Source organism: Brevibacterium sp. HMSC07C04, assembly GCF_001815905.1.
In the GTDB taxonomy this organism is placed as follows: Bacteria; Actinomycetota; Actinomycetes; order Actinomycetales; family Brevibacteriaceae; genus Brevibacterium.
This window is the reverse complement of sequence record NZ_KV823279.1, coordinates 1-50179: the sequence shown is the minus strand read 5'-3', so window position 1 is coordinate 50179 and position 50179 is coordinate 1. Positions and strand designations below refer to the sequence as shown.

Annotated in this window: 52 protein-coding genes, 1 pseudogene and 1 riboswitch; of the genes and pseudogenes, 31 read left to right on the top strand and 22 right to left on the bottom strand. The window is 66.2% G+C overall.

Annotated features, from left to right (window positions below; genetic code table 11):
- Positions 1–219: hypothetical protein (locus HMPREF3162_RS12160; protein WP_371089271.1), on the bottom strand; the 219-nt coding region annotated here is incomplete at its 3' end.
- On the opposite strand from HMPREF3162_RS12160, the gene HMPREF3162_RS12155 reads away from it, so the two are divergent.
- Positions 184–255, top strand: coding sequence for a hypothetical protein (locus tag HMPREF3162_RS12155; RefSeq protein ID WP_371089270.1), 72 nt, complete (start codon positions 184–186; stop codon positions 253–255). The two genes, HMPREF3162_RS12160 and HMPREF3162_RS12155, sit on opposite strands and share 36 nt — an antisense overlap.
- 35 nt (positions 256–290) lie before the next feature.
- Here HMPREF3162_RS12155 and HMPREF3162_RS11445 read toward each other — a convergent pair whose 3' ends face one another.
- Positions 291–683: an arsenate reductase ArsC gene (locus HMPREF3162_RS11445; RefSeq protein WP_226829370.1), complete on the bottom strand. Its 393-nt coding sequence runs from the start codon at positions 681–683 to the stop codon at positions 291–293.
- Between the two features lie 106 nt (positions 684–789).
- On the opposite strand from HMPREF3162_RS11445, the gene HMPREF3162_RS09145 reads away from it, so the two are divergent.
- The 4 genes from HMPREF3162_RS09145 to HMPREF3162_RS12055 all read left to right on the top strand — a co-directional run bounded on the left by HMPREF3162_RS09145 (position 790) and on the right by HMPREF3162_RS12055 (position 3269).
- Positions 790–1026, top strand: a complete 237-nt coding sequence (locus tag HMPREF3162_RS09145) for a hypothetical protein (protein ID WP_070574081.1) — start codon at positions 790–792, stop codon at positions 1024–1026.
- A 213-nt stretch (positions 1027–1239) separates the two neighbouring features.
- Entirely contained in the window at positions 1240–1842 is a 603-nt protein-coding gene (locus HMPREF3162_RS09140) for an SLATT domain-containing protein (protein WP_070574084.1), read from the top strand.
- Positions 1839–3131: a nucleotide-binding domain-containing protein gene (locus HMPREF3162_RS09135; RefSeq protein WP_070574087.1), complete on the top strand. Its 1293-nt coding sequence runs from the start codon at positions 1839–1841 to the stop codon at positions 3129–3131. Before HMPREF3162_RS09140 ends, HMPREF3162_RS09135 begins: the two co-directional genes overlap by 4 nt.
- Positions 3132–3146: 15 nt before the next feature.
- Positions 3147–3269 (top strand): hypothetical protein, encoded by a 123-nt coding sequence (locus HMPREF3162_RS12055; RefSeq protein WP_256278268.1) that lies wholly within the window; start codon positions 3147–3149, stop codon positions 3267–3269.
- Between the two features lie 68 nt (positions 3270–3337).
- On the opposite strand, the gene HMPREF3162_RS12150 is transcribed toward HMPREF3162_RS12055, so the two are convergent.
- Positions 3338–3436, bottom strand: coding sequence for a helix-turn-helix domain-containing protein (locus HMPREF3162_RS12150; RefSeq protein WP_371089269.1), 99 nt, complete (start codon positions 3434–3436; stop codon positions 3338–3340).
- Between the two features lie 728 nt (positions 3437–4164).
- Here HMPREF3162_RS12150 and HMPREF3162_RS09125 point away from each other — a divergent pair.
- Both HMPREF3162_RS09125 and HMPREF3162_RS12145 read left to right on the top strand, forming a co-directional pair.
- Positions 4165–5640 carry an ApeA N-terminal domain 1-containing protein gene (locus HMPREF3162_RS09125; protein WP_070777650.1) on the top strand — a complete coding sequence of 492 codons (1476 nt, stop codon included), beginning with the start codon at positions 4165–4167 and terminating at the stop codon, positions 5638–5640.
- A 96-nt stretch (positions 5641–5736) separates the two neighbouring features.
- Positions 5737–5928, top strand: coding sequence for a zinc finger domain-containing protein (locus tag HMPREF3162_RS12145; RefSeq protein WP_370919386.1), 192 nt, complete (start codon positions 5737–5739; stop codon positions 5926–5928).
- A gap of 99 nt (positions 5929–6027) precedes the next feature.
- Here HMPREF3162_RS12145 and HMPREF3162_RS12050 read toward each other — a convergent pair whose 3' ends face one another.
- Positions 6028–6993 carry a roadblock/LC7 domain-containing protein gene (locus HMPREF3162_RS12050; RefSeq protein ID WP_256278269.1) on the bottom strand — a complete coding sequence of 322 codons (966 nt, stop codon included), beginning with the start codon at positions 6991–6993 and terminating at the stop codon, positions 6028–6030.
- Complete coding sequence (locus HMPREF3162_RS09115) at positions 6990–8552, bottom strand: ATP-binding cassette domain-containing protein (protein ID WP_070574092.1); 1563 nt, start codon at positions 8550–8552, stop codon at positions 6990–6992. The genes HMPREF3162_RS12050 and HMPREF3162_RS09115 overlap by 4 nt, the downstream gene beginning before the upstream one ends.
- Positions 8553–8790: 238 nt before the next feature.
- Positions 8791–8897, top strand: a riboswitch (TPP riboswitch).
- On the opposite strand from HMPREF3162_RS09115, the gene HMPREF3162_RS09110 reads away from it, so the two are divergent.
- From HMPREF3162_RS09110 to HMPREF3162_RS09000, 22 genes are all read left to right on the top strand, one after another.
- A complete protein-coding gene (locus HMPREF3162_RS09110) occupies positions 8883–10004 on the top strand; it encodes an FAD-dependent oxidoreductase (RefSeq protein ID WP_070574095.1) in 1122 nt (373 codons plus the stop codon). Its footprint overlaps the riboswitch before it by 15 nt.
- Entirely contained in the window at positions 10001–10237 is a 237-nt protein-coding gene (gene thiS, locus HMPREF3162_RS09105) for a sulfur carrier protein ThiS (protein ID WP_070574098.1), read from the top strand. The genes HMPREF3162_RS09110 and thiS overlap by 4 nt, the downstream gene beginning before the upstream one ends.
- Position 10238: 1 nt before the next feature.
- Positions 10239–11051 carry a thiazole synthase gene (locus HMPREF3162_RS09100; RefSeq protein ID WP_083304123.1) on the top strand — a complete coding sequence of 271 codons (813 nt, stop codon included), beginning with the start codon at positions 10239–10241 and terminating at the stop codon, positions 11049–11051.
- Entirely contained in the window at positions 11048–12112 is a 1065-nt protein-coding gene (locus HMPREF3162_RS09095) for a ThiF family adenylyltransferase (RefSeq protein WP_070777649.1), read from the top strand. The genes HMPREF3162_RS09100 and HMPREF3162_RS09095 overlap by 4 nt, the downstream gene beginning before the upstream one ends.
- Before the next feature lie 27 nt (positions 12113–12139).
- A complete protein-coding gene (gene smc / locus HMPREF3162_RS09090; RefSeq protein WP_070574104.1) occupies positions 12140–15682 on the top strand; it encodes a chromosome segregation protein SMC in 3543 nt (1180 codons plus the stop codon).
- A 108-nt stretch (positions 15683–15790) separates the two neighbouring features.
- Positions 15791–16180: a hypothetical protein gene (locus HMPREF3162_RS09085; protein WP_176745894.1), complete on the top strand. Its 390-nt coding sequence runs from the start codon at positions 15791–15793 to the stop codon at positions 16178–16180.
- 10 nt (positions 16181–16190) lie between these two features.
- Positions 16191–17309, top strand: a complete 1119-nt coding sequence (gene ftsY / locus HMPREF3162_RS09080) for a signal recognition particle-docking protein FtsY (protein ID WP_070574106.1) — start codon at positions 16191–16193, stop codon at positions 17307–17309.
- Positions 17310–17438: 129 nt separating this feature from the next.
- Positions 17439–19031: a signal recognition particle protein gene (gene ffh, locus HMPREF3162_RS09075; protein WP_070777648.1), complete on the top strand. Its 1593-nt coding sequence runs from the start codon at positions 17439–17441 to the stop codon at positions 19029–19031.
- Positions 19032–19200: 169 nt separating this feature from the next.
- Positions 19201–19617: a 30S ribosomal protein S16 gene (gene rpsP, locus HMPREF3162_RS09070; protein ID WP_070777652.1), complete on the top strand. Its 417-nt coding sequence runs from the start codon at positions 19201–19203 to the stop codon at positions 19615–19617.
- 2 nt (positions 19618–19619) lie between these two features.
- A complete protein-coding gene (locus HMPREF3162_RS09065; protein WP_070574113.1) occupies positions 19620–19847 on the top strand; it encodes an RNA-binding protein in 228 nt (75 codons plus the stop codon).
- Positions 19848–20213: 366 nt separating this feature from the next.
- Positions 20214–20720 carry a ribosome maturation factor RimM gene (rimM, locus tag HMPREF3162_RS09060; RefSeq protein ID WP_070574116.1) on the top strand — a complete coding sequence of 169 codons (507 nt, stop codon included), beginning with the start codon at positions 20214–20216 and terminating at the stop codon, positions 20718–20720.
- Entirely contained in the window at positions 20717–21481 is a 765-nt protein-coding gene (gene trmD / locus HMPREF3162_RS09055) for a tRNA (guanosine(37)-N1)-methyltransferase TrmD (RefSeq protein WP_070574118.1), read from the top strand. Before rimM ends, trmD begins: the two co-directional genes overlap by 4 nt.
- 243 nt (positions 21482–21724) lie before the next feature.
- Complete coding sequence (gene rplS, locus HMPREF3162_RS09050; protein WP_070574120.1) at positions 21725–22066, top strand: 50S ribosomal protein L19; 342 nt, start codon at positions 21725–21727, stop codon at positions 22064–22066.
- A 57-nt stretch (positions 22067–22123) separates the two neighbouring features.
- Positions 22124–22723, top strand: coding sequence for a signal peptidase I (gene lepB / locus HMPREF3162_RS09045; RefSeq protein ID WP_070574122.1), 600 nt, complete (start codon positions 22124–22126; stop codon positions 22721–22723).
- Positions 22724–22732: 9 nt separating this feature from the next.
- On the top strand, positions 22733–23404 hold the full coding sequence (gene lepB / locus HMPREF3162_RS09040; protein ID WP_070574123.1) for a signal peptidase I: 672 nt from the start codon (positions 22733–22735) through the stop codon (positions 23402–23404).
- A complete protein-coding gene (locus HMPREF3162_RS09035; protein ID WP_070574125.1) occupies positions 23401–24066 on the top strand; it encodes a ribonuclease HII in 666 nt (221 codons plus the stop codon). The genes lepB (HMPREF3162_RS09040) and HMPREF3162_RS09035 overlap by 4 nt, the downstream gene beginning before the upstream one ends.
- A gap of 24 nt (positions 24067–24090) precedes the next feature.
- Positions 24091–24408, top strand: coding sequence for a DUF2469 domain-containing protein (locus tag HMPREF3162_RS09030; protein ID WP_070574127.1), 318 nt, complete (start codon positions 24091–24093; stop codon positions 24406–24408).
- Positions 24409–24561: 153 nt separating this feature from the next.
- Positions 24562–24945 carry a YraN family protein gene (locus HMPREF3162_RS09025; protein WP_070574129.1) on the top strand — a complete coding sequence of 128 codons (384 nt, stop codon included), beginning with the start codon at positions 24562–24564 and terminating at the stop codon, positions 24943–24945.
- Positions 24935–26215 carry a magnesium chelatase domain-containing protein gene (locus tag HMPREF3162_RS09020; protein WP_256282706.1) on the top strand — a complete coding sequence of 427 codons (1281 nt, stop codon included), beginning with the start codon at positions 24935–24937 and terminating at the stop codon, positions 26213–26215. The genes HMPREF3162_RS09025 and HMPREF3162_RS09020 overlap by 11 nt, the downstream gene beginning before the upstream one ends.
- Positions 26157–27668 carry a recombinase family protein gene (locus tag HMPREF3162_RS09015; RefSeq protein ID WP_256278271.1) on the top strand — a complete coding sequence of 504 codons (1512 nt, stop codon included), beginning with the start codon at positions 26157–26159 and terminating at the stop codon, positions 27666–27668. Before HMPREF3162_RS09020 ends, HMPREF3162_RS09015 begins: the two co-directional genes overlap by 59 nt.
- Before the next feature lie 347 nt (positions 27669–28015).
- Positions 28016–28369, top strand: coding sequence for a histone-like nucleoid-structuring protein Lsr2 (locus HMPREF3162_RS09005; protein WP_070574135.1), 354 nt, complete (start codon positions 28016–28018; stop codon positions 28367–28369).
- Positions 28370–28597: 228 nt separating this feature from the next.
- Entirely contained in the window at positions 28598–29464 is an 867-nt protein-coding gene (locus tag HMPREF3162_RS09000; RefSeq protein WP_176747347.1) for a hypothetical protein, read from the top strand.
- Between the two features lie 275 nt (positions 29465–29739).
- On the opposite strand, the gene HMPREF3162_RS08995 is transcribed toward HMPREF3162_RS09000, so the two are convergent.
- Positions 29740–30156: a hypothetical protein gene (locus tag HMPREF3162_RS08995; protein WP_070574138.1), complete on the bottom strand. Its 417-nt coding sequence runs from the start codon at positions 30154–30156 to the stop codon at positions 29740–29742.
- A 219-nt stretch (positions 30157–30375) separates the two neighbouring features.
- Here HMPREF3162_RS08995 and HMPREF3162_RS08990 point away from each other — a divergent pair, with 219 nt between their 5' ends.
- Positions 30376–31107: a DUF6349 family protein gene (locus HMPREF3162_RS08990; RefSeq protein WP_070574141.1), complete on the top strand. Its 732-nt coding sequence runs from the start codon at positions 30376–30378 to the stop codon at positions 31105–31107.
- A gap of 70 nt (positions 31108–31177) precedes the next feature.
- On the opposite strand, the gene HMPREF3162_RS08985 is transcribed toward HMPREF3162_RS08990, so the two are convergent.
- The 6 genes from HMPREF3162_RS08985 to HMPREF3162_RS08960 form a co-directional block, all read right to left on the bottom strand.
- Positions 31178–31765: a hypothetical protein gene (locus HMPREF3162_RS08985; RefSeq protein WP_141750188.1), complete on the bottom strand. Its 588-nt coding sequence runs from the start codon at positions 31763–31765 to the stop codon at positions 31178–31180.
- A complete protein-coding gene (locus tag HMPREF3162_RS08980; RefSeq protein ID WP_083318971.1) occupies positions 31762–32268 on the bottom strand; it encodes a single-stranded DNA-binding protein in 507 nt (168 codons plus the stop codon). The genes HMPREF3162_RS08985 and HMPREF3162_RS08980 overlap by 4 nt, the downstream gene beginning before the upstream one ends.
- 89 nt (positions 32269–32357) lie before the next feature.
- On the bottom strand, positions 32358–37373 hold the full coding sequence (locus tag HMPREF3162_RS08975) for a helicase (RefSeq protein WP_256282705.1): 5016 nt from the start codon (positions 37371–37373) through the stop codon (positions 32358–32360).
- Positions 37374–37420: 47 nt separating this feature from the next.
- Positions 37421–37978 (bottom strand): hypothetical protein, encoded by a 558-nt coding sequence (locus tag HMPREF3162_RS08970; RefSeq protein WP_070574144.1) that lies wholly within the window; start codon positions 37976–37978, stop codon positions 37421–37423.
- A gap of 221 nt (positions 37979–38199) precedes the next feature.
- On the bottom strand, positions 38200–39981 hold the full coding sequence (locus HMPREF3162_RS08965; RefSeq protein ID WP_070574146.1) for a TraM recognition domain-containing protein: 1782 nt from the start codon (positions 39979–39981) through the stop codon (positions 38200–38202).
- Complete coding sequence (locus HMPREF3162_RS08960; protein ID WP_256282704.1) at positions 39978–40565, bottom strand: hypothetical protein; 588 nt, start codon at positions 40563–40565, stop codon at positions 39978–39980. The genes HMPREF3162_RS08965 and HMPREF3162_RS08960 overlap by 4 nt, the downstream gene beginning before the upstream one ends.
- A 124-nt stretch (positions 40566–40689) precedes the next feature.
- Between HMPREF3162_RS08960 and HMPREF3162_RS08955 the strand changes: the two genes are divergently transcribed.
- Positions 40690–41040: a DUF6907 domain-containing protein gene (locus HMPREF3162_RS08955; RefSeq protein WP_070574148.1), complete on the top strand. Its 351-nt coding sequence runs from the start codon at positions 40690–40692 to the stop codon at positions 41038–41040.
- Positions 41041–41091: 51 nt separating this feature from the next.
- Here HMPREF3162_RS08955 and HMPREF3162_RS08950 read toward each other — a convergent pair whose 3' ends face one another.
- The 10 genes and pseudogenes from HMPREF3162_RS08950 to HMPREF3162_RS11910 all read right to left on the bottom strand — a co-directional run.
- The gene (locus tag HMPREF3162_RS08950; protein ID WP_070574150.1) at positions 41092–41574 is read right to left on the bottom strand and encodes a hypothetical protein; all 483 of its coding nucleotides are present in this window, start codon (positions 41572–41574) and stop codon (positions 41092–41094) included.
- Positions 41575–41678: 104 nt separating this feature from the next.
- Entirely contained in the window at positions 41679–42149 is a 471-nt protein-coding gene (locus HMPREF3162_RS08945) for a hypothetical protein (protein ID WP_141750189.1), read from the bottom strand.
- A 235-nt stretch (positions 42150–42384) separates the two neighbouring features.
- The gene (locus HMPREF3162_RS08940) at positions 42385–43377 is read right to left on the bottom strand and encodes a DNA-processing protein DprA (protein WP_070777645.1); all 993 of its coding nucleotides are present in this window, start codon (positions 43375–43377) and stop codon (positions 42385–42387) included.
- A 94-nt stretch (positions 43378–43471) separates the two neighbouring features.
- Positions 43472–44467 (bottom strand): DNA-processing protein DprA, encoded by a 996-nt coding sequence (locus tag HMPREF3162_RS08935; RefSeq protein ID WP_070574156.1) that lies wholly within the window; start codon positions 44465–44467, stop codon positions 43472–43474.
- An 18-nt stretch (positions 44468–44485) separates the two neighbouring features.
- Positions 44486–44953, bottom strand: coding sequence for a hypothetical protein (locus tag HMPREF3162_RS08930; protein ID WP_070574158.1), 468 nt, complete (start codon positions 44951–44953; stop codon positions 44486–44488).
- Between the two features lie 46 nt (positions 44954–44999).
- The gene (locus HMPREF3162_RS08925; RefSeq protein WP_070574160.1) at positions 45000–46481 is read right to left on the bottom strand and encodes an ATP-binding protein; all 1482 of its coding nucleotides are present in this window, start codon (positions 46479–46481) and stop codon (positions 45000–45002) included.
- Positions 46478–47287: a hypothetical protein gene (locus HMPREF3162_RS08920; protein ID WP_070574162.1), complete on the bottom strand. Its 810-nt coding sequence runs from the start codon at positions 47285–47287 to the stop codon at positions 46478–46480. Before HMPREF3162_RS08920 ends, HMPREF3162_RS08925 begins: the two co-directional genes overlap by 4 nt.
- A gap of 172 nt (positions 47288–47459) precedes the next feature.
- Positions 47460–48308: a hypothetical protein gene (locus tag HMPREF3162_RS08915; RefSeq protein ID WP_070574164.1), complete on the bottom strand. Its 849-nt coding sequence runs from the start codon at positions 48306–48308 to the stop codon at positions 47460–47462.
- A gap of 69 nt (positions 48309–48377) precedes the next feature.
- Positions 48378–49841 carry an SCO6880 family protein gene (locus HMPREF3162_RS08910; RefSeq protein WP_070574166.1) on the bottom strand — a complete coding sequence of 488 codons (1464 nt, stop codon included), beginning with the start codon at positions 49839–49841 and terminating at the stop codon, positions 48378–48380.
- A gap of 6 nt (positions 49842–49847) precedes the next feature.
- Positions 49848–50179, bottom strand: a pseudogene (locus HMPREF3162_RS11910) (conjugal transfer protein TrbL); the annotation flags it as partial.

Below are 50179 nucleotides of genomic sequence, written 5' to 3'. Positions count from 1 at the left end.
CGACGGCGCTGCGCCGAACGGTCGCCCCGCAGCGTCCGCAGGGCCTGCCTGCGCGGCCATCGAGGCTGGAGGAACGAGCTTCGACGAGCTGTACGTCAACTCAACGGCGATTCGGGATACTTCGACCGCAGCCTTGGCGTATACGGGAAGGCGGGCAGCCCCTGTACTCGCTGTGGGGAAAGTGTGCGGAGCAGCACGATCGCCGGACGCACATCCCATTGGTGCCCCGGGTGCCAGAATGCCCAGCGGCGGTAATGACACCACCGGCCTGCCCTGAGCGGCCCGGTGGCTCACGTGAATTCGGCGATGAGCGCTTCCACCCGCTGGCGGATGTCGTCGCGAACTGCTCGAACGAACTCCAACGACTGGCCGGCGGGATCATCGACCTGCCAGTCCTCATACCGTTTTCCCGGGAAGATGGGGCAGGTGTCGCCGCATCCCATCGTGATGACAACATCAGACTCTGCCACGTCGTTCTCGCTGAGTCTTTTCGGCTGCTGGCCGGCGATATCGATCCCGACCTCACGCATAGCTTCGACTGCAGCGGGATTGATTTCAGCGGCAGGCGCCGAGCCTGCCGAACGAACCTCGAAGTTCGGGCTCAGTGCACGCAGCCACCCCGCGGCCATCTGAGACCTGCCCGCGTTGTGCACACACACGAACAGCACTGAGTGCTTCTTCACTTCCGATCCTTTCCATTCGGCGCGCAGATTTCGTCCAACGCCAGAGCCGCGCTGTGACCCAACGGCGTGACGCGGTACCACACCCACGTCCCGCGACGGGAAGGTCGTGGCCGATCTCGTCGACCCGCACGGACACCACATGTCGGACGCCTTGCCGAAGTTGCGAGGCCTCGCAGAGTTCGCCGAGCGATTCCCCGGCGACTTCCGACGTATTGAATCGGTCGCTGAGACGGGTGGAACACTTCGGGTCCTGGACATCACGAAAGCATCCGTGCGCCAGGCCATTCGTGATGCGCATAGCGCAAAGGCGCTGTACGAGTCGGGTCTCGCGAACGACTACTGATCTATTCGAAGCGCGACGGTCGACGTGCGAGTTCGATGTCAGTGGCTCGTTCTAGTGTTCGAAGTGACAACACGGAGGGGGGGTGATGGCCCTGAAGATGTTTCTGGCTGGTCGCGCGCAGATCACCACGCTAGCCAAAACTCATGCCCTGTCGCCTCTCCTCGAAGCGGTCGTCAGCGGAGACACGTCCGTGGAGAGTATGAACGGAGAGACATGACAGATGGACAGTCCGCCGAGGTCGGCCCCGATGATCATCTGCTCGCCCAGGTGCGGGAGGCCTACGGCCGTGTTGTGTACAGCCACAAGACGCACGAGAAACAGGCGGACCTCTGTTTTAAGAGGCACCGCGTGCAGCAGGGTGTCCTCGTTGCGCTCACCGCGGCCAGCTCGGGGACTTTCCTCGCCGCAGTACTGGGGGCGACTGTCAACCCTGAGCTGGCGGGCCTCGCGACGTCGTTCGCCGCGCTTTTGGTTTCCGCCCTCAGCCTCAGCACCAAGACGTTCAGGTTCCACGAGGAGGCCGAGGCACACCGTGACGCGGCTTCGAAGCTCTGGGATGTCCGTGAGTCCTACCTGTCGCTGATCACAGACCTCATGTCGGGCGCGGTCTCCACAACTGATGCTCGCGCGCGCCGAGACGAACTTCAAGAGGCGGCCCGTGTCGTGTACGCCACAGCACCACGAACGTGGAAGAAGGCATTCGACAAGGCAACCGGCGGACTGAAAAAGAGGGAAGAGCTCACGTTCACGTCCGACGAGATCGACCCGTTCCTTCCCGAGAAGCTCCGAATGAATGAGGAGGACTCGCGAGGATGAAGGTCTCTGAGATCTTCGGTCAGTTGCTCGAGAACCTGAAGGTCGGCGACGCCAGCACGACGATCGCCATGCGCCGCGATGCGATCATCAAGGCTCTGAACGAGGACTTCCGGTCGATCGAGGGCTCCACGGCGCACCGCCTGATGGTCGGCTCCTACGGCCGGCACACTGCGATCCGCAGCGTCTCGGACCTTGACCTGATTTTCATTCTCCCTAGTGGTCTGCGCTCGAGCTATGACGACGAGAACGGACCACGGCGAGTTCTGAACCGGGTCCGTGACGTTCTGACGAAGCGGTATCCGAACACCGACGTACGCGTCGACCAGTGCGTCGCGCGCGTGCAATTCACGACCAACAAGTTCAAGTTCGAAGTGCAGCCGGCGTTCGAGAACGCCGATGGCAGCTTCGACTACCCGGACACGAAATCTGAAGGTTGGAAGCTCACGAAGCCGCACGACGAGATCGCTGCGACGAAGGAGTGCAACGACCGCACGTCGAACAACATGCGGCACCTGGCTCGGATGGCGCGGGCATGGAAGGATGCGAACGGTGTAGCCATGGGTGGCCTGCTCATAGACACCCTCGTCCACCGGTTCTTTTCGACAACGAGCGAGTACGACGACAAGGGGCCGCTCTGGTTCGACTTCATGGTCCGCGACTTCTTTGAGTTTCTCGCGAACGAGCCGAACCAAGAGCGCTACCTTGCCCTCGGCAGCAAGCAATGGGTGGCTGTGAAGGCGCGGTTCCAACCGAAAGCCAAGAAGGCCTACAGCCGGTGCCTCGAAGCGATCGAACTGGAGGGGAAGGCCGCCGCGAACAGGAAGTGGCGTGAAGTGTTCGGTACGGCGGTGCCGCTGGCCGACACGAAGACTGATCGCACGTTCGACGACACGGAGGAGTTCGTCGAGCACCTCTATCCGGTCGACATCGCGTATTCGGTAGCCATCGACTGCAAGGTCACGCAGAACGGATTCCGCACAATGTTGCTGCGGACGATGCTTCGAGACAAGACTCCACTCCTTGCTCGAAAGGGGCTCGACTTCATCATCGTCGAGTGCACGGTGCCCGAGCCGTACGAGGTCAAGTGGAAGGTACTGAACCAGGGCTACGAGGCCGAGCGGCGCAACAAAATCCGTGGTCAGATCGTTCCGTCGAGCCGTCCGGGCACCAGACATGAGCAGACGAACTTTCGCGGCGACCACGTCGTCGAGTGCTACATCCTCAAGGACGGCATCGTTGTCGCGCGTGATGCCATCGACGTACCGATCTCAACCAATAACGATTCGTAGAAGGGAGCGTTGGGTGTGAGACCCGCGTCATTCGCCGAGGTCATGGGGCGAGGCGCTGGTTCGTACGGGCACGACTACGACGCAACGTACATGTTCCATTTCGAGTACCACCTGGAATCCCTTGGTCCTCGGGGTTGATGAACGAAAGGATGCCTCATCCCGCAGCAGAGCTTCGTGGCTGAACGGGCCTCCCAAGGCGCGAGCATTCAGTTGGTGGTCGCGAGGAGCTCCGCGGGGGAGACATCGAGCCCGTGAGCGAGCTTGAAGATGATGTCGAGCGTTGGGTTGCGACGGCTACGCTCCAGGCCGCTTTGTAGGTGCGGTCGAGACTGACGTGGTGGGCGAAGGCCTCCTGTGAGGCCCAGCCTTGCTCCTGGCAGAGTTCGCTGAGATGCTCGCCGAATGCGATGCGGTGCGCGGACTCCCTCTTATCTCAACGGTTTCGCTACGATGACCATGAGTCCACGGACTGTGAGTCACATTAGTCGGTCCGGGGTGATCGCGGTTGTGTCAGGCTCCGGGCAATGCGAAGGAGCGAGTAGGGCATGGGGTCGAGCGACGAGTGGGGCAACATCTCCGCGGCTGCAGATCGCGAGTCATGTAGCCCGCAGGCCATTTGCCGACGGATCAAGGTTGGGGTTCTGACGGCGCGCATAGAAGCGTCCACGGCTCGCGATGGGCGGCACACGGTTAAGGCTTGGGTCTGGGTCTCTGAGCTCGACAAGGTGTTCGGTCACGCGGCTCGGGAGGAGCATGTTCGAAGGATCCGAGCCACCGCTCAGCCGCTGACACGCGGCCAGGAGAGCGCTCTGCGTAAGGGCTTCACGATCATCTTGCAGAGAAGCAGGCGAAGCGGACGAGACGTAGGGTCGGCGGGGAGGCCGTGGGGTGCCTACAGGGGTATCTTCGTGAAGTCTCGCCAGGCGGGCTGAGCAGCCCGCACTGCTAGAATCGAAGGCGTATGCCCCGGTGACTGTCCGGGCCTCCTGGCCCGGACCCCCGGGGCATCAGTCTTGTAGGGGGGGGGACGCATATGCCGACCGAGCCGCTGCATCTGGTCGATTCCCACGAGTGGTCTGGGCTGTGGTGGTTGCCCGACGCGCCGGATGAGCGTGTCCCGGGCGTGCTGCGATACGACCGCGACGGCGGTGCGGAACTAACGTTGATCGGCACCTTCGAGGACCGGGTCATGACGTCGCCCCGACCAGGCGTGACGCATGTGCATGAAGGCACACGGTCGTGGGACGTCATACTCGGCGTCGCTGAGAAGAGGGAGATCACCCTCCTTGGGTGCATCCCGACGAGCACGAACCGATCCTTCGGCGCGCGGGTGAAGAGCCCCGACAAGCAGGTGGTTTCGGCTCAATCCGCGCTGATCGGCGTCCACGCGGCGAACACGGAAGCTGCACTGTTCGAAGGACTTCAGATCTCCGTCGAGGACGTCGGTCGTTGGGCGGCAGACGGGGTCTTCTCGTCGTCGATCGGCGGCCCAGGCGGGACGCCGTTCGATGGCAGCGGCTCTATCAGTGCGAAGCCGCTGGAATCGACGTCGGTCCTGGTCGACGGCACCGAGTACTCACTCGAGCATCTTCGCAATCCTCCGTACGTCGACGAGCTTCGCGGGAGAACGACCGCGCGGATCCGCGACACGGTCTTCCTGCAGATCGCTCCGCCGGACGCGTGCTCCTTCGAGGAAGCGCTTGCGTCCGCGAAGTCTCTGCAGGACCTGATCTCGCTCGCGACCCATCGTGCTGCCGGGGTGATCTGGCTGCGGCTGAAACTGAAGGCAGACGGGCCGGGGGCCGAACGGCATCCGATGGAGCGTTATGTCGAGGTGCTCTACTCGCCCGCCGCCGTGGGGGAGCGGGATGCAAAGGCCATCGAGCACCGCAGAGTGTTCTTCACCTGCAGTGACATCCCCTTCCAGGAGATCGTCCCGCGATGGTGTGCGGTGCATAATCGCCTCCGGGCCTCGACGGACCTGATCTTGGCGCTCCTGTACGCGCCAGCGCAGTACGTCGAGAGCCGTCTTCTCATGGCGGTCGGCGCTGCCGAAGCCCTCCATCGGGCGCTCGGAATCGAAGAGCTCCCGATGCCGAACGCTGAGTTCAAAAAGATGCGCGAGGCGATGCTTGAGGTCGCTCCGGAGGATCAGCGGGAGCGGCTCAAGTCCGCGATCCGCAACGACATGACTCTCCGCGACCGGCTCGAGGCTCTTGTCAATCGGCCTGACCAGGAGGCGGTGTCGGTGCTCGTTCCTGATGTTGAACGATGGGCCAGCAGGACGGTAAAGGCCCGCAACGACCTGGCTCACGAGGGACGCACCCCCAGGCACGAGTTCGACGAGCTCGTCGCCGTCGTCGAGGTGACGACGGGCGTGGTGATCCTGAATCTCCTGCACGAGATCGGGCTGCCCGCAGACCGTCAGCGAGCGATCGTGAGCGAGCATCCACAACTCCGGATGATCGCGCGTTGGGCGAGGGCGGAGCTCGTGACGCCCGAAGCGTGAGCTCGTCGAATGTGAGGAGCAGTACGCTCGACCACGTCACTGACGGCCTAGCCAGCCCGCGTAGGGGAGTCGAGTCCCTATCGAATCACCACTGGAATGACGACTCGACTGGCCATTGGTGAGGGTCATAAACGAGTCGAATCGGGATATTTCGACCGCAGCCTCGGCGTCTACGGAAAAGCCGGCACCGCGTGTACCCGCTGCGGTGAAACTGTGCGCAGCAGCACGATTGCCGGGCGCACATCCCACTGGTGTCCCGCGTGCCAGAAACCGCAGCGGCGGTACTGAACCGCAACCATACGAAAACCGATAGCAAAAGGGCCCGTGGGGACAGCGGACGCTGCTCCCACAGGCCCTTTGCTCAAGCAGTTCGGGCTGAACCTCGGATCAGACTGAGATCTGCTCGGAAAGCTTGCGCAGTTTGTGGCGTGCGAGTGCCAGGTTCGCGTGACGGCGATCCAGGACGAGGTAGATGAACAGACCTTCTGTTGCCGAAGTGTTGAGAACGCTCAGCAGGTGGTACTGCGATTCGAGCGTAATCATGATGTCTTCGATGTTCTCGTTGATGCCCAGGTCGGCAATGGTGGCGAGCTTTGCGCGAATGACATTCGAGTTGCCGGCAGCTGCGACGTTGAGGTCAAAGTTCGGGTTGCCGCCGGTTCCAAGCTCCATGCCCGAGGCGATGTCGACGATTGCTGCACCCGTAGCGCCTTCGATTTCGAGGAGGCTGCGAAGGGACGCCTGAATATTTGCTGACATAGTGTTCTCTTTCGTTTCTGACCGAGGATCGGTCTCCTCGGAAGAAGAATCGTCGAAGTGCTCATCTCCTTCAGAGTTCTGCAGGAAATGAGGTCCTTCGTTATTGGCACTAGCAGTATAACCGCGCACTTCAGTGAACAACGGCGTGGGTTCGGCCGAAAGGTCCTCTGCGGGGCTTTCGGTGGTGTAGGTCTCCGCGGGGAGATCCTGTTCGCCTGCGTTGTCAAAGGTTATCGCAAAGTGGTCGCGGGGTGGGTCGTCGGCGCTTTCTGCTTCAACAGGCTCGGGGTCATCAGGGGTGTCTGGGTAGTCAACTTCGAAAGATTCAGGGGCGTCGTAGTCGTCCAGGTCGGTGTGAAAGGCACGCCCGGGGCCCGGCGCTTCTTCCTGCCACGGCCGCACTGGATAGTTTGAACCGGCAGCGACCTGAGGCTGTAGGGCGCCGTAGTGGTGGCCGGTCTGCGGAGAGGCTGGCGTGGGGGTATCTGAGTTCGGCGGGGTCTGCATCACGTGTGAAATATCGGGCACATAGGGTTCGTCAGTCTGCACTTCATCTCGCTGCTGTGGTGAGCGGCGAAGAAAGTTGAAACTCATTCAATCTCACCTTGAACACCAGCGTCGGTGGTCTCCTCGGCGGTTTCTTCGGTGTTCGATGACGAGCGTCGCTTGCTTGTTGTGCGGAACGGGGTGTAGCCCAGGGCGATCATCATGATTGTGTCTTCTGTGAAGCTGTCGGTCTCGTGCGGGCCGATGAGCCTGTTTTCGCGCATAACAGCGACTCTGTCGCTCAGGGCGAGCAGTTCGCTGATATCGGATGACAGCAGGACGCAGGCGCTGCCGCGGCTGGTGACCTCTTCCAGGAGCTTGTACACGGCCTGGCGCGAAAGTTCGTCAACTCCGCGGGTGGGCTGGTTGAGCACGAAGATGTTCGCATCGCTGTGCAGGGACTTGGCGACAGCGAGCTTCTGCTGGTCGCCTCCGGACAGTTCGCCGACCTTGCGGTGAATGCTCGGAGTTTTGACCCGCAGCTCCTGGAGGGTGCTGACGAGTTCCCTGAAGCTCTGGACCTGGTCGGTGAACGACTGATCGTCTTCGTCGATTTTGGAGTACTCGGACGCGAGGTTATTGCCTTCGCCGTAGTCAACCTGACCGTCAGTTTCTCCCAGGGTGAAGATTCCCGCCTGCAGAGCATCCTCCGGGCTGGAGAAGCTCTTCTCTTCGCCGTTGACGACAATCGTGCCGGAGGTGTGGGCAGCCTTGCCGCTGATGATGTCGGCCAGCTGTTCCACACCGGATCGGCGCAGTCCCGTGATGCCGAAGATCTCACCCTTGTGGAGGGAGAACGTGGTCGGTGAGAGCTTGTCGTCGAGGGCGACATCCTCGAACCGCAGGATCTCATCGCCGATCTCGCCGCGCTTCTTGGTGGGAACGGGAGCTTCGGTATCGAAGATTTCGACTGTGATCGTGTCGCGGTCAGCTTCGCGGGGAACCAGGATTGAGCGAAGCCTGCCGTCTCTGATCACTGCAATGCGGTTCGACAGTGACTGCAGTTCGTCCAGGCGGTGGGAAACATAGATGATGGCGCGGCCCTGCTTGGACAGGCGGATGATGAGGTCGTGCACCAGCGAGATTTCGTGGTCGTTGAAGGAAGCAGAAACCTCATCCAGCAGGATCAGGGCCGTTTCCTCGTTGGCCAGCCGCAGGATCTCCACCATTGTGCGCTCGGCCTGAACAAGGTCGCGCATCTGCTCGTCAGCAGAGATGGCAACCCCGTTGTCTTCCAGGAGGCGGGTTGCTTCAGCGCGCTTTTCCTCATCCGTGAGCTTCGACAGGTACGAGGTGCGGAACATCGCGTGGTAGACGGTCTGGTCCTCATCCACCGAGATGCGCTGAGGGATGTAGCCGACGCCGATGGCTCGGGCCTCGGCTTCGGTTTCCGGGGCGAACTTCTCATCTGCGAGGGTGATCGTGCCCTCGTCTGGGATGATGCCTCCGGAAAGAACCTTCAGAAGTGTAGATTTGCCGGCGCCGTTGGCGCCGACAATGCCGAGAATCTCGCCCCGCTGCAGCGTGAATGAAAAATCATCGAGAGCGGTTTGAGACCCGTGTTTGACAGTCAGCCCCTCAACCGTCAAAACAACATCGCTGGTCATTAAGCCTCCACTTCATTGCAGATTCAGTGTTCGTGCCCGTGCCTGGTGCCGTGCCAGATCCCCCGAATGTGCGGAGTTTCGGTACGGCGTACGCGAAAGGCAGTCTACACGTGTTCGCAAGACCGCCGACGCTTTTAAGCGGAGAGCCTACATATTTCTTAATGAGGCTTGTTTCTTCCGGACCTTGCCAGCGGTGCTTCCTCAGCTTTTGCTCCGTCACCGCGGGCGGCTTACTCTGAGGGCGGTTCATGGGAGCCGGGACACGCCCGGCTGAGAGGGCGAAGCGGCCGACCATCAGCACTCGAAGCGGATCATGCCGACGTGAGGAGAATGGTGAAGACAGCGGTCATCGGGGCGGGAATTCTCGGACTCGCCACAGCTGTGCGGCTGAAGCGCCGCGGTCATGACATCACTGTCTTCGACCCGGAACCGGCGTTGGGAGCATCATATGCGGCCGCCGGTATGCTCGCCCCAGTCGCGGAAGTCCAGTTCGGCCAGGACGGTTTGCTGCCGATTATGCAGAAGGCCCTCGAGGAATACCCGGAGTTTCTGAAAATGCTTGGTGTTGCCCCGGAGGCTGTCGGCTTTGAAACCGCGGGAACCCTCCTGGTGGCCGCAGACTCCGGAGACCACGAACACCTTCAGCGGATGGAGCGGGCCTACGCCGCACGCGGTCTGACATTCAATCACCTGCCCGGAAGCGGGCTCGCCCGCCTCGAACCCGGTCTGGCGCCCGGCCTGGCAGCCGGAGCCGAAATCTCCGGTGACCTCCGCATCGACCCTCGCCGGCTCATGGAGGTCATGCTCGGCGCACTGGAGTCGACTCCCATTTTCCGCCAGCGCGTCACCCGCATTGCCGGGGCGACAGTGGAAACCGCCGACGGCAGACAGCACCCATTCGACACGACTGTCGTGGCAGCGGGCATGGGCATCGCCGGGATCGCGGGCCTGCCCGAAGATTCCAAGCCGACCCTGCGCCCCGTATACGGAGACGTCATCCGCGTGCGCACCCCCGACAGCCGCCTGCGCTTCGGTCCGCTTGTGCAGCGGACAGTCCGCGCCGTGGTCGCAGGCCGAAGCGTCTACATTGTGCCGCGGGCAAACGGCGAAATCGTCATCGGCGCATCCGTGCGCGAAGACCGCCCTGAAACCGACCTGGGCAGTGTTGCAGACCTCCTGGCTGACGCCGTCACCGTCGTTCCCGGTCTGCGCGACTGCGACCTCGTTGACGTGACAACCCGCGCCCGCCCGACAGCCGAAGACGACATGCCGGTGGTCACACGGACCGAGGTGCCCTGCCACTCGTCAGCAGGACCGGAAGCGAACCCCGCTGGCACCTCGGCGGTTGTCGTCGCAGGAGGACTGTCCCGGCACGGAATCCTTTTGACCCCTTATATTTCCCGCTTGGCTGCCCAGGCCGCCGAGACCCACACGGAAGGAAAAATCCCATGAGCATCACGGTCAACGGCACAGTGCAGGAACTCGAAGGCAGGCTCACGGTGCTTGACGTCGTGGCCCGCACGACCAACACGCAGCTCAAAGCCGACGGAACACCCGCCGACGGCAGCCGACCGGGCATCGCGGCAGCACTCAACGGCGCTGTCGTGCCGCGCGTACGCTGGGTGCGAACGGAAGTAGAAGACGGTGCCGTCATCGACATCGTCACAGCAGTGCAGGGAGGCTGACGTGCAGCCGCTGACAATCGGACCGACCACTCTGACGTCCCGGCTGATCATGGGAACCGGCGGGGCAGTCGACCACGCGAACCTGCGTGCCGCCCTGCAGGAGTCCGGGACCGAACTTACGACCGTCGCCATGCGCCGCTACAGCCCCACAGAAGCCGGTTCGCTGTTTGCCATGCTGTCCGACCTGGACATCAAGGTGCTGCCGAACACCGCCGGATGCTACACCGCGGCGGACGCAGTGCTCACCGCCGAACTCGCCCGGGAAGCCTGCGAAACCCCGCTGGTGAAAGTTGAAGTCATCGCAGACGAAAAAACCCTCCTGCCGGATGTCATTGCAACGCTGGAAGCCACCGAAATGCTCGCCGAGCGCGGCTTCGTACCCTACGTCTACACCTCGGACGATCCGGCTGTAGCCAAGCGGCTCGAATCCGCCGGGGCTGCGGCCGTCATGCCGCTGGGTGCCCCGATCGGGTCCGGTCTGGGCATTCTCAATCCGCACAACATCGAACTCATCTGCTCGCGCGCCTCTGTTCCCGTTGTGCTGGACGCCGGGATCGGCACCGCGTCCGAGGCGTCGCTGGCAATGGAGTTGGGCTGCTCGGCTGTTCTTCTGGCAAGTGCGGTCACGCGTGCAGAAGACCCCGTCGCCATGGCAAGGGCTATGCGCTTGGCCGTCGAAGCCGGCGGCTGGGCCCGAAGCGCCGGCAGGATCCCCACGCGCCGACACGGTGCTGTTGCATCGAGCAGCTTCGACGGGCTTGTCACCGGCCATGATCCGGCCGAAGGATTCCGCGGAATGGGGGTCACGCAGTGAGCGATAACACGCCGCTTGGACTGACACCGGAGGATGCTGAGCGTTTCCGCAGGCAGATGGGCCTGGCCGGCTTCGGTGAACAAGGCCAGGCCCGGCTGCTGAAGTCTCGGGTCGCGGTTGTCGGTGCGGGAGGACTCGGAGCGCCTGTGATGCAGTATTTGGCCGCCGCGGGGGTTGGCCACCTCGAAATCATTGATGACGATGTTGTCGAACGCAGCAATCTGCACCGCCAGGTCATCCACTCCGAATCCGACATCGGCAGGCTGAAAGCCGAATCTGCAGCCGATGTGTGCCGCGGTTTGTTCCCCGGAATCGAACTGACCCTGCACACCGACCGGCTGACAGCAAAGAACGCCCTGCACGTTCTGCGTGATGCTGACCTTGTCATAGACGGCACCGACAGCTTCGATTCCCGCTACCTCATCTCCGATGCGTGCGAAATGCTGCGCAAACCCGTCATCCAGGGATCGGTGCTGCGCTTTTCGGGCCAGGTGGGCGTCTTCTGGGCGGGCAAGACCGGCACCTACCGCGACCTCTACCCAGAAGCCCCTGACGCCGGATCCACACCCACGTGTGCGGAAGCCGGAGTCATCGGGGTGCTGCCGGGAATCATCGGGACGCTGATGACGATGGAGGCCATCAAGCTTCTGGCCGGCGTGGGCGAACCAGCACTCGGCTCCGTTCTCATCTATGACGGGCTGGCCAGCACAATGCGAACCCTCACCGTTGCCGCTGACCCGGAGCGGGCACCGGTCGACCACCTCGACTCCGCCGCCGTCATCACCCCGGCCGCCCTCGAAGCGCGCCTGCGGGCAGGCCAGCCCACCCTGCTGATCGACGTGCGCGAAGCCCGCGAATACGCCGCAGGGACCATTCCCGGAGCGCACAGTGTTCCGCTCAGCGCTCTCCTGGAAGGGGCACAGCTTCCGAAGTCCGATGCGCCGCTGACGGTGCTGTTCTGTCAGGCCGGTGTGCGCTCGCTACAGGCACTCGACATTCTCAAAGCCAGGGGAATGCACGAAGGCGCGGCCAGTCTTGTCGGCGGCATAAACGCGGTTTGAGGCGGTTTGGCGGCTATGCTGATCTGAATGTTCCTCAAAACCCTGTCGATGCGCGGCTTCAAGTCGTTCGCGTCTGCCACCCGGCTCGAACTCGAACCGGGCATCACGTGTGTGGTCGGACCAAACGGTTCGGGCAAGTCGAACGTCGTCGACGCGCTCGCGTGGGTCATGGGAGAACAGGGTGCGAAGAACCTCCGAGGCGGAAAAATGGAGGACGTCATCTTCGCCGGCACTTCGAAGCGGCAGGCGCTGGGCCGAGCCGAAGTCAGTCTGACGATTGACAACGCCGACGGGGCCATCCCGATCGACTACACGGAAGTCACCATCAGCCGCACGCTGTTTCGCTCCGGCGGCAGCGAATACGCCGTCAACGGCGCACCGGCGCGCCTGCTGGATATTCAGGAGCTGCTGTCCGATTCCGGTCTGGGCAAAGAAATGCACGTGATCGTCGGCCAGGGACAGCTGGACCAGGTTCTGCACGCCGATCCGTTTGAGCGCCGCGGGATCATCGAAGAGGCCGCGGGCGTTCTCAAACACCGCAGGCGCAAAGAAAAAGCCGTCCGCAAACTCAACGGCCTGCAGACCAACCTCGACCGTCTGCAGGACCTGCGTGCAGAACTGGCCCGGCAGCTGGGTCCGCTGGGCAAACAGGCACGTGCCGCACAGCGGGCCGCGACCGTGCAGGCCGAGCTGCGCGACGCAAGTGCTCGCCTGCTGGCCGACGACATCGTCCAAACACAGGCAGCGCTGCAGAACACGGGAAACGCGCGGGAAGAATCCCAACAGCGGCAGGTCGTGCAAGCGCGCATTGAACAGCTCGAACAGGACATTGCCGAAGCACGCGCTTCGGCAGTGAAAGCAGAACAGGACAACGACCGGCTGGCCCAGCTGCTGCGCAGACTCGGCCGGACCGCCACGCGAGCCACAGCGGCAGCCGGCCGCGCCCGCGACCGCGTGGAGTTTCTGCGCACGCCCGCGCAGAAGCTCAGCGGCGACGCGCCCGAAGCCCTCCTCGAGAGGGCCGAGCACTTCCGCGGTGAACTCAGCGACGCCGAAGACCAGCAGAGCAGACGGGCCCAGAGCCTCGAAGAGCTCGCCCAAGCCAGAAACGAAATCTCCGGCAAACTCGACACGGCGGAAGCAGCACTGAAAGCCGCACGTGCGGAGATCGCCGAAAAGGTCCGCATCCGGGCCGGACTCGAATCTGATGTCGAAACCGCCCAGCGGGCACTCGAGGGCATCTCTCGCGAAAAGGACGAAGCCGCACCTGCACGCGAGAAGCTTTTGGCGGACATCGAGAGCGCACGCGCCGAAGCGCAGCGGGCAGAAGCCGCCGTGGCCGATTTAGAACAGGAACAGACCGGAGTGGATGACGCAGTGCAGGCCGCAGCTGATGCGACCGCTCGCGCCCAAGCCGCTGTTGACGAAGCCGACACCCGCAGCGCCGAACTGACCGGCGAGCTGCGCAAGACGGAGGCCCGGATTGAGGCCCTGCAGATCAGCGCATCGCATTCGGCGTCCGCAGATGACCTTCTGGCCCTTGAAATCGACGGTGTCACCGGGCGAGTGGAAGACCTCCTCGAAATCGAAGCGGGCTTTGAAACAGCCGCCGCGGCAGCGCTTGGCCCCTTCGCCCAAGCTCTCTTCGCAGACACCCACCAGGCGGGGCTGGCGCTGCTGGAGAACACGGACGGCAGCACTGACGTCGACACCGTCATCGGCGCCGACTCTCACGAGGGTTCTCCAGAGCCGATCGCGATCGGTTCCGCCCGGCGAGCCGTTGACGTGGTCAGCGCATCCAACCTCGGACTGCGCACAGCACTGCGCGCTGTGCTCAGCCGCACTGTCATCGTCGAAGAATCCGAGCAGGCGCTCGCCCTGCTGCAAGAACACCCCGACCTGACGTGCGTGACCCGGTCGGGCACTGTCATCGAGACCCACCGCGTGCGCCGTTCCGGTCGTGCGGAAGCCGCCCGCGCCGAAGCCCGCAACGCGCTGGCCGAAGCTCAGGGCGGCATCGACGAGCTCGCCCTGGCAGCCGCAGAGGCAGCCGAAGAAGTCAAGAGGCTCCGCGAAGCCCTCCGGGAGGCCCGCAGTCAGGAGCAGCGGGCTCAGGAAGCTCGGCGCGATGCAGAAGCGCGCATCATCCGGGCACAGGGCGCCGTCACGGCAGCGTCCGAACGCGTGCAGCTTCTCGAAGCCGAAGTCGAGCGCCTCGACGCACGCAGCGCACAGCTGGACAAACGACAAACCCAAGCCGAAGAACAGCGCGAAAAGGCCCAGGCGGCACTGGCAGGACTCGACACGGTTGACGCCGAACCCGACACCGAAGACCGCGACCGCTTGGCGCAAGAACACACGCAGCTGGGCGAAGAGGTCATGGAGGCCCGAATCGCAGCCCGCTCAGCCGATGACCGCGTGCGCTTCCTGGCCGATCGCATCGACAGCCTGCGCCGCAAAGCCCGAGCCCAGCAGGCTGAGCGCGAACGCCTGCAGCGTGAAGAGCAGGCGCGGAAACTTCTGGCGGACAGAACTCAGGCCGCAGGCGAGGTGGCCGAAGAGCTCGCACAGCACCTGGCCGAAAGGGAAAAGAGCGTCGAAGCCGAACACGCCGCGCTGCAGGAGAGCCGCACCGCAGCCGGCGAACAGGCTGAAAAGCTGCGCGAAAACCTCGATGAACAGCGTGGGGAACTGGCGAAACTCGCAGAGGCCGAACACGCCGCGGCACTCAAACGCGAACGCTTCGTGCTCAGGCTCGAAGAGCTCAACCGGCGAGCAGAACAGGAAATCGGCCTGTCAGCCCAGAACCTCATAGAACAGTTCGGCCCCCACCTCGACGTCCCGGACTTCACCGCGGACGTCGACGGCGACGAACTGCCCACCCGCCCCTTTGTGCGCACCGAAGTGGAGGGCGTGCAGAAAAAAGCCGAACGCGAAATGAAGCGCATCGGCAAGGTCAACCCGCTGGCGCTCGAAGAGTTCACAGCGCTGCAGGAGCGTCACGACTATCTGGAAAAGCAGATCAACGACATCGAAGAGACCCGCGAGGATCTGCGCGGCATGGTCAGCCAGATCGACGAGCTCGTCAAAGAGGTCTTCGCGGAAGCCTTCGCCGACACTGCGCGGGAGTTCACCGATATCTTCAGTCGGCTGTTCCCCGGCGGCGAAGGCTCACTGTCGCTGACAGACCCAGACGACATGCTCACAACCGGGGTCGAGGTGTTTGCCAGGCCGGCCGGGAAGCGGGTTCGCAGGCTGTCGCTGCTGTCTGGTGGGGAACGGTCGCTCGTCGCAGTTGCCATCCTCGTGGCGATTTTCAAAGCCCGGCCCAGCCCCTTCTACGTCATGGACGAAGTCGAGGCAGCCCTCGACGACGTCAACCTCTCAAGACTGCTCGGGGTTTTCAAAGAGCTGCAGGAGAGTTCACAGCTGATCGTCATCACCCACCAGAAGCGCACCATGGAAATCGCCGACGCGCTGTACGGCGTCACAATGGGCGGGGACGGGATCTCCAAGGTCGTCTCACAGAGGCTGGTCAGCAGTGTTCGAGGTGCCGCTGGCGATCCCTGAATAGAACTCTCAGCTCGGTCCCACTAAGCTGGCCTTCTAAGAAATGCACGTATACGCCGTCAAGGAGCCTCTGCCCATGTTCTGCAACCGCCCGATCACGGGGTGCTGATGGCTGGTCTGGCCAGCTTTCTCATACTCCTCGTCGGATTGGCGATCATCCTGACGCTCGGCATCGTCATCGTGCTCGCCGTGGCTCTGCCGAGCCTGCGCCAAGAAGGGCGAATCAAACCCAGTTCGTCACAGCGCTTCCGCCTGCCGCACTCGTGGACCGGCTACGACGACTACGGCTTCTTCGGATCAGAGGAAGAAACCGCTCACCTCCCCACGCGCGAACAGGCGGCCGTCACCGCAATGGCCGACCACCACTACGTGCTCGTGCCGCAGCCCAGGCGCCATGCGGCACCGAGCCTGCTGACCCTGCGTCCGCGCACTCGGCACTGGAAAGTCCCGGATACCGGCACGGGGCTGAGCACCACGCTGCAGATTCTGTTCCGCTAGATTGGGTGCCATGGACACTCTTGTCACAGTCGGCATTATTCTGGCCATTGTTCTCATCGCCGCGGGCTTCGTGCTCTTCGGCCCTGCGCGCACCAAACGGCGCACCCCGTCAGCACACGTTCCGGATCTCACTGAGGACACCGCCGAAGTCGAAGAAGAGCGGCGGTATGAAACTCCCACCGAACCAACCACGCGCCTGGCCCGCCTGCGTGCTCGACTGGCCAAGTCCAACAACGTCTTCGGCCGAGGTCTGCTGACCCTGCTGTCCCAGGACACCCTGGACGAACAGACCTGGGAGGATGTCGAAGATGCCCTCATCATGGCCGACCTCGGCGTCGACACGACCGCCGAACTGGTCGACTCGCTGCGTGAAAGGGTGCGGGTGCTGGGCACACGCGATCCCGAACACCTGCGGCCGCTGCTGCGCGAAGAGCTCATCAAAGTCGTTGACCCGACCATGGACCGCACGCTCAATGTGGCTGGCTCCGAAGTTGCTCGCGAGGCCGGAGACCCCGCCGTCATGCTGGTGGTCGGTGTCAACGGTGCCGGAAAGACGACGACCGTCGGCAAAATCGCCCGCGTTCTCGTAGCCGAAGACCGCAGGGTTGTGCTCGGAGCGGCAGACACCTTCCGTGCGGCAGCGGCAGAACAGCTCACCACGTGGGGTGACCGCGTCGGGGTGGAAACGGTTCGCGGGGAAGAGGGCGCCGATCCCGCATCGGTGGCCTACGCCGCGGTAGAACAGGGCAAGCGCGACGGCGCCGATGTTGTCGTCATCGACACCGCCGGTCGCCTGCAGAACAAACGCGACCTCATGGATGAGCTCGGCAAGGTCAAGCGCGTAGCAACCCGCCCCCTGGGCGAAGGCCACGACGTCGACGAGGTGCTGCTCGTCCTGGACGCCACCACTGGCCAAAACGGCATGCAGCAGGCCAAGGTGTTCGCCGAGTCGGTTGACATCACCGGCATTGTCCTCACCAAGCTCGACGGGACGGCAAAGGGCGGCATCGTCGTCGCCGTTCAGCGCGCCCTCGGCGTGCCCGTCAAGCTCATCGGCCTGGGCGAAGGCGCAGACGACCTAGCGCCGTTCACCGCCGAGGGCTTTGTCGACGCTCTGCTCGAATCCTGACAGGCTCCCGGCTGCCGCGCAGCTGGAGGACAGCCGGGGTCGGCGCGCCACTGCTGAGAAGCCGGGACCGGCGCATCGTCTATCCTTGTCTGTTGAGTTTCAGTCCACATACGAAGGCAGTCAGAACCCGTGTTCAACTCTCTTTCCGATCGCCTGACAGCGACTTTCCGCAATCTGCGCGGCAAAGGCCGCCTGACGGAAGCCGATGTCGATGCGACTATCCGCGAAATTCGCCGCGCGCTTCTCGATGCTGACGTTGCGCTGTCGGTAGTGCGCTCCTTCACGGGGCGCGTGCGCGAACGTGCGCTCTCGGAAGAGGTTTCGCAGGCGCTCAACCCCGGCCAGCAGGTCGTCAAGATCGTCGGCGATGAGCTCAAGGGAATCCTGGGCGGACAGACCCGCCGGCTCGAGTTCGCAAAGAAGCCGCCGACGGTCATCATGCTCGCCGGTCTGCAGGGTGCCGGTAAGACGACGCTGGCCGGAAAACTCGCCCACTGGCTGCGCACGGAGGGCCACCGCCCCATGCTGGTGGCCTGTGACCTCCAGCGGCCCAACGCCGTCAACCAGCTTGAGGTGATGGGCAGTCGCGCAGGCGTGCCCGTCTACGCACCACAGCCGGGCAACGGTGTGGGAGACCCCGTCGCAGTTGCCAAGGACTCAATCGAAGAAGCGCGTCAGAAGCTGCACGACGTGGTCATCGTCGACACCGCCGGACGCCTGGGCATCGACCAGGAGCTCATGCAGCAGGCCGCCGATATCCGTGCCGCCGTCAACCCGGACGAAGTCCTGTTCGTCATCGACGCCATGATCGGCCAGGACGCAGTCCAGACCGCAGAAGCCTTCCTCGAAGGAGTCGACTTCACCGGTGTCGTCCTGTCGAAGCTCGACGGCGATTCCCGAGGCGGTGCCGCCCTATCGGTTGCCGAAGTCACCGGAAAGCCCATTATGTTCGCCTCGACCGGCGAAGGCCTGAAGGACTTCGAACAGTTCCACCCGGACCGCATGGCCGACCGGATCCTCGACATGGGCGACATCATGACGCTCATCGAGCAGGCCGAGCGCACCTTCGACAAGAAAGAAGCTGAAAAGCTCGCCAAGAAGGTCGAATCCGGCGGAGGCTTCGACCTGGAGGACTTCCTCAAGCAGATCGGCGCCATCCGCAAGATGGGTTCGATGAAGAAGATGCTCGGCATGATCCCGGGCATGGCCCAGCACCGGCAGCTGATCGAACAGTTCGACGAACGCGAATTCGACCGCATCGAAGCGATCATCCGCTCAATGACCCCGGCCGAACGCGCCAACCCCAAGATCCTCAACGGGTCCCGCCGTGCGCGCATCGCTCGCGGCGCCGGTGTTGAGGTCAGCCGCGTCAATCAGCTCATGGAGCAGTTCGCCGCCATGCAGAAGATGATGAAGCAGATGGGCGGCGGCCGCGGTATGCCGTCGATGCCGGGAATGCCCGCCATGCCGGGAATGCCCGGCGCCGGGGCTGGCGCAGGCCGGAAGCAGCGCCGCAAGTCCGGTGGCAAGAAGAAGGGCAGCGGGGCGGGCAAGTCCGGAAATCCCGCAAAGCGGGCCCAGCAGGAACGCGAAGCGCAGCTGCGCCGCGAGGGCAAAGCACCCAGCCAGCAGGGTGCGGCCTTCGGCGGCATCGACCTCGGTGACGACGAAGAGTTCGACCTGTCGAAGCTGCCCAAGGGCTTCGGCGGCTTCTCGAAGTGAACCCGGTGGAAAGCCGCCGTCTTTTCTGGCACAATAATCTGCTGTACTTGTCTGCCCGCTGATCCCTCTCAGCCAGCGGACAGGCTGGAACACGAGGAAACGAAACGCCGACATCCCCACGTTGCGCGTTCGGATCTTCACCCTGATTGCAAAAGGAGACACCACAGAAGTGGCAGTCAAAATTCGTCTGAACCGCATCGGCAAGGTCCACGCACCGCACTACCGCGTTGTCGTGGCTGACTCGAAGACCCGCCAGAACGGCCGTCCGATCGAAGAGATCGGTCTGTACCAGCCCACCTACAACCCCTCGGTCATCAAGATCGACTCGGAGCGCGCACAGTACTGGCTCTCCGTCGGTGCTCAGCCCACCGACCAGGTCAAGGCTCTGCTCAAGCTCACGGGTGACTGGGCTAAGTTCACCGGCGAAGGCGACACCGCCAACCGGGTCGAAGGTCAGGCTGAAAAGCAGGAATTCGAAGCTCCCGAAGCCAAGTCGGTCATCAAGCCGAAGGAAGACAAGGCTGAGGAAAACGCCGAAGCCGCTGCTGAAGAAGCACCCGCTACCGAAGAAGCAGAAGAGGCCTGATCATGCTTGCGCAGGCGCTTGAACACCTCGTGCAGGGAATCGTCGACAACCCAGACGACGTTTCCGTGAGGGAGCGCAGCGGCGGTCGCGGTACGACCCTCGAAGTGCGCGTCCACCCTGACGACCTCGGTCGTGTCATCGGACGTGCCGGGCGCACCGCCAAATCGCTGCGCAAGGTCGTCAACGCCATTTCGGGCGACCGAGTGCGAGTCGACCTCGTTGAAGCCTGATCACACTCGCAGTCTTCTAACAGCGCCCCGCGGAGGGAAACCTCCCCGGGGCGCTGTTGCATTTGGGCGCCAATGAGCAGGCGCGCAGGCGGTTGATCTGCACACGAAGACTCCCGTTAGCCGGGATCTGCGCTTCAACCGCAAGGAACCCACCCTCCAGCAACAAAAACTCCCGTCAGCCACCGCTCTTTTCGGGTGTTTTTGTTGCTGGAGGGTGTGCGGGTGCAGAACAGGCCGAGGCGGAGGTCTGGTTCAGCAGGGCGAAACCCCTGTGGGGTGGGGCTTGGCTGCGCTGGTGCCAGGCGTGCCCGGCAACTGCCGCCCGCCGTTACACTGGAGGGGTTCGTCAAGCTGTGAAAGGCCCCTGTGAGTCAAGTTGTCGCCCGCCTGGGCAAACCGCACGGCATCCGCGGTGAGTTCACCGTCGAGGTCCGCACCGATGATCCCGACGAGCGCTTTCTCGTCGGCAGTGAATTCGCCACCGAGCCGGACATCGGCACCCTCACCCTCACCCGTGCCAGGTGGCACCGTGATCGCCTGCTGCTGACCTTTGCGGAAATCAGCGATCGCACGCGGGCAGAGGAAGTCCGCAACACACTCATCAGCGTTGAAGCTGAGGACGACGATGACGACAGTGCCTGGTATGTCGCCGACCTCATCGGCCTTGACGTTGTTGAAGACGGTGCGGTGATCGGCACGGTCGCCGACGTCATCAACAACCCCGCCCAGGACCTCCTCGAAATCACGCTGAGCGCCGGTGCCGAGGCTCTGGTGCCGTTCGTTGAGGAAATCGTTCCGCACGTCGACATCGACGCCGGCACGGTCACCATCACCCCGCCGGCGGGTCTGCTGCCGCAGGACGGCGAATCGTGAGGCTTGACGTCCTCACCATCTTTCCGGACTACCTGAGTCCCCTTGACCTTTCGCTCATCGGCAAGGCCCGCAGGGACGGCCACCTTGATCTGAGGGTGAGCAACCCGCGTGACTACACAGCCGACCGCCACCATACGGTCGACGACACCCCCTACGGTGGGGGAGCCGGGATGGTGATGAAAGCCGAACCCTGGGCCCTGGCCCTTGAAAGCACACTCGAAGGAACCTCGACAACGGCCGAGCGGCCGTTGCTGATCGTGCCCAGCCCCGCAGGCGCTCCGTTTACGCAGAAGACTGCCCGCGAACTGGCTCAGCGTGAGCACCTTGTCTTTGCGTGCGGCCGCTACGAGGGAATCGACCAGAGGGTGATCGAGTGGGCAGGCGATGACGGCCGATTCGACGTCCGACTGGTCAGCATCGGCGACTATGTGCTCAACGGCGGCGAAGTCGCCGCTCTCGTCATGATCGAAGCCATTGCCCGGCTGATTCCCGGGATCATCGGCAATCCGGAATCACTCGATGAGGAAAGCCACGAAGACGGGCTGCTCGAATATCCCGCCTACACCAAACCCGCCGAATGGCGGGGTCGAGCGATCCCTGAGGTGCTGCTGTCGGGAAACCACGCGGCAATTGCCCGCTGGCGCTATGAACAGCGGCTGCTCAGAACGAGTCAAGTGCGGCCGGACATGCTCGAAAAGCTGTGGGACAACCTCAGCCAAAAAGACCGGGCCTACTTGGAAGCGCAGCTGCGCCAGCACTGACAGGAACGGCTGGCGCGGCAGGAGCCGATCGGCTTCGCGAGATCCTCGAGGCCCCGAGTTGGTCAGTCCCGCGCCCGTGCACTAAACTGAGCCTCTGTGTTTGCTGACTGCAGCCTGCCTCGGAGGGCTCGCAAGTCCACAAGGGAAAGCCGCAGGGCCATCCGGCAGACCATCCGCCCATCCGCTTGCCGCGGATAATGACACGCGCATGTACGATCCGGGGCGCGCATGCAGGAGAAACCCATGCAGAAACTTGATTTTCTCGACAAGGCTTCGCTGAAGACCGACATTCCCAAGTTCAAAGCCGGTGACACCGTTGATGTGCACGTGCGCGTCATCGAAGGCTCGCGTTCGCGTGTCCAGGTGTTCCGCGGTGTTGTTCTGCGCCGCCACGGCCAGGGCGTCGGCGAAACCTTCACCGTCCGCAAGATCAGCTTCGGCATCGGCGTCGAGCGTACCTTCCCGGTCCACGCACCCACGATCGACAAGATCGACGTGCTGACCCGCGGTGACGTTCGCCGTGCCAAGCTGTACTACCTGCGCGACCGTCACGGCAAGGCCGCTCGCATTCGCGAGAAGCGCTGAGTATGACGCACTGAGGGCGCGAACCGCCGGGTTCGCGCCCTTTGTCATATCCAGAACATGCACACATCACGCACACGCAGAATCCTGCCCGTGATCGCCTGGCTGGCCATTGCCGCACTTCTGCTGGCCGGCATTCTGCGCGGCTTCGTCGTCCAGCGGTTCACCATACCGTCCGAATCCATGGAACCTGCACTTCAGCCGGGCCAGAAGATAACGGTGTGGCGCATGCCCGCACTGTCAGCCGGCATCGAGCGCGGCGATGTTGTCGTCTTCGACGGTCGCGGCAGCATGCTGCCGGGCACGGGCCCCGGCGGGGTGCAGAACATCGCATCGTGGTTCGGCATCGGACCGAAAGACGTCTTCTACGTCAAGCGCGTCATCGGCACGGGCGGAGATGAGGTCGTCTGCTGTGAGGGCAAACACCTCACGGTCAACGGCGAGGTGCTGAAAGAGCCGTACCTGAAAGACCAGTCCGGCTCCGCCTCGGACATCGAATTCCACGTGCGAGTGCCCGAGGGGCGGGTGTGGCTCATGGGTGACAACAGGCACAATTCGACCGATTCGCGGAACCTGCTGGGCAGGCCCGGCGGGGGAATGGTGCCGCTGAAGCGGATTATAGGAACTGTCCGAGAGTCCGACCTGCGCGGTTCGCGGTAGGATGGCTCGGTGACTGAACGGAAGAAGAACGGCGGCAGGGCTCTGCGGGGTCTGCGTGAAATCGCCATCATCGCGGTAATCGCACTCGTCGTATCCTTCGCGATCAAGACGTTCGTCGTCCGGTCTTTCTACATCCCGTCGTCGTCGATGGAGAACACGCTGCAGATTGACGACCGCATCATGGTCAACCAGCTGCCGTGGAACGAACCTGAACGCGGACAGATCATCGTCTTTGACGACCCGGGCGGATGGCTGCCGCCGGCCGCCGCCGGCACCTATCAGCCGAACCCGATTCTCGAATTCTTGGGCCTCGTGCCCGCCAACGCAGGCCAGCAGCTCATCAAGCGCGTCATCGGCGTCGGCGGGGACACAGTCGAATGCTGCGATGAACAGGGCCGAATCAAAGTCAACGGCCAGCCAATCGACGAAAGCTACGTTAAGAGCGGAACCGACCCGTCGGCCATCAAGTTCAACGTGGAAGTCCCCGAGGGAAGCTACTGGGTGATGGGCGACAACCGCTCAAACTCACTCGATTCGCGCTACAACACCGAATCTCCCGGCGGTCCTTTCGTGCCGAAGGACAACGTGGTCGGCACGGTGTTCGTCATCAACTGGCCCTTGGACCGCTTCTCTCGGGTCAAAGCTGCCACCGACGTCTTCGCCGACGTGCCCAACCCGTGAATGGACTGACCGACCTCAGCCTCGAAAAGCAGCTGTACGACGAGGGCATTGGGCGGGTCATCGGAATGGACGAGGTGGGGCGCGGCTGCACCGCGGGCCCCGTCGGCGTGGGCGCCGTCTGGTTCTGTCTGCATGAGCTGCTGGGCGGGGCTGAGCACATTCCGGCAGGGCTCCACGACTCCAAGCAGATCAGCCCGGCACGCCGACCCGGTGTCGCCCAGTCGGTCCGCGACTGGCAGGAGCACGCGCAGGTGAGCTTCGCCTCGGCTGGGGAGATTGACGAAATCGGGCTGACGGCAGCATTGGCGCTTGCGGGCAGGCGGGCGCTGGCACAGCTTCCCGAAGCTGATCTTGTGCTGCTGGACGGCAAACACAACTGGCTGTCTTATGAACCGTCTCTTGTGGACGCCCACCTGTTTGCCGATGCTGATGCTGTTGTGCCGAAAGTGCGCACATTCATCAAGGGAGACGGGCGGATTGTGACGATCGCGGCGGCGTCCGTCATCGCCAAAGTCGACCGTGACGCACTGATGGTTCAACTCGACGCGCAGTTCCCCGGCTACGGCTGGGCTGGAAACAAAGGCTATCCGAGCCCCGCGCACAAGCGGGCCGTTGCCGAACTGGGGCCCACGCCCTGGCATCGCAGGTCATTTGCCCTCTGAGGGCCGAACACTAGGGTAGGGGCTATGAGCGTCGAGGACTTAGAAGCTTTTGAAGCCGATCTTGAACTGCAGCTGTACCGTGAGTACCGCGACGTCATCAGTCTCTTCTCCTACGCTGTGGAAACCGAACGCCGGTTCTATCTGGCCAACTCCGTTGACGTGCAGCAGCATTCCGACGGCAGGGATGTGTTCTTCGAGGTCACGCTGGCTGACGCCTGGGTGTGGGACACGTGGCGCACTGCCCGCTTCGTGACCAATGTGCGGATTCTGACCTACAAGGACGTCAACATAGAAGAGCTCGCCAAGAGCGATTTCCCCGGGCCCGAGGACCTCGACGGCTGAGGTTGTTTCCGCTGCCGCGGTCGAGGTGGTGGTCGGCGGGGCAATTGGGCTGGTGCTGACTGCGGCTAAGGAGCCTGTGGACTGCTGCCCGGTTATCCCCAGCAGTTTCCATGGGGTGCCGCTTGAAGCGGTCCGCCGGGCACCGTTGGCGGCATGAATGAGCCGCAGAGAAAACCACACAACACCACGCTGGGCGCGCGGGGTGAAGAAATCGCCGCAATCTATCTTGAACGCGAATGCGATTGGATCATCCTCGACCGCAATTGGCGGTGTCGCGACGGTGAAATCGACATCATCGCCTATGACGACGAAGACGTCGTCTTCGTTGAAGTCAAAACCCGTTCCACTGCATTTTCCGGTGATCCGCTGGAAGCCGTCGACTTCCATAAGCTGCGCACCCTGCAGGGCCTGGCCACACGCTGGGTGACACAGCAGAAGGGCTACATACCCAGCTACCGGATTGACGTCATCGGAATCTGCTTCGGGGGCCAAGCGCCCACGCTCACCCACATTGAGCAGGTGTTCCATGACTGGTGAAGCACTGGCGCCGGCAGCCGAAGCTCCCTTCACGCGGCCTGACGGGCCCGGAGACGGCAGTGAAGCCCCCGCATACACCGTCATCAAGCCGAAAGCGAGGGCTATTGGGGCTACGAGCGCGGTTGCCCTGTGGGGACTGTCCGGGACGGTCGTAGCGGTGGAGGCGAGCATCAACAACGGTCTGCCCGGCATCGACATCGTGGGTCTTCCCGACGCTTCGGTGTCGGAAGCGCGCAAACGAGTCCGCGCCGCAGTGTCGAATGTGGGACTGAGCTTGTCGGCGCAGCGCATCACGGTGAACCTCTCGCCGGGCAGCGTGAAGAAAGCGGGCACCGCGTTTGACCTGGGCATTGCAATAGCGCTTCTTGCCGCCGAAGGCGCGGTCAGCCGCGACAGTGCCCAATCGTGCGTGTGCATTGGGGAGCTGGGCTTAGACGGTCGGATTCACCCAGTCAACGGAGTGCTGCCGATGGTGTCAGCGCTTCAGCGGGAAGGCCTGCGCAGAGTGATCGTGCCCAAGGCCAATGAAAGCGAAGCCCGATTGGCAGGCGATGTCGATGTGCGCGGGTGCATAAGCCTGGCCGACGCTGTGAGAGTCCTCGGCGGGCACGTCCGCCCCGTAGACCTCGTGCCAGTGCAGCTGAGCGGTCGGCGCTCTGCCGAGCCGCAGCGGCCGGGGGACCTTGCGGACGTGCAGGGTCAAGACGATGCCCGGTGGGCTCTCGAAGTCGCCGCAGCCGGCGGGCACCACCTGTTGATGAGCGGGCCGCCGGGGGCGGGAAAGACAATGCTCGCCGGCTGTCTGCCGGGCCTGCTGCCGCCGCTTGCCCCTGACGAGGCGGTGGAAGCCTGCTCCCTGCAGTCCCTGGACGGAACATTCGATCCCGATCGCGGGCTCAACGCCGTTCCGCCTTTTGAAGCTCCACACCATCGGACAACGGCCGCGGCAATGGTGGGCGGTTCCAAGCCTGGGATGATCGGGGTGCTGTCAAAAGCCCACAGGGGAGTGCTGTTCCTCGACGAGTCGTGCAATGGAAAGTGCACCTCCTTCTCCAAGGAGGTCACTGATGGCAACGAACACGAGCACGACGGAGCGTCGTCCCGGCCCGAACGCGCGGCCCGGACGAGCTACGCGGTCGGTGGTATACCCGGCGTTCACCCGGACTGGACCGGACGAGCCGTTGCCGGGAACGAGGCCGATCTACCTGTACTTGCGGCTGTCGAAGTACCACAAGGACAAGGCCGATGCGATCGAGCGGCAGCGGCTTGACCTGACCCGGAAGCTGGCAGCAGAGGGCGGCTGGACGATCATGGGCGAGTACATCGACAACGACTCAGCCAGCAAGTCCGCGGCTCGCACTCGGAAGGGGTGGCGACAGCTCAACCAGGACATCAAGGCCGAGAAAGTTCCGGCGTTGGCGTTCTGGAAGCTCGATCGCACCAACCGGATCGCGGCGAAGACGATCGAGTGGATCGCGCAGTGCCAGCAAGCGGGGGTCTATCTGGTCTCGCACCAGGACAGCGCTGACGAGCTGAACACGGCGACGGCGGGCGCCAAGCTGGTGACCGGGATCAAGGCGCTACTGGCCGAGGTCGAAACCGACGCGATGAGCGAGCGACAGCTCGCGTCGAAGAGGCATCTCGCCGAGGCTGGCTTCATCCACGGTGGCATGTTGCCCTTCGGGTGGAAGGCGGGTCCGCGGGTGGTTGACGAGTTCGGCCGCTCCGGGGTCCGGCTGGTACCGCATCCGGTCGAGCATCCAGCTTTGAAGGACGCTGTGGACATGGTGCTGGCTGGGAAGAGCCTCGCTCAGATCGGTCGGCACTGGCAGGAGCAGTACGGGATCACGACTGCGAAGGGTAGGCCATTGTATGAGGGAAACATTCGTCGGTACCTGGTGTCTCCGCGGATGATTGGCTATCGGATGCGGAAGGTCCCCGAGCACCAGCGGGGGGTGAGTGTCGAGCTGTTGGACTACATCGCTCGTGACGCGTCAGGAGAGCCCGTGATTGCTCATGAGCCGGTGTGTGATCGTGCCACGTGGTTGCGCGTGCGGAGGTTGCTGGAACAGGCGAGGACGTCGAAGACCAGGCGGCCGTGGGGCTCACATGAGTGGCTGCTGACCGGTTTGCTGTACTGCCAATGCGGGGCATCCCTGTATGGGAAGCAGAAGTACTGGAAGAAGGCCTCTGGAGAGTCGGTGAAAGCGTTTGAGTACACCTGCCAGGCGAACCGGAGGAACGGCCCGGGCAGTTGCTCGGGCGGTTGCACGGTCAATGCGGAGCGTGCCGAGGCGTTCGTGCTGGGATGGTTCTTCTCGCAGATCACCGACGAGGCACTGGAGAAGGCTCGGGCGCGCCGCCGAGCTGCGCGCTCCGATACGGGAATCAACGAGATGCTCGCTCAGCTCGATGAGGCCAAGGCAGAGAGGGATACTCTCGTCGCCAAGCAGGGCACCGGTGAGTACCGTGGCGCGATGGTGACAGTGCTCCTCTCACTGATCGAGGACGCCCAGGCTCGCGTGGAGTCCCTACAGCGACGACTGGACGCCATGGAGCTCGATGAGATCCCCTTCGAAGATGGGCCGACTCTCATCGCATCGTGGAAGGGTCGCGACATCAAGGAGAAGCGGGCCTATCTGCGGCGGCTGATCCATCGCATCGATGTGCTCCCGATCAAGGCAGCCGTCGAAGAGCGGCTGCAGATTATTCCCGTGCAGTGAGGCTGTCGGCGACGTGCACGGCATCGAGCATCGTCGCTACATCATCGATCAGCTCCGCGGAGGCGGGGTGGGCGGTCCGTCGGAAGATACCGGCGGACCACCCGGCTGTGAAGGCACTGTACGCGCGGGAAGGCACGACTCCGTCGAGGGCAGCGACAGGTGGGCAGTCCATTTCGGCTGACTCTGCTGGCTGATGACACGGCCCGTGGGGCTGGCTGAGCGCCTCATGCTGAGCCATCGAGGTCGCCGCCGCGGTTGACTCGGGTTCGCTGCTCGTGGGTGTCATACCAGACAGGTGCGACGGTTCCCCCGAGCCCTGGGGAACGTGAGCGCATAGACTCGCCCTCATGGGCAAGAAGATCATTGAACAGCTGGTGGATGATGTGGACGGTACTGTCCTTGAGCCTGGGAAAGGCGAGACGGTCACCTTCAGCATCGATTACCGCTCCTACGAAATCGACCTCACCAATGCTCACGCGCAGGAACTTCGAGACGCGCTGGACACGTACGTGAACGCGGCTCGGAAGATCAGTCCCAACCGCGCACCCCGTGCACGGCGCAAGCAGGGCAGTGCCTCGCATCAGCGCAGCGGTTACCCTCTGGCCGAGATTCGGACATGGGCGCAGAAGAACGGATTTGAGGTCTCCGATCGTGGGCGGGTGTCTAACGACGTGATCGACGCCTATACCGCATCTCGCTAATCGCCTTCGACTCGCTTATCGGGCACGCCCTGACGTCGACGTCATTAAGGAGGTGCAGCTGACAAACGCAACCAACCGTTGGAGCAGGAAGCACACAACCTCCATCCCCCGTAACCGGGCCAGTCGAGATCCTCTAACCGGACGAAGGAATCCGGATGCAGCCGAGAACGACAAGCCAATTACCATGGGTTTGAAGGCATGCACACGTCGAAGGTAGAAAGGGGGGCCATGCACTTGAATGTATCAGTTCCTGAGAAGACGCTTGAGCATTGGGTGAGCCAGTACCTCACCTACCGTTACCGGTCCAACGCGGCATTATGGTGGCCCGTTCGGGGCGAGGATGTCGACGTTCAATCGCTTCCCCACCTACCGGGCAAAGCTGTTCAGCTCGAGTTGAAGACCACTACTCCGGGCGCCAAGGGTCGGCACAAAGTCATCGTGGATATCGGGCAGCTCATAGACTACTTGCGGTCCGATGTCCCGGTGTATTACGTGATCCCTCGGCCGACCTGGTCCGGTGAACTCAAGCCCGCCGCTCACAGTTCCGGCGTGCCCGCCACGGATATAGCATTCTCTCGCAGTGGACACAAATGGTGGTTCGCTGAATGGATGATCGTGCTCACCGCGAAGCAGGTCGCGAAGGTTCTCAGTAAAGAAGTCGCCGCCCACGGCAGTACGGTTCGGGGAAAACGTGAAAGGCTCGTGCTTTTCACCGTCGGCCCAAGAGGCCGTGTGACTGCTCGATGGGGTACAGGCGTGAAGCCACCAGTCATCTATGAGTGGAGAGACTTCTGGACGCGGCTGGGCCGGTGCGGGGAGCCAGACTGGCCCCAGGTCGTCCGAGTGCCGAGCGAGCACGTCCAGGGGCGCATGCAGCTGTCGAGAGATGACGTTCGTTCCGCGCTGGCTGACGCGGCCAACTCGATCGATGAAGATGGACGCTTCCAGGGAGAACTCACGGACTTTGTCGCCAGCGAGACCGAGGGATTCCGCATCATGGAACCCGCCGATGAGGTGCCCGATCCATTACTCGATTCCGAGGACGAGGAGCATCGACAGATTGTGTTCCTCGACGCCCGGGCACTACAAAATTAGCAACCGGTCTCTGGCACTGGTCGGGAACGGCTAAATGTGCGGGGAACTTCCGGTTCCTTGCGAGGAATGGTCGTCGGGCAGCTGTGCGCTATACGGAGCCCCTGAGACCCTAAAGGTCGTGCTCGACGGCCCCGGCCGCCCCCGACTCGCACGGAGACTATGGCCTTGCCGTGATCGGGGCGTGCAACGGGGCCCGGCCGCGGGCCAGGAGGCCAGCAGGGTACTGATCAGCGACGTCGCCGATCGTACGGGACTACTAGTCTGGGCCGCTCGTCTCAGTTCCCAGCGTTGACGGGCTCAGCGGTAGATACGTTCGCGGGCGTGTGGCTGTCCTCCGAGGCGCCGCATGTGTCGCGCCGATGCTGGGCGTGTTCGCGGAGGCGGGCCGCGGCGAGGTGGATGAGGCTGAGGGGGCCGATCCAGATGAACTTGAACCCGGAGATGATGCAGATGAGCACGACGAGGTGGAGCAGACCAGTGGCGCCGGTGTCGATGGCGACGGTGCACCAGTAGGCGATCGCGAAGTACGGGATCGCCAGCAGCATCGCGGGCACGCCCCATTTAAGGCCGCGCCGGGTGCGGATGGCGTTGAGGATGAGGTTGCTGGGCAGCCACGGGCTGATGACCAGGGTGTAGCGGGTGGTGATGAACACGCCCACGGCGATGGCGGCGAACCAGATGAGAGCAAGCACGACACAGTCCTTCCTACGTGGACGGCGACGTCACGTATAGAAGGACTAGCCCAAGCGGCTCCTTGGGGTCGTCAGCCACCAGTCGGGCTGGTAGCGCAGGCAATTTTCACTGCCGCCGTGCCCCAGATTTTACCCCGCCCGCCGGCCGAACGGAAGGGCACTGCCCGGCGCGCGACCGGCAACAGTGGTGTACCTGGCCGGTGGGAGGTGACCGGGACCATGGCTGCATCCGATGGGCAGTTGGCGTTCGACTTCGACGAGCTCGCCCGCGAGGAGGCCCGTCAGCATGCCGGGCAGTGGCAGGGCGCACCGCTGCACTTCACCACGGACTACTACCCGCCGAGCGAGCTGGTCGGAGCTTTCGAGCACTGGTGCTTCCTCTACAGCCACTTCGACTCCTACGCCCGCAGTCACATGTGGCATCGCGACATCGCCCACGACCAGCGCACCGAGCTGGGCGAGCACGCCGGGGAGATGTTCACCGCGGAACTACGGCCCGACCACGGGGAGGAAGGGCCCGGCGATCTCCTCTATCAGATGATCTGTGAGCCGTGCGGCTGGCACTCCATCGCGGGCAACGAGAACGCCGCGGTCGAGGCGTGGCACGACCACGCGCTTCCGGGCTGGCGGGATCTTCCCGTGGTCCCCGGCAAGGTGATCGCGCGCACCGAGACCGGCCTGAGCAAGGTCGGGCGCGTCTGGATCACCGAGCGCTACCCGCAGCACATGCAGATACCCGGCGCTCCAATCATCACCGAACGGGCACCGTACGGCACCCGTCACGTACCGGGCCGCTCACCCTGGGGCGGCTGCGACTTGTCCTCCACCGCACTAAACGTTCCGGCTACTCCTCGCGGGGAGGCCGTACGCCTTGAGCGTGCGGTGCCGTCCTTCGACCACACGGCCGGGCCTGCGCAAGGGCCGGTGCGCGGCCGCTCCCTGACCGACTGACACCCGTGGTCGACGCGCTGGCGGGGCCGGCACCAGTGTGGTGCCGGCCCCTCCGGGTTCGGGGTGTGGGTCAGGTGATCTCGCCGGTGTCCGGGTTGATGCGCTGGTAGACCGCTTCCTCGGCTTTCCGGCGCCGTTCGACATCGTCGAGGACGAAGGCGACGAAGTCCTCGTCCCGATCGGTGATCGGGGTCTCCTCGATCGGCCCGGCGGCCTCTTCGCCCGGCCAGGTCGTCTGCCGGGTGGGCCGGTCGCGGTCAAGCCGGGTCCCGGAAGCGGCGACCCAGTCGCGCAGCCGCTGGCGGGCATCGGCAAAATCCCTGTGCCAGCCCAGCGCCGCGCTCCCGTTCTGCTCCGGGTCGTAGGCGCACAGCCAGTGCGTGTGCAGCGCGGAAAGTTCCCACACAAGTTCGGCGTGGCGGTGCCACATCGGTGGGATCACCGAGGCCGGGAGTCCGTAGGTGTGGCGGAGCCAATCGACCCAGGCGTTGAGCTCGAGCCAGGCGAACTCCGCCTCGTCCGCGCGCAACAAGTTCCAGTTGACCGGGGCCGGCGGGTCATCGGCCATCGGTGCCGGGCGAGGCTGGGTGAACTCCTCCCCGTCGAAGGGCCCCATGGGCGGGGTCTCGTCGTGCGGGTCGTCGTGGTCGGTGCTCATCGTCCGACCACCGCGCTCGGTGGTGCCTGTACTGGCCGCTGGGGCGGGTCGAAAGCCTGCCCGGCGTTGTCCACCGTGGCGGGTTGCCGCTGCGGGGCCTCCTGGGCCTGGGAGCGCTGGGGTGGCGTCCGGTTCAGGCCCTGGCCGGGCCCGGAGGCGTTCGGCCAGGTATGGCGGATGACATCGGCGACGAACTCCTCTTCCCGGAGCGTCCCATCGTGTCCGGGCTCGGGGGTGTGCTGGTAGCCGGAGGCGAGGAACGGGTCGCGCTTGTTGAAGTTCTGGTAGGCATATTCGGCTTCCTGACCGAAGATGACCAGGTTGTGGAACGACGGCGGCAGCCGCGTCCAGGACCCGTCCTCCTCCGGCCGGGAGTGCAACTGCTTGAACCGGGCGTAGAAGCGGGCGATGCCCGTCTTGCCGTAGGTGAGCTTCGGTTCGGTGGCGATGTAGCCGCGCACCGAGGTGCCGGTCTGCATCTGCGCCTGCTGTGCGTCCATCATGTCCTCCTGATCCGTACGACCCCGGCCGGTGGCCTGCGGGGGTGACGACAGGAAGGTGCACGCACGCTCCCCGGCACCGCCGCGTCCCGTTAGAAGTGATGCGTTGGCGGGTCGGGCCGGTGTCCGGGAGGACGGGTGGGCTCGGCGATCGAGGCGGGCTCGCGGTGCGGGTTAGGGTGCACGCCCAGGGCAGGGCGATGGCCGCGCACCGCCTCGACCGTGAGACCGGCCTCGTCAGGGGGCGGGGGCTTGGGCGGGCTGGTCTCGGCTGGGCCCTGGTGGGTGACGTCGTCGTTCATGGTCGCCAGCTGTGTCTGCACCCGGTCGAGATCGGCTTCGGCCGTGGCAAGGGCCTCGGCGTGGCGGAAGGGCTCCCCGATGCGCTGCCCGGCCTCCGCGGCGGCCTCGCGCGCGTCGTCGAGGTCGCGCTGGGCGTGCTCCAAGAGCGTGGGGATGCCCGCGGCCCGGTTCTCGATGCGCTGGATGAGCCCGATGCCACCGTCGAGGAACCCCGACCGGCTCATGACGAACCCGGTGCGCGGTACACCCGCGAGTTCGACCTCGACATGCGGTTCGTCGCCGAGAGCAGGCCGGGTGGAGACGGTGACGTCAAATCCCGAGACCTGGCCGAGGACCCCGAAATCCCGGGCGGCGTACTTCGGTGCCCAGGTCAGCCCCGAACCTTGCGCCCAGGCACCCACCGCCGTCGCAGCATCGGCGCGGGAGTCGTAGACTCTGTCGCCGATGCGCATCCGGAACCGGTCACCGGAGGTGTCGGCGACCTGCGGGAGTGCCGCCTGCAGGCCAGCGATGTCGTGCTCGGCGCGGCGGGCGTCCTCACTGGCCCGGTCGCGAGTGTGGGCGAGCATCGCCTGGGAGCGGTGGTGCGCGCGCTCGAGGCGCCGCAGCCGGGTGACCTCGGTCTGGATCGTGGCATGCTCGAGCAGCAGCGGGTTCCCGCTGGAGATGGCTTTGGCCTCGGCCGCCGACAGGGCCGAGGAGTCGATCTCCTCGATCTCGCGGGCATCGAGGCTGCCGCGCATGATCTGGGCGATGAACCTGGCTTTGCGCTCCACGCCCTGCCACATGTAGGAGTCGAAGGAGCGCTCGGTGACGAGCCTGACGATCGCGACCTGCTCGTTCTGGTTGCCCTGTCGCAGGATGCGGCCTTCGCGTTGGGCGACGTCGGCTGGCCGCCACGGGCAGTCGAGGTGATACAGCGCGAGCGCGCGATTTTGCACGTTCGTGCCGACACCCATTTTCTCCGTCGAGCCGATCAGCACGGCGATGTGGCCGGCGCGTGCGGCAGCGAAAAGTCTGGCTTTCTCGACGTCGGTCTTGGCTTCGTGCATGAACCGGATCGACTCGCCGGGCATGCCCCGCATCACCAGTTGCGCGGCGAGCTCGTCGTAGGCGTTCCACCGGTCCGGGTGCGGGGTGCCGATATCGGAGAACACCAGCTGCAGGCCACCGCGTACCGGTGAGGGCTCCCCGGTGGACGGGTCGAGGTACTCGCGGTCGCGGGTGGCCTGCCAGGTGCCGGCGATCATGTCCGCGGCGACGTCGATCTTCGTCGGCCCGGTCGGGTCCTGCGGCAGGACCATCCGGATGTCGAGCGCGGCTTTTCTGCCGTCGGTGGAGATGACCAACATGTTGTCGTCGCTGGGTGATACGGCCCGTGAGGCGACTTTCTCCGCGCGGGTGCCGAGCTGGGCGACGAAGTCTTCGAGTTCGACAGTGGGTGGGACCGGGATCGTGGCCGGGACGCGTTGCCCGTCCTCGCGCGCGGTGATCTCCGGTACCGGCAGCTGGAGGTCTTCTGCGGTCTTGACATCGGCGAACACGCTGAAGATCCGCAGCATCTCGGGGACATTGGTGAACTTCGCGAACCTGGTTTTCATCCGGAAGTTCGTGCCGGTGGGGTCCATCTCCATCTGCGTGATCGTCTGCCCGAACGTGGCCGCCCACGCATCGAAGGACTCCACCCCGGCGGCTTCGAGGAGGTCCGGGCGCATGTAGCGTTCCATGACGTAGGCCTCGGTGATGCTGTTGGCGATCGGGGTGGCCGTCGCCCCGGTCACGACTCGCTCCTTGCCCTGGGAGCGGAGGTATTCGAGCTTCATGTGCAGATCGGATGCGCGTGCGCTGCCCTCGATCGCGGCATCCCGGATATTGGATTCCGTCGAGAGGTTCTTGTACATGTGCATCTCATCGATCACGACGTAATCGATGCCCGTATCTTCGAAGGACACGCCCTGGTCCCGGTCGGTGTCCAGACGCGACTTCAGCTTGTTCTCCAAGCTCAGCAGCTTGCGCTGGATGCGCTTGACGCTCATCGCGTCCTCGCCGGTGGCATCTTCGAGGACCCGGCGGACCTCGTCGATCTGCGCCCGCAGGTAGGCCTGCTGGGTCTCCTCCCGCAGGCCGATCTTCGCGAACGCGCCCTGGGTCATGACCACCGCGTCCCAATCGTTGGCGGCCGCCCGCGCGACGAACTGCCGCCTCTTATCCGCGGCGAGGTCTTTGGTGGACGCGGCGAGGATGCGGGCCCTCGGGTAGATCTGGAGCCATTCCCTCCCGACCTGTTCGAGCATGTGATTGGGCACCACGACGACGGGTTTGCGCACCATCCCCATCCGCCTCATCTCCATGGCACCCATGACGAACTCCGCGGTCTTGCCCGCCCCGACCTCATGGAACAGACCCGTGGCGGGCTCCGCGATCATCCGGGCGACCGCGGCCCGCTGATGCGGGCGGGGTGTGAACGACTCCGCGACCCCGGGCAGGGTGAGGTAGTCCCCGGCATCGCTGTAGTCGCGCAGCACGATCGAGTTGAAGCGGCGGTTGTACTCCTCGACGAGCGCCTGGGCGCGGGCGGGGTCTTCCCACACCCATTCGCTGAAGCGTTCCTGGAGCTGCTCGGCTTTTTCCTGCGCGGCGACGGTTTCGACCTGGTTGAGCACGGGCCGTTTACGGCCGTCGGCGTCTTCGATCTCGTCGTAGACCAGCAGCGTCTTCTGCTCCATGAGCGCCTGCGCGATGTCCGGGGCCGGCCGGCGTTCGGTGCCCCACTCCGAGGTCGCCAGCAGGCCCTGCCGTCCGCCGCGGACCTCCCACATCCCGCTCATCGGGTTCTCCACGCGCACGTCCGGGGCACGCAGCAGTTCGCGCAGGAACCTCTCGTGGATCTCGGCGCTGATCCACACCGCCCCGAGGCGGGCGGTGATGTCCTCGACCCCCAAGGGGTCCGGCAGCACCGCGGTCAGCGCCTCGACGTTGGCCGTGAAGGAGGGATCGGTCTCGGCGCGGGCGTGGGCGGCGTCGAGCTTCGTGCGCACGTCACCGGAGAGGTAGGCCGGTGCGTGGACGAGCTCGTCGGTGGCCGGGTCGGTGAACACCAGCCCGGTCAGGGCCTCCCGGGCCTCGGTCTCGTCCATGCCGAGCATGTCCGCGACCAGTGGCAGGTCGATGCTGCCGGTGCGGTCGAGGGACACGGCGATCGCGTCGGCCGGGGTCTCCACGCCCTGGACCTCGGTACGGGGCGCGACCACCCGGCGGGAGAGGATCTCTGCCGGTGTGGCGGTCTGGTCGGTGTCGTCGAAGTTCTCCAACGCCATGACCAGGGGCCCGAAAGGGTCGCCGCGCAGCAGCCGGATGGCGCGGGGGATGATGCGGGCATGGGTGTCCTCACCGGCGTCGTTGGTCCTGCCGGACCGGCGCAGCGTGTACCTGTTCAAGGGCCCGTAGCGTCCGAGGTACTTCTGGTAGGCCCGGCGCAGGTCCTCCCGTGCGGTGGTGATCTCCGCGGTGTCCTCGGCGGTCGCGGCCTCGGCTTCCAGCAGGCTGGTCGCCGCGTCCCGCAGCCCCAGCAGGGCACGCAGCTCCGTGGTGGTGCTCTTGGGGACCTCGAGCGGTTCGATGCCTCCGGCGGTGACGGTGCCGAACCCCGTGCCGGTGCCGACGATGCTGCCATCCCACCGCTGCGGCGGCGCCGGTTGGCGGGCCACCGGGCGCATCGCCCGCTCCGGTGGGGCGTCGGTGAACGTCAGGCCGGTGCGGCGGGCGGTGAACGTGATCTGGTCGAGGACATCGGCCAGATCAGCGTCGACCCGGTCCACGTCGCCTGTGACCGTCAGTTCCTGGCGTCCGAACTGGCCGGTGTCCGCGCCGATCTGCCCGAGAACATGCTCCGGATGCTGGTCGAAGTAGCGGTTCATCCGTAGGGTCTGCCCGTCCACGGTGATCGGGGTGACGGTCTCCCACAGATCATCGAGGACCGGTTCCCCCTCCTCGCGGCGGCGGAAGAGGAGCAGGTCGGTGACCACATCCGTGCCCGCGGTGCGCCGGTGAGCCCCGGCCGGCAGCCGCACCGCGCCGACGAGGTCGGCCATCAGGTTCATCTCCCGGCGTGCTCCCGGGTTCTGGGCATCCATCGTGTACCGGGAGGTCAGCACCGCCACCATCCCGCCCGGACGCGTCAAGGCCAGGGACTTGAGGATGAAGTGGTTGTGCATCGAGTGCTTGTGCGGGTTGTGTACCCGGTCGTGCAGCGCCACGTCGGCAAACGGCACGTTCCCGACCGTGAGGTCGAAGCCGCCCTCCGGCAGGCGGGTGTCGGCGAAGGACTCGGTGCGGATCTGCGCGTGCGGGTAGAGGGCGCGGCTGATCTGCGCGGTCACGGGGTCGAGCTCGATACCGGTCATCTGCGCGGTCTCGGGGGCCAGGCCGATGAACGTGCCCAGGCCACTGCCGGGCTCGAGCACGCGCCCGCCCCGGAACCCGAGCGCGTCCAGGGCGCGCCACATCTGTGTGGCGAGGGCCGGGTCGGTGTAGTGGGCGTTCAGCGTCGTCCGGGCCGCTGCCTCCCACTCCTGCTCCGAGAGCAGGCCCCGCAGCTGGTCCCGCTCCGCCTCCCAGCCGGGTTTCCCGGTATCGAAGACGTCGGGGACGGCACCCCACGAGGACCAGCGTGCCAGGACCTGCTGCTCCTCGGCCGTGGCGGCGCGGTCCTGCTCGGTCAGCGTGCGCGCGAGCCGGATCGCTGCGATGTTTGCCTGGAACCGGGCCTTCGCCCCGGACGGTGCCAGCTGGTCACGGGAGGGCACGAACCGCGGCACCCCCACCACAGGGGGAGGTGGTGTGGGGGTGTCGGTTACGGGGTGCCGGTCACCTCGCGGAGGAACCTCACGTCCGCTGCTTGCCGCAGCACCTCCTGGTGCTCCTGGGCGTACTGGCCCGGGATCTCCGCTGCCAGCAGGCCCTCCAGGAACCACATCGGGATCGCCCAGTCGAGGGCCTTCTGCTCCAGCTCGACCTGGGAGTACTGCGGGTACGGGGAGTCCTGGGTCCGCTCCGCCCACGAGATCAGGTTCTCGTCGGCTGGTCGGGTCTCCTCCCACTCCTGCCGCGCCTCGTCCAGGGGCAGGCTCGGGTCGTGGATCCAGGCCAGCTGGCTCATCACGACCTCCTCCGCGATCTGGTGCGCCGTCATCCGGCGCGAGACCTCCTGGAGATAATTGTCCTCCCTCGGGCTCTGTTTCTCCAGGCCCCAGATCCGGTCGTTCTCCAGCCGGGTCGACAGCTCGGTCACCTGCGCCTGGATCTCCTGGCCTAGCTGGGTGAAGAACCAGCTTGGATCCTCCATCGCTGCGACCCGCTCCGGGGCGTGTGCCCTCCAGTGCTCCATCGCCCGTGCCCCGTACTGGTTCATCACTGTCCTCCCGCGGTGTCTCGGTGGGGGTCTGTCCGGCCTCGGCGACGGCGGCATCGGCCTCGGCCTCGCCGAGGCCCCACAGATCGAACTCCAGCTGACCGGGAGGCGGAGTGCGGCGGCGCCGGGCCATCACCACCACCCCCGCACGCCCGGCAGCCGACCGCCCCTGCCCGCTGGTGACCGGTGGGCGGTGGTGGTGTGGGTGGGTGCTTCGGGGGTCATGAGGCGGGGTCCTCGAGCAGCGCCTCGATCTCGGTCCGGTCCTGCTTGAGCTGGTCGGCATCCGTACGGGCCGGCCACGGCCGGAGATCCGTGATGATCGGTGGGGCCGAGCGCAGCAGGGTCACCCCGGTGCCGAAAGGCAACATCCGAATCCGGTCCGGGGGCATGACCGCGACCCGGCGGATGGAGCGCTGGTTCGACCGTGACCCGTGATCGCCGAGTGTGACGGAGTCGGTGTGCTCATCGCGCTCACCGATGAGCGTGGACAGGTCCTGCAAGTCTCTGCTGTTGGAGGCCCCGCCGAGGATGATCTTCACGATCGCGGCATCCCAGATCGCCCCGGCCTGGGCTTCGTTCCACTTGTCTCTGGCCTGGGCCAGGGATTGGAGCACCGGCATCGTGGTGATGCCCGTGCCTCCGCCCTCGGCCATCAGCGTCGGCAGCGACGGCAAGGGGCTCAGGTTCCCGATCTCGTCGAGGGCCAGCAGCAGCGGCGGGTCCAGGCGGGCGCCCGGGGACCGGGCGGCCATGCGGCGGGCGACCTCGACGAGATCCTCGACGAGCGCCGCCACCAGCGCCGCCGAGGCGCCTGCCCCGGCACCGGTGGCCAGAAGGTAGAGGGTGCCCTGGTCGCGGATGAACTGCGCCGGGTCGAACTCTTCACCCTCGCCGGGGCTGACCGCATCCAGCACGCGCGGATCGGCCAGGGCCGACAGGGCCAGGGACACGCCCTGCCAGATGCTGTCGCGGGTGCGGGGGTCGGCGTCGATCATCGACTCCAGGGAGTCCGCCCACCCCTCTGCGGCGCCGGAGTGGTTGGTGAGGATCGCGACCGCATCGGAGGCCGCCGTCGGGTCCAGCGTCCACCGGAACAACTCCGAGGACGGGCGATGATCGAGTGCGGCGGCGTGCAAGAGTGCTTGCAGCGCGGTCTTCGTCTTGCCTTCCCAGAACCCGCCGGACTCGACCCCTCCCGAGCCGAGCCCGGTCGAGGCGGCCAGGCCCGAGGCACGGATCATCGCGGTCAGCGGGTCCGCGCAGCCCCGGATCGGTGACCAGCGCAGGCCCGCGGGCAGGCCCTCGGCCAGGTGCTGCGGATCGAACACCGCCACCGGGCCGCGCCGCTGCCTGGCCCGGAGCGTGGCAGTCAGATTGTCGGGGCGGGTCGAGGTGGCGATGACCGCACCGGGGGCGTCCAAGATCGCGTTGATGACCACATGCAGGCCCTTGCCGGATCGGGGCGGGCCGAGAACCAACATCGAGTCCTCGACCGAGGCCCACACCTGGCGGCCTTTCGACCGGCCCAGCAGATACCCCACCTCCGCGGGAGTGGGCGTCTCCAGCGAAGGGCGCAGCGTCCCGGCCCGCTTGAGCAGGGCCTGGGAGGAGGCGCTCTGGTCGATATCGCGCCGGTTGGCCGCGCCGGCGACCTTCCGAGGGTCGGTCTCGACCTGGTGGACATGGCGGCGCACCCGTACCCAGGTCCACCCGCCGAGCGTGCCGAGCCCGACCAGCACCACCCCGGTGACCAGCCAGTACCCGAGCGTGCTCAGCCCGGCCGCGTCCAGGGCTCGGGCGGGGTCTGCCGGGTTGAGCAGCACGGCGGCACCGGCGGCCAGTCCGGCACGCGGTTGCGGTGCGCCGGTGAGGAACGCGGTGATCGACCCGCCCAGGCGCAGGATGAGGGTGAGGCCGAACATTCCGATCAGCGCGATCATCGCGGCGTTGGTCAGCTCGTCCCCGAAGCTGCCGGCCTGGCGGCCCTGCGGCGAGCTCACGACAGCGCCTCGACATGGACGGCGCCCGAGACCCGCCCGACCAGGACGACCTCCCCGGCCTCGCGCAGTCCCGCACGCGCGATCACCGCCCGGGCCCGGCCCTGCCCGTCGGCCTCCGCGGTCCCGGTGATGATGGCGATGGCGATGTCCTCGCCGGGCACGAACCCGGTCGCGGTGACCTCGACATGCCGGGTCGGCTTCGCCTTCTTCGGTGTCGCCGGCGGTGAGGCCGTCGCCGGGGGCTCTGGTCGGTGTCGGGCGGCGTGGACGATGTCGGTGAACGAGGTGCCGTCCGTTTCGTGGACCTCGATCCGCACCGGCACGCGACGCTCGTCGGTGACCGTGTCGAGCAGTTCCCCGAACCTCGCCCGCGTCCAGGGTCTCTTCGGCGAGCGGGGTGGGAGGTCCTTTCCGTCGACGGTGACATCCAGGGTTCCCGCGTCCGTGGCCGTGATGACCACGTGCGGGAGCACCGGCGGCACCGCGGGCAGATCCGCCTGCTCGGAGCCTCGCGTGCCCGTGGCCTCGGGGTCGTCGGTGCTTCTCCGGTGCCGGTGCTTCCTGCCGGGTTCGTGTGTGCTCATGACCGCAGGTGCGCACCCAGGCACCCCGCGCGCCCGATGGCCTCATCGTCTGGTCAGTAGCGGGCGCGTTCATAGGTTCTGCCGCGGGCACGGTGCCGGTGGCAGAACAGGAGAATCGATGACTATGGACAACGCCGTACCCGGGCCCGCGTGGCTGCGCGAGTCGTGCCCGTCATGGTGCACCGGCGATCACCACCGGCAGGTCCTCGCCGCTGACCGCGGCCACTTCGGGGAGCTGTGCGAGGTTCCCGCGATCACCCGTCGCTACCGGCATGCCTCCGACTGCGATCCGGTCCCGATCGTCGACGCTGGTGCGCTGGTCCTGGCCGCCAGCCGTGGGATCGGGGCCAGAGACACGTGGGTGGCGATCGGCACCGAGCACGAGCGCATCGAGGTCACCCTCGAGAGCGCGCTGCGCCTGCTGGACCAGCTGGCCGTGTTCCTGAACGGGCTCAACCCCGCCACGGACAGGTGAAGCTAGTGCGGGCCGGGCACCTCCCTGCTGGGGTTCCCGGCCCGCACCCGGTCAGAGACCGCGCCCGGGCCGCGGCGGCTCGGGACCGGACCGGTCGAGCACGGCGAATGCCTCACGCAGCGCGTCCCGGCGGGCCATGGAGCGGGCCGTCTGTGCCCAGTTTCGGACCAGGCCCAGGAGTTCCTCGACGTTCTCGGGCTGGACCTCCCAGCTGGAATTCTCATGCCAGTAGGGCGAGCCGTCCTCGCGCGTGCTCAGCGTCTCCTCCCGCCAGAGCCACGAGGAGAGCACCGGTACCTGGCCCGGGACCCTGCTCGTGGTGAGTTCTTCGATGGCGAAGCGGCGGCCAGGGTCCGCGCTGCGGTAGAGCACATGGTGCCCACCGCTGACGAGACCGATGAACCCGCCGCCATACGGCTGCGGCTCCTCCCGCCGGTAGTCCACATACCGCCCGTACTGATCGGCGAGATCGGCCAGACCGAGACGTAGGCGCAGCCCGGGCTCGTCACCTGTTGCCGGGCTGCTCTCAGCCACGTCCTGCTCCCTCCCGTGAAAGTACGGCCGCGGGGCATGCGCCAGGTTCGTCCGTGGTCGTGGAGTGGCACGGCCGTTACTGGTCTGGCCCCTGGGGTGTGGTGTCAGAGGCTGCGGTCGGGCCCCCGCGGGATCGGGGCCGGACTGCGAGGGGCGAAGGCGGAGGCGGCGTCGTCACGGCGCGCGGCCGTGCGCGCCTGTTGCGCCCACTGCCCGGCACGGTCCAGCAGCTGCTCGAAGTCTTCGGAGGCGACCTCGCCGCTGTCGTGCTCGTGCCAGTACCCGCCTCCGTCAGGGTGCGTCCGCAGACTCTCATCGCGCCACGTCCACGAGGTCGGTATCTGCTCCTCCTCCGAGACCTCGTCGGCGTACTGCTCCTCGATCGCGAACCGACGCTCGGCGTCGTCGAGACGGGCGTCGTCGAGGCGATAGAACACGTAGTGCCCGCCGCCGAACGCGCTGGGATCGGAATCGGTGAGCTCCACGTACCGGCCGTAGTCCTGCGCAACCTGCTCCAAGCCATGCCACAGCCGCATCATGCGATCTTCGAACCCGCCGCGGGCATCCTCATCCATCGGTTCCACCTCCCCGGGCCCCGGACCGCCGTCGATGCGTTCTCCGGGGTCCCGCGCCCTGCCCGTCCATGTCGTCCTGTACTCGAGGTGCACGATCTGCCACCACGACCCCAGCGGGCCGATCGATCACGGGCAGGGCGTGAGGGCCTCGCTCGGTGCACACCGCGCAGCCGGTACAGCCTGCACCTCGGCGGCTCAATCGACCCCGGCGTGTTCCCTTGCGTGTGAACGGTGGTTACAGCGAGGGGGCGGCAGGCCCGTGCGCCTGTGGGCTGCGGTGCTGGGCATGGAACGGGTTCGGCGGGGCCGGTGGCGGGGGCGCGTCGAGGGCGTCGGCGATCTGCCGGGCATCGCTGGTAAGCATCGCCGTGCCTGCGGCGATGAGCTGATGGGGTCCGGCACTGGCCGCACTGGTGACCGGACCGGGCACCGCCCCGACGACCCGCCCCAGGGCGTGCGCGTGGCTGGCAGTGCCCAGGGCTCCGGAGCGAGGGCCCGATTCGACCAGCACTGTCGCCCCGGCCATGGCCGCCATCAAGCGCGACCGGGCCAGGAATCGGGTCCGGGTCGGTGTGGCCTGCGGGGGGAGCTCGGTCACGAGCAGGCCCCGGTCGCCGATCCGGTCCAACAGATCGGCGTGGGCGCGGGGATACGGCCGGTCCAACCCACCAGGAAGCACCGCGATGGTGTCACCGCCGTGGGCGAGAACCCCGCGGTGAGCGGCGCCCTCGATGCCGAAGGCCCCACCGCCGACGACGACCTTCCCCGCCGCGGCGAACTGGCCGGCGAAGTCGCTGGCGACGCGCTCCCCGTACGAGGTCGTCGCCCGGGTTCCGGTGACCGTGACGGTCTCCCGGGTGCGCGGGCCGAGCAGGGTCTCGTTGCCGAGGGTCCACAAGACGTAGGGGGCGCGATCGGTGAGATCGTTGACCCCGGCAGGCCAGTCCGGATCGGTCGGGATGAGCGTGCCGTAGCCGGCCTGGCGGGCATGATCGAGGGCTTCCAGCAGGCCGTCGCCCATGCGTCGGGCGTGCTGGTCGCGCCAGATCATCGCATCCGCGCGGCCCAGCAGCGGCACCGTGTCCTGGGACTCGAGCAGCCGCACCGTGCCCACGGCGCCGGCGAGTGCGAGCACCCGCCCGGTCACCGCATCGCCGGGCTCGGCGATCATCGACAACACCATGCGCGCTTCCCGCTCGTCCTGGAGTTCGTCGGCCAGTCCCGCCATGTCGATGTCCTTCCATGATCGTCGTCACCGGTCAGGTACGCCTGGACTCACCAGGTCCCGCTAGCCGTCACCGATGCACGGTGGACGGATCGGTTCACAGGCCCCATCCGTGGTGCGGTGGGCCGGCGCGCGGGGGCGTGGGTGGTTCCGGGCCTGGACGCTGCCGCGGTTGCGGTGCGGGATAGTGGATGCTGAGCACGTCGCTGGCGCCGAGCACGGCCTGCGCGGCCCCGTCGCGGATGAGTTCATTCGGAACTTCGCTGGCTGGGCTGGTCACCGGTCCTGGTATGGCCCCGACGGGTCGGCCCAGCTCCCGGGCGCGATCGACGACCGCGGCGGCGGCCGAGCGGTCGTCGGCTTCGACGAGCGTGACCGATCCCGACAGCGCGGCCTCGATCCTCAATCGGGCGAGGATGCGGTCCGCATCGTGCCCGCCCTCACCCGGCGGGCTCTCGCTGAGCAGCAGGCCCTGAGCGGCGATCTCGTCGAGGGTCTGGGCGTTGCTGTCCCCTCCGCGAACGTCGATGCCGCCGGGGATGACGGCGATGGTGCGGCCATCGTTGCGCAGCGCCGTCTCATGCACGGCGGCATCGATGCCGGACGCGCCCCCGGCGACGACGACACCCCAGTCATCGACGAGGTCGACAGCGAGCTCGCTGGCCATCTGCCGCCCGTAGGCGGTGGAGTTGTGGGTGCCGGTGATCGTGAAGGTCTGGGCGAACGACTGGAGCAGCTGGGTGTCGCCGGAGGCCCAGAGGATGTACGGGGCACGGTGACCTAAGTCGGCGAGTCCGGGCGGGTAGTGCTCGTCATCGGGGATGAGCGTGCGGAGGCCGGACTTGTCCGTGCGGTCGAGGGCCTGCTCGATCCTGTCGGCGTCGATCCGTGGGCGCTGCCGTGTCCGCCATAGGCCGGTCTCGACCCTGTCCAGTCCCGGGATCGGATCCTCGTCCTCGAGGAGCCGGAGGGTTTCGAGCGCGCCGACGGTGGTGAGCACGCGCCCGGTCAGCGGGTCGCCGGGGCCGGCGATGGCCGCGAGCGCGATGCGTGCCGAGCGTTCGTCGCCGGTCATCTGGGTCAGGGCCGCCATGAGGGTCTCCTTCGGTCCTCAGTCAGGTGCGCCCGCAGTGCCGTGAGCACGGTAGTGGTCGCGCAGCACTCGGATGTCCTCATCGGAGAAGACGAGGACCCCGGATCTGCGCGTGATCGCGGAGCATGGCATGACCGAGCCCCAACCTGGAGGGCTGGTGATGAAGACCCGGTGCGCTGTCCCGGTCTCACACGCCTCACAAGCCTCGCCGGAGTTCTGGGGGTGGCGGCGATGGAGCAGCCAGAGCGTACCGATCGCCAGGGGCGCGTTGAGCAGGCCCGGTGCGCCCGGCCACACCGCGTCGGCGAGGACACCGTAGACGGCCCACACGGTGGCGTTGGCGAGCACGCACACCTGGCCGAGGCTGCTGATCCCGGCCAGCCTCTCCGCTCGGTGCCGGTTCACCCAGGTGTGCCGGGCCTGCGGAAGGAAGAGCACGAACGAGAGCACACTCCCGCATGCGCCTACAATCGTGGTGAGTTCCATCAGAGTGCCGCCTCCCTCCGTGCGGATATGGATTCCAGGCCGCGGCCTAGCGGGAATCAGTCATGCGGCTTGTCGTGTCGAAGAGCTCGTATTCGGCTGGGTGGAGTTGATGTTGCGCGACGAAAGCCCTGTCCTTGATCTTCCACAGCCCCTGACCCGTGGTCAGCTGCGGCAGGAGCTGGCGTTCCGTGCGGGTCAGGCCCAGGGTCTCCGCGGTGATGCCGAGCTGGTCGCTTTCCTGTCGATAGATGATCCGTGTTTCGGCATTGGCGAGCAGAGAATTCGCCAGAGACCGCATCGCGCTACCGGAGTCGCCGACGTTCTCCAAGTCGCTGAGCTTGTGGAAGACGAGCATGTTGGCGATCCCGTAATGTCGGGCAAGCCTCCATTGGGAATCCATTCTTTTCAGCAATGACGGGTACTGCATGAGCCGCCAGGCCTCGTCGTAGACCACCCACCGCTGCCCGCCAGCGGGGTCGAGCAGCGCGGCTTCCATCCACGCCGAGGAACACGTCATCAGCACCGAGATCAATGTCGCGTTCTCGGTCACCCGCGACAGATCGAGCGAGAGCATCGGCAAGGTGGGATCGAAGCGGACCGTCGAGGGGCCGTCGAACAATCCACTCAGATCCCCGGCGACCAGCCGGCGCAGCGCATGCCCGACCAGACGCCCGTCTTCCTTCAGCCGCCCATCGGGGTCCTCGGTGGGGTCGAGGATGTGATCGACGATCATCGGCAGAATCGGGACGCTGTTCTCACGCACCGTCGCAGTCAGGGCCTGATCGATCGCGGTGTGCTCCAGGGGCGTGAGCCCGCGGGCGAGGACGGTCTCGGCGAGCGCGCCGATGAGGTCCCGGCGTCGTGCGGCGACCGTGGTCGCCCACTCGGCATCGCTCATGTCCCTGGGGCGGTAGCCCTCGTCGAGAGGGTTGAGCCGGGCCGAGGCCCCGTGACCGAGGGCGATCGCCTTCCCGCCGACCGCCTCGGCGACTTTCGTATGCTCCCCTTTCGGGTCCCCGGGTACGTAGACGCGGCGCCCGAACGGCAACGACCGGGTATACAAGCTCTTGGCGAGGGAGGACTTGCCGGAGCCGACGATGCCGGCCAACACGATGTTTGGCGCGGTGATGACGCCGCGTGCGTAGAGGACCCAGGGGTCGTAGACGAAGCTCGCGCCCGAGTACAAGTCCTGGCCGATGAAGATCCCGTTGCTGCCCAACCCGCCTTCGGCCAAGAAGACGTACGCGTTCGACAGGGTCGCGCTGGTGTCCTGGTGCCGCGGCAAATGTAGCCGCGCCGGGGTGCGCAGCTGTGCGGGGCCGGGTTCCCCGGCGGCGGGCAGGTAGCGGGTGGCGCGGCGTTCAGCGCGTTCGGCCTCGGCGCGGGCCTTCGCCTCAGCGATCTCGGCCCGGCGTCGTTCGGTCCGGATCCGTGCGGCGGCCTGGCGGCGCTGCTTGCGCAGGCGCCTGCGCTCGGCCGCCGGTGCGACCAGGACCGCGGTGTGGAGCTTCTCGTCTCGCTCGGTCACCGTCCCAGCCCCCGCTCCTGCGCGACCGCGGCCACCCCGGGATGCCCGAACCAGGACGCATCCGGAAGCTGCCGTCCTCCGGTCTGGCTGCCGGTCGCGGTGCCTGCCGGGTCAGGACCGCCGATACCGTCGAGGCCGGTTGCACCGGGGTCGCTGGGGTTGGCGTGGTCGAGTGGGAGGGTCTGGCGGCGGTAGAGCGCGATCTGGGGCGGGGTGGAGCCGTACCTCAGCAGGTAGGTGTCGGCGTCGACCCGGTGGTCCATCGAGCCCGCGGGCGGTTCGTCGTAGACGTACCCGTTCTCCAGTGCCTCGGTGGTCGTGGCCTCGCCGCGGTCCCACGTCGTGAGGTGGTCGAGGCCGGCGGAGACGCCGTCTCGGTCGATGCGGTCGAGGGCGGCCTGGGCCTGCGCGCCCTCGAGGCGCACGACGGAGATCCACCGCTGCTGCGTATCGGTTCCCGGGGCATGCCAGGCGATGCGACCGGCTGCTGCCATGGCGGTGTCGAGGTGGTTCTCGGTCAGGTCGGCCAGCGCGCTGGCCTCGCGCAGCCAGGCGGACGCGACGCGCGCGTTGAGCACACCGGCGTCGTGACTGCCGGCATCGTCGTGCGCGCGGGCGCGGTGCGTGAGGTGGGCGTCGGCGAGCTGGTCGAGGACCTGCCGCAGCGACCGGACGCCGCTGAGCAGATCCCCGAGCACGCCGTAGAGGTCCTGGGGGTGGTCGAACGCGCGGCTGGCATGCGCGAGCCCCCGCAGTGCCTGCGAGGCTTCGCCGGCGTCCGCGACGGGGTCGTAGAAGGTGGGCATGACGGTTCCTCCCGGTTCATGGCGATGGGATGTCGGTCAGGTGCCCGCCCCCTCCCCACCAGCCCGGCCCGGTGAGCGCAGGCAGTCCAGAGGTGTGGCCAGAGAGCGCGGGGGCGCCGGGCCCCCGCGGGTGCCTGTCTCCGGCTGGCTCGTTTTCCTGGGTGAGCGCCGGTCACAGGCCCGGTCCGGGGGCGCGTCTGCCGGTGGTGCTGCCCGGGTGCTCGAACCACGACGCGTCGGCGCGTCCTCTCGATGCCGCGGGGTCGTGGTGGCGCACCGGGACGGGACTGGGCGTGGTGGGGTGCAGCGCCGGTGGCAGGGGCGGGGCGAGGGTGGGTCCCTGGCCCGGTTCGTCCCAGTGCGAGAGGCCCGCCCAGCGGCCTTCCGGGTTGATGCTCAGCTGGTAGGCCCCGACCTGGAACACCCGCTCACGGCCCGGTGGCGGTTCGTCGTAGGCGTAGCCGCGCTCGAGCTCGCGCATGATGGCGGGGTCTCCGTGGTCGGCCTGGGCGAGGTAGGCGACAGCGGCCTCGGCGCCGTGCTCGTCCAGCAGGCGCATCGTCCTCGCAGCGGTCGTGCCTTCCTGCAGGGTCACCGTCCGCCAGACCCCGCGCTCGGACAGGCCTCTGTACGCCTGGGAGGGGGCGATCTCCTCGACCACCGGAGCAGTCGGAGCGGGAGCGGGTGTCCAGTCGATGGTGTCTGTCCGGTCCACGGCCTCCCGCAGCAGCTCCTCGACCCCGCCAAGCCGCTGGGCCGCTTCCCGCAGGACGGTGTAGGCGTCCGCGGCGGTGGCACGGCCGGTGGCCAGGTCACCACTGAGGCTGATCGCCCGGCCCTGGTGGTGCGGGTGGGCGTCGGCGAGCTGGGCCAGTGTCGTCTGCAGTGCCCGCGTTCCGCCGCGGAGGTCGTCGATGACGGCAGAGAGCTGGTCGGGATCTTCGACGTGGCGTGTGGCGTCGGCGAGGAGCCGCAGCGCGGCATGGGCGGACTCGGCATGCTCGGCGGGGTTCGTGGACATGATCGCTCCCTCTTCCGTGATCGGCCGTGCCCATCAGGTGCACGCGTCCCCTGGCCGGTCCCAGCGGGGTCAGACTCTCCGGCACAGGGGTAGCGCGGCGGCGGTGAACGCTTGCGCTTGCTGGCCGACGAGGCGGCGGGTCTCGCAGGAGGACTGGACGGCGGCCTGCTCGATCGCGGCGATCGCGGCATCGAGCTCGGCGACGGTGGGCGCGGACACCGAGATCAGGCCCGTGTAGCGCAGGACGCCGTGGCCGGCGGTCAGATCGGCTTCCTGCTGGAGCACGTCCTGATACTCGGCGCGCTGGCCGGCGTCCTCGATCTGCCCGATCCGGGCCCGCTGAGCGGCATCGGAGACGTACTCCGTCTTCTTCTTCCGGATGTCGCGGGCGGCCTGGTCGGTGCGCATCGGCGTGCAGATCAGCGACATCGACCGCTGCACGCCGGTGGAGAGCAGCACCGGGGACAGGAACGTCGGATACACCAGCGAGCGCGGCCACTCACTGATCCACAGCACCGCGTGGTAGGCCGAATCCGTGCGCAGGTGCGTCCACGTCTCGGCGACCGCGACCGGGCCCGCTGTGGCCAGCTGTTGCCCGATCTCCCCGTGACGTTCCAGCGTGGTCGCGACCGAGGGGTCGTAGGCCGAGCGCAGGATCACCGCGACCTCGCCGGAGGTCAGCCACGCCGAGGGCTTGAGCTCGGCCGAGCGCAGGGCCGCGACCAGCGTCGTCATCTCCTGGCGCAGCACCTGGGCTGCCCCGCGCATGCCGCCGCCGGCGGTGCGGATCTGCCGGGCCGCTGATTTCATGTCGAGGCTGAGGCTGATCGTGGAGGCGTGGCGTTCCCCGGCCGGGCCGGCGCGCTCGATGAGCTCGGCGTAGGTCGTCGCCGCCCATGACCCGTCACCGCTGCCGTGGGCGGCCCACCATTCGGCCAGGCCGCTGCCGGAGTCCGGCAGGGTCCGCTCCAGCACTTGCAGTGTCGCGACTCGTCCGGACCGGCACACGGTGGCCAGCACGCGCCCCCAGGCGTCGACCCGGCGTCCCTGTTCGGCCGGGTCGAGCAGGATGAATGCCGGATGCGTGACGCTGCACAGCACCGTGAGTGTGGCCTGGGCGGGGTCGTGGATCATGCACGCCCCGGTCTCGGGATCGCTGTACTCGCGCAGGCGCCCCATGTCGCCGGGCAGGGCCAGCGTCCCGGCCGGCCGCGGGGTGACGATGCGGCGCCGGTAGAGCAGCTGCCCGCCCGTGGTCCGCCACAGCCACCAGAACGCGATCGGCAGCCACTCGACGATCGGCCGCCCGCCGAGGGGAATCCAGGTCACGGCAGCGGCCAGCACCCAGATCGGTGCCGAGACCAGCACCCGGATCCCACCCCCGGCATAGAACGCGGTCACCAGGCTGGCCGCGCCGATGCCCAGGGCGATCAGCTGCGACACCGACAGGCCCAGTAGGACTCCACGCCGGGTCAGCCGGGAGAACTTCACCGGCTCCAGCTCGGTCGAGGTCTTCTCGTTCGTTGCAGACACCTGTCCTCACTCCTTCCCGGGCTTCGGTGGCGTGCTGGGGTTCTCCGGCGTTGAGCGCGGCTGCGGCGGTGAGGGCTGCGGCGGAGGCGTCGACGTCGGCTGGTCCGGACCGGACGAAGGACCCGTGCCCGAACCCGTGCCGGGGCCGGGGTTCGGGGGCGTCGGCGGTGGCGGGGATGAGGAGGCTGGCTGATCGGCGGAGTCGGCGGCCGTCTCGGCCTGATCGGCGATGGCCTTGCCCGTCTGCGGGCCGGCTTCCGCGGTCTTCTTCACGGCCTCGGCACCGAGGACGACGGCTGCGGCCGGACCGGCAGCGGCAGCCCCGCCACCCGCGCCCG

What these genes read in the sequence shown, in the direction of transcription:
- HMPREF3162_RS09110 (WP_070574095.1), top strand. Translation starts at nt 8,883, where the DNA reads ATGGTGAAGACAGCGGTCATCGGGGCGGGAATTCTCGGACTCGCCACA.
- ftsY (WP_070574106.1), top strand. Translation starts at nt 16,191, where the DNA reads ATGGACACTCTTGTCACAGTCGGCATTATTCTGGCCATTGTTCTCATC.
- rplS (WP_070574120.1), top strand. Translation starts at nt 21,725, where the DNA reads ATGCAGAAACTTGATTTTCTCGACAAGGCTTCGCTGAAGACCGACATT.
- thiS (WP_070574098.1), top strand. Translation starts at nt 10,001, where the DNA reads ATGAGCATCACGGTCAACGGCACAGTGCAGGAACTCGAAGGCAGGCTC.
- HMPREF3162_RS09020 (WP_256282706.1), top strand. Translation starts at nt 24,935, where the DNA reads ATGACTGGTGAAGCACTGGCGCCGGCAGCCGAAGCTCCCTTCACGCGG.
- HMPREF3162_RS09000 (WP_176747347.1), top strand. Translation starts at nt 28,598, where the DNA reads ATGCACTTGAATGTATCAGTTCCTGAGAAGACGCTTGAGCATTGGGTG.
- HMPREF3162_RS08930 (WP_070574158.1), bottom strand. Translation starts at nt 44,953, where the DNA reads ATGGAACTCACCACGATTGTAGGCGCATGCGGGAGTGTGCTCTCGTTC.
- HMPREF3162_RS09115 (WP_070574092.1), bottom strand. Translation starts at nt 8,552, where the DNA reads ATGACCAGCGATGTTGTTTTGACGGTTGAGGGGCTGACTGTCAAACAC.
- HMPREF3162_RS09085 (WP_176745894.1), top strand. Translation starts at nt 15,791, where the DNA reads ATGGCTGGTCTGGCCAGCTTTCTCATACTCCTCGTCGGATTGGCGATC.
- HMPREF3162_RS12050 (WP_256278269.1), bottom strand. Translation starts at nt 6,993, where the DNA reads ATGAGTTTCAACTTTCTTCGCCGCTCACCACAGCAGCGAGATGAAGTG.
- smc (WP_070574104.1), top strand. Translation starts at nt 12,140, where the DNA reads ATGTTCCTCAAAACCCTGTCGATGCGCGGCTTCAAGTCGTTCGCGTCT.
- HMPREF3162_RS08980 (WP_083318971.1), bottom strand. Translation starts at nt 32,268, where the DNA reads ATGATGGACGCACAGCAGGCGCAGATGCAGACCGGCACCTCGGTGCGC.
- lepB (WP_070574122.1), top strand. Translation starts at nt 22,124, where the DNA reads ATGCACACATCACGCACACGCAGAATCCTGCCCGTGATCGCCTGGCTG.
- HMPREF3162_RS09140 (WP_070574084.1), top strand. Translation starts at nt 1,240, where the DNA reads ATGACAGATGGACAGTCCGCCGAGGTCGGCCCCGATGATCATCTGCTC.
- HMPREF3162_RS09135 (WP_070574087.1), top strand. Translation starts at nt 1,839, where the DNA reads ATGAAGGTCTCTGAGATCTTCGGTCAGTTGCTCGAGAACCTGAAGGTC.
- HMPREF3162_RS08960 (WP_256282704.1), bottom strand. Translation starts at nt 40,565, where the DNA reads ATGAGCACACACGAACCCGGCAGGAAGCACCGGCACCGGAGAAGCACC.
- HMPREF3162_RS09030 (WP_070574127.1), top strand. Translation starts at nt 24,091, where the DNA reads ATGAGCGTCGAGGACTTAGAAGCTTTTGAAGCCGATCTTGAACTGCAG.
- HMPREF3162_RS08920 (WP_070574162.1), bottom strand. Translation starts at nt 47,287, where the DNA reads ATGCCCACCTTCTACGACCCCGTCGCGGACGCCGGCGAAGCCTCGCAG.
- HMPREF3162_RS08945 (WP_141750189.1), bottom strand. Translation starts at nt 42,149, where the DNA reads ATGGATGAGGATGCCCGCGGCGGGTTCGAAGATCGCATGATGCGGCTG.
- HMPREF3162_RS08985 (WP_141750188.1), bottom strand. Translation starts at nt 31,765, where the DNA reads ATGAGCACCGACCACGACGACCCGCACGACGAGACCCCGCCCATGGGG.
- HMPREF3162_RS08970 (WP_070574144.1), bottom strand. Translation starts at nt 37,978, where the DNA reads ATGAACCAGTACGGGGCACGGGCGATGGAGCACTGGAGGGCACACGCC.
- HMPREF3162_RS08940 (WP_070777645.1), bottom strand. Translation starts at nt 43,377, where the DNA reads ATGGCGGGACTGGCCGACGAACTCCAGGACGAGCGGGAAGCGCGCATG.
- HMPREF3162_RS08915 (WP_070574164.1), bottom strand. Translation starts at nt 48,308, where the DNA reads ATGTCCACGAACCCCGCCGAGCATGCCGAGTCCGCCCATGCCGCGCTG.
- HMPREF3162_RS09125 (WP_070777650.1), top strand. Translation starts at nt 4,165, where the DNA reads ATGCCGACCGAGCCGCTGCATCTGGTCGATTCCCACGAGTGGTCTGGG.
- HMPREF3162_RS08955 (WP_070574148.1), top strand. Translation starts at nt 40,690, where the DNA reads ATGGACAACGCCGTACCCGGGCCCGCGTGGCTGCGCGAGTCGTGCCCG.
- HMPREF3162_RS09025 (WP_070574129.1), top strand. Translation starts at nt 24,562, where the DNA reads ATGAATGAGCCGCAGAGAAAACCACACAACACCACGCTGGGCGCGCGG.
- HMPREF3162_RS12145 (WP_370919386.1), top strand. Translation starts at nt 5,737, where the DNA reads ATGACGACTCGACTGGCCATTGGTGAGGGTCATAAACGAGTCGAATCG.
- HMPREF3162_RS08990 (WP_070574141.1), top strand. Translation starts at nt 30,376, where the DNA reads ATGGCTGCATCCGATGGGCAGTTGGCGTTCGACTTCGACGAGCTCGCC.
- HMPREF3162_RS08935 (WP_070574156.1), bottom strand. Translation starts at nt 44,467, where the DNA reads ATGGCGGCCCTGACCCAGATGACCGGCGACGAACGCTCGGCACGCATC.
- HMPREF3162_RS09005 (WP_070574135.1), top strand. Translation starts at nt 28,016, where the DNA reads ATGGGCAAGAAGATCATTGAACAGCTGGTGGATGATGTGGACGGTACT.
- HMPREF3162_RS09065 (WP_070574113.1), top strand. Translation starts at nt 19,620, where the DNA reads ATGCTTGCGCAGGCGCTTGAACACCTCGTGCAGGGAATCGTCGACAAC.